At 61.1% G+C, this 55,480-nt stretch carries 54 protein-coding genes, 1 tRNA gene and 1 riboswitch (2 of these 56 only partly in view); of the genes, 31 read left to right on the forward strand and 24 right to left on the reverse strand.

What is annotated here, in order from left to right:
* From AC1Q6I_RS05830 to AC1Q6I_RS05915, 18 genes are all read left to right on the forward strand, one after another.
* On the forward strand, positions 1–548 hold the end of the coding sequence (locus AC1Q6I_RS05830; RefSeq protein WP_102623424.1) for a portal protein. Its footprint begins 1,048 nt before the window's first position; the window shows 548 of its 1,596 coding nt (coding positions 1,049–1,596); its start codon lies off the left edge, out of view; its stop codon occupies positions 546–548.
* The gene (locus tag AC1Q6I_RS05835) at positions 545–733 is read left to right on the forward strand and encodes a hypothetical protein (protein ID WP_102623423.1); all 189 of its coding nucleotides are present in this window, start codon (positions 545–547) and stop codon (positions 731–733) included. The genes AC1Q6I_RS05830 and AC1Q6I_RS05835 overlap by 4 nt, the downstream gene beginning before the upstream one ends.
* The gene (locus AC1Q6I_RS05840) at positions 730–969 is read left to right on the forward strand and encodes a hypothetical protein (protein WP_207238090.1); all 240 of its coding nucleotides are present in this window, start codon (positions 730–732) and stop codon (positions 967–969) included. The genes AC1Q6I_RS05835 and AC1Q6I_RS05840 overlap by 4 nt, the downstream gene beginning before the upstream one ends.
* 2 nt (positions 970–971) lie before the next feature.
* Complete coding sequence (locus AC1Q6I_RS05845) at positions 972–1,145, forward strand: hypothetical protein (protein WP_158244419.1); 174 nt, start codon at positions 972–974, stop codon at positions 1,143–1,145.
* Complete coding sequence (locus AC1Q6I_RS05850; protein ID WP_102623422.1) at positions 1,142–1,981, forward strand: hypothetical protein; 840 nt, start codon at positions 1,142–1,144, stop codon at positions 1,979–1,981. The genes AC1Q6I_RS05845 and AC1Q6I_RS05850 overlap by 4 nt, the downstream gene beginning before the upstream one ends.
* A 200-nt stretch (positions 1,982–2,181) precedes the next feature.
* Positions 2,182–3,045: a phage capsid protein gene (locus tag AC1Q6I_RS05855; protein ID WP_173903802.1), complete on the forward strand. Its 864-nt coding sequence runs from the start codon at positions 2,182–2,184 to the stop codon at positions 3,043–3,045.
* Between the two features lie 46 nt (positions 3,046–3,091).
* Positions 3,092–3,616, forward strand: a complete 525-nt coding sequence (locus AC1Q6I_RS05860) for a hypothetical protein (RefSeq protein WP_102623420.1) — start codon at positions 3,092–3,094, stop codon at positions 3,614–3,616.
* A 73-nt stretch (positions 3,617–3,689) separates the two neighbouring features.
* On the forward strand, positions 3,690–4,271 hold the full coding sequence (locus tag AC1Q6I_RS05865; RefSeq protein WP_207238091.1) for a phage connector family protein: 582 nt from the start codon (positions 3,690–3,692) through the stop codon (positions 4,269–4,271).
* Complete coding sequence (locus AC1Q6I_RS05870) at positions 4,271–6,421, forward strand: phage tail protein (RefSeq protein ID WP_102623419.1); 2,151 nt, start codon at positions 4,271–4,273, stop codon at positions 6,419–6,421. Before AC1Q6I_RS05865 ends, AC1Q6I_RS05870 begins: the two co-directional genes overlap by 1 nt.
* 8 nt (positions 6,422–6,429) lie before the next feature.
* Positions 6,430–6,879, forward strand: coding sequence for a GNAT family N-acetyltransferase (locus tag AC1Q6I_RS05875; protein ID WP_025859045.1), 450 nt, complete (start codon positions 6,430–6,432; stop codon positions 6,877–6,879).
* On the forward strand, positions 6,879–7,439 hold the full coding sequence (locus tag AC1Q6I_RS05880) for a hypothetical protein (protein ID WP_256581200.1): 561 nt from the start codon (positions 6,879–6,881) through the stop codon (positions 7,437–7,439). Before AC1Q6I_RS05875 ends, AC1Q6I_RS05880 begins: the two co-directional genes overlap by 1 nt.
* On the forward strand, positions 7,439–9,457 hold the full coding sequence (locus AC1Q6I_RS05885; protein ID WP_102623418.1) for a hypothetical protein: 2,019 nt from the start codon (positions 7,439–7,441) through the stop codon (positions 9,455–9,457). Before AC1Q6I_RS05880 ends, AC1Q6I_RS05885 begins: the two co-directional genes overlap by 1 nt.
* On the forward strand, positions 9,454–11,370 hold the full coding sequence (locus tag AC1Q6I_RS05890; RefSeq protein ID WP_146015738.1) for a coiled-coil domain-containing protein: 1,917 nt from the start codon (positions 9,454–9,456) through the stop codon (positions 11,368–11,370). Before AC1Q6I_RS05885 ends, AC1Q6I_RS05890 begins: the two co-directional genes overlap by 4 nt.
* A gap of 42 nt (positions 11,371–11,412) precedes the next feature.
* Positions 11,413–11,784 carry a hypothetical protein gene (locus AC1Q6I_RS05895; protein WP_102623416.1) on the forward strand — a complete coding sequence of 124 codons (372 nt, stop codon included), beginning with the start codon at positions 11,413–11,415 and terminating at the stop codon, positions 11,782–11,784.
* A 66-nt stretch (positions 11,785–11,850) separates the two neighbouring features.
* Positions 11,851–14,391, forward strand: a complete 2,541-nt coding sequence (locus AC1Q6I_RS05900) for a hypothetical protein (protein ID WP_102623415.1) — start codon at positions 11,851–11,853, stop codon at positions 14,389–14,391.
* Complete coding sequence (locus AC1Q6I_RS05905; RefSeq protein WP_102623414.1) at positions 14,391–14,723, forward strand: hypothetical protein; 333 nt, start codon at positions 14,391–14,393, stop codon at positions 14,721–14,723. The genes AC1Q6I_RS05900 and AC1Q6I_RS05905 overlap by 1 nt, the downstream gene beginning before the upstream one ends.
* A complete protein-coding gene (terL, locus tag AC1Q6I_RS05910; protein ID WP_102623413.1) occupies positions 14,713–16,323 on the forward strand; it encodes a phage terminase large subunit in 1,611 nt (536 codons plus the stop codon). Before AC1Q6I_RS05905 ends, terL begins: the two co-directional genes overlap by 11 nt.
* Positions 16,324–16,346: 23 nt before the next feature.
* Positions 16,347–17,798, forward strand: a complete 1,452-nt coding sequence (locus AC1Q6I_RS05915) for a hypothetical protein (protein WP_102623412.1) — start codon at positions 16,347–16,349, stop codon at positions 17,796–17,798.
* 9 nt (positions 17,799–17,807) lie between these two features.
* On the opposite strand, the gene AC1Q6I_RS05920 is transcribed toward AC1Q6I_RS05915, so the two are convergent.
* From AC1Q6I_RS05920 to AC1Q6I_RS05975, 12 genes are all read right to left on the reverse strand, one after another.
* Positions 17,808–19,067 (reverse strand): tyrosine-type recombinase/integrase, encoded by a 1,260-nt coding sequence (locus AC1Q6I_RS05920; RefSeq protein ID WP_102623503.1) that lies wholly within the window; start codon positions 19,065–19,067, stop codon positions 17,808–17,810.
* A 180-nt stretch (positions 19,068–19,247) separates the two neighbouring features.
* Positions 19,248–19,321, reverse strand: a tRNA-Gly gene (locus AC1Q6I_RS05925).
* Between the two features lie 209 nt (positions 19,322–19,530).
* Positions 19,531–20,415 (reverse strand): alpha/beta fold hydrolase, encoded by an 885-nt coding sequence (locus tag AC1Q6I_RS05930; RefSeq protein WP_102623410.1) that lies wholly within the window; start codon positions 20,413–20,415, stop codon positions 19,531–19,533.
* Between the two features lie 304 nt (positions 20,416–20,719).
* On the reverse strand, positions 20,720–21,412 hold the full coding sequence (locus AC1Q6I_RS05935) for a 16S rRNA pseudouridine(516) synthase (protein WP_102623409.1): 693 nt from the start codon (positions 21,410–21,412) through the stop codon (positions 20,720–20,722).
* Positions 21,402–21,608, reverse strand: coding sequence for a cysteine-rich CWC family protein (locus AC1Q6I_RS05940; protein ID WP_024073968.1), 207 nt, complete (start codon positions 21,606–21,608; stop codon positions 21,402–21,404). The genes AC1Q6I_RS05935 and AC1Q6I_RS05940 overlap by 11 nt, the downstream gene beginning before the upstream one ends.
* Before the next feature lie 48 nt (positions 21,609–21,656).
* A complete protein-coding gene (uca, locus tag AC1Q6I_RS05945; RefSeq protein ID WP_102623408.1) occupies positions 21,657–25,238 on the reverse strand; it encodes an urea carboxylase in 3,582 nt (1,193 codons plus the stop codon).
* Between the two features lie 340 nt (positions 25,239–25,578).
* The gene (locus AC1Q6I_RS05950; RefSeq protein WP_102623407.1) at positions 25,579–26,208 is read right to left on the reverse strand and encodes an urea amidolyase associated protein UAAP2; all 630 of its coding nucleotides are present in this window, start codon (positions 26,206–26,208) and stop codon (positions 25,579–25,581) included.
* A gap of 9 nt (positions 26,209–26,217) precedes the next feature.
* The gene (locus tag AC1Q6I_RS05955; RefSeq protein WP_024073972.1) at positions 26,218–26,943 is read right to left on the reverse strand and encodes an urea amidolyase associated protein UAAP1; all 726 of its coding nucleotides are present in this window, start codon (positions 26,941–26,943) and stop codon (positions 26,218–26,220) included.
* On the reverse strand, positions 26,940–27,704 hold the full coding sequence (locus AC1Q6I_RS05960) for an ABC transporter ATP-binding protein (protein WP_024073973.1): 765 nt from the start codon (positions 27,702–27,704) through the stop codon (positions 26,940–26,942). Before AC1Q6I_RS05960 ends, AC1Q6I_RS05955 begins: the two co-directional genes overlap by 4 nt.
* Entirely contained in the window at positions 27,701–28,516 is an 816-nt protein-coding gene (locus tag AC1Q6I_RS05965; RefSeq protein ID WP_069075471.1) for an ABC transporter permease, read from the reverse strand. The genes AC1Q6I_RS05960 and AC1Q6I_RS05965 overlap by 4 nt, the downstream gene beginning before the upstream one ends.
* Positions 28,517–28,528: 12 nt before the next feature.
* Positions 28,529–29,596: a putative urea ABC transporter substrate-binding protein gene (locus AC1Q6I_RS05970; RefSeq protein WP_069075470.1), complete on the reverse strand. Its 1,068-nt coding sequence runs from the start codon at positions 29,594–29,596 to the stop codon at positions 28,529–28,531.
* 61 nt (positions 29,597–29,657) lie between these two features.
* A riboswitch (guanidine-I (ykkC/yxkD leader) is annotated at positions 29,658–29,759 on the reverse strand.
* 167 nt (positions 29,760–29,926) lie between these two features.
* Positions 29,927–31,549, reverse strand: a complete 1,623-nt coding sequence (locus AC1Q6I_RS05975) for a methyl-accepting chemotaxis protein (RefSeq protein ID WP_102623406.1) — start codon at positions 31,547–31,549, stop codon at positions 29,927–29,929.
* A gap of 315 nt (positions 31,550–31,864) precedes the next feature.
* On the opposite strand from AC1Q6I_RS05975, the gene AC1Q6I_RS05980 reads away from it, so the two are divergent.
* Positions 31,865–32,230 (forward strand): hypothetical protein, encoded by a 366-nt coding sequence (locus AC1Q6I_RS05980; protein ID WP_024073977.1) that lies wholly within the window; start codon positions 31,865–31,867, stop codon positions 32,228–32,230.
* A 274-nt stretch (positions 32,231–32,504) separates the two neighbouring features.
* On the opposite strand, the gene dspII is transcribed toward AC1Q6I_RS05980, so the two are convergent.
* Positions 32,505–33,617, reverse strand: a complete 1,113-nt coding sequence (gene dspII / locus AC1Q6I_RS05985; protein WP_102624470.1) for an enoyl-CoA hydratase/isomerase DspII — start codon at positions 33,615–33,617, stop codon at positions 32,505–32,507.
* Between the two features lie 136 nt (positions 33,618–33,753).
* Here dspII and ung point away from each other — a divergent pair, with 136 nt between their 5' ends.
* On the forward strand, positions 33,754–34,446 hold the full coding sequence (ung, locus tag AC1Q6I_RS05990) for a uracil-DNA glycosylase (RefSeq protein WP_024073979.1): 693 nt from the start codon (positions 33,754–33,756) through the stop codon (positions 34,444–34,446).
* A 54-nt stretch (positions 34,447–34,500) separates the two neighbouring features.
* On the opposite strand, the gene AC1Q6I_RS05995 is transcribed toward ung, so the two are convergent.
* The 5 genes from AC1Q6I_RS05995 to AC1Q6I_RS06015 form a co-directional block, all read right to left on the reverse strand.
* Positions 34,501–35,538: an AbrB family transcriptional regulator gene (locus AC1Q6I_RS05995; protein WP_024073980.1), complete on the reverse strand. Its 1,038-nt coding sequence runs from the start codon at positions 35,536–35,538 to the stop codon at positions 34,501–34,503.
* A complete protein-coding gene (locus AC1Q6I_RS06000; protein ID WP_024073981.1) occupies positions 35,531–37,045 on the reverse strand; it encodes a tripartite tricarboxylate transporter permease in 1,515 nt (504 codons plus the stop codon). The genes AC1Q6I_RS05995 and AC1Q6I_RS06000 overlap by 8 nt, the downstream gene beginning before the upstream one ends.
* Before the next feature lies 1 nt (position 37,046).
* The gene (locus AC1Q6I_RS06005; RefSeq protein ID WP_024073982.1) at positions 37,047–37,505 is read right to left on the reverse strand and encodes a tripartite tricarboxylate transporter TctB family protein; all 459 of its coding nucleotides are present in this window, start codon (positions 37,503–37,505) and stop codon (positions 37,047–37,049) included.
* 130 nt (positions 37,506–37,635) lie between these two features.
* On the reverse strand, positions 37,636–38,619 hold the full coding sequence (locus tag AC1Q6I_RS06010; protein ID WP_024073983.1) for a Bug family tripartite tricarboxylate transporter substrate binding protein: 984 nt from the start codon (positions 38,617–38,619) through the stop codon (positions 37,636–37,638).
* A 45-nt stretch (positions 38,620–38,664) separates the two neighbouring features.
* Complete coding sequence (locus AC1Q6I_RS06015; protein WP_069075464.1) at positions 38,665–39,957, reverse strand: OprD family porin; 1,293 nt, start codon at positions 39,955–39,957, stop codon at positions 38,665–38,667.
* Positions 39,958–40,192: 235 nt separating this feature from the next.
* Here AC1Q6I_RS06015 and AC1Q6I_RS06020 point away from each other — a divergent pair, with 235 nt between their 5' ends.
* Positions 40,193–40,864, forward strand: a complete 672-nt coding sequence (locus tag AC1Q6I_RS06020) for a response regulator (protein WP_024073986.1) — start codon at positions 40,193–40,195, stop codon at positions 40,862–40,864.
* On the forward strand, positions 40,857–42,242 hold the full coding sequence (locus AC1Q6I_RS06025; RefSeq protein ID WP_024073987.1) for a sensor histidine kinase: 1,386 nt from the start codon (positions 40,857–40,859) through the stop codon (positions 42,240–42,242). Before AC1Q6I_RS06020 ends, AC1Q6I_RS06025 begins: the two co-directional genes overlap by 8 nt.
* On the opposite strand, the gene AC1Q6I_RS06030 is transcribed toward AC1Q6I_RS06025, so the two are convergent.
* Entirely contained in the window at positions 42,243–43,064 is an 822-nt protein-coding gene (locus AC1Q6I_RS06030) for an HDOD domain-containing protein (protein ID WP_102624469.1), read from the reverse strand. It lies immediately after the preceding gene.
* 36 nt (positions 43,065–43,100) lie between these two features.
* Entirely contained in the window at positions 43,101–44,042 is a 942-nt protein-coding gene (ygfZ, locus tag AC1Q6I_RS06035; protein WP_069075463.1) for a CAF17-like 4Fe-4S cluster assembly/insertion protein YgfZ, read from the reverse strand.
* A 139-nt stretch (positions 44,043–44,181) separates the two neighbouring features.
* Between ygfZ and AC1Q6I_RS06040 the strand changes: the two genes are divergently transcribed.
* Positions 44,182–44,436 carry an FAD assembly factor SdhE gene (locus AC1Q6I_RS06040; RefSeq protein ID WP_069075462.1) on the forward strand — a complete coding sequence of 85 codons (255 nt, stop codon included), beginning with the start codon at positions 44,182–44,184 and terminating at the stop codon, positions 44,434–44,436.
* The gene (locus AC1Q6I_RS06045) at positions 44,420–44,866 is read left to right on the forward strand and encodes a protein YgfX (RefSeq protein WP_102624468.1); all 447 of its coding nucleotides are present in this window, start codon (positions 44,420–44,422) and stop codon (positions 44,864–44,866) included. Before AC1Q6I_RS06040 ends, AC1Q6I_RS06045 begins: the two co-directional genes overlap by 17 nt.
* Here the strand turns inward: AC1Q6I_RS06045 and nadB are convergent.
* The gene (gene nadB / locus AC1Q6I_RS06050; protein WP_024073992.1) at positions 44,835–46,451 is read right to left on the reverse strand and encodes an L-aspartate oxidase; all 1,617 of its coding nucleotides are present in this window, start codon (positions 46,449–46,451) and stop codon (positions 44,835–44,837) included. The two genes, AC1Q6I_RS06045 and nadB, sit on opposite strands and share 32 nt — an antisense overlap.
* 463 nt (positions 46,452–46,914) lie before the next feature.
* On the opposite strand from nadB, the gene rpoE reads away from it, so the two are divergent.
* The 4 genes from rpoE to AC1Q6I_RS06070 all read left to right on the forward strand — a co-directional run bounded on the left by rpoE (position 46,915) and on the right by AC1Q6I_RS06070 (position 50,767).
* Positions 46,915–47,496: an RNA polymerase sigma factor RpoE/AlgU gene (gene rpoE, locus AC1Q6I_RS06055; RefSeq protein WP_003172477.1), complete on the forward strand. Its 582-nt coding sequence runs from the start codon at positions 46,915–46,917 to the stop codon at positions 47,494–47,496.
* 32 nt (positions 47,497–47,528) lie between these two features.
* The gene (locus AC1Q6I_RS06060; protein ID WP_024073993.1) at positions 47,529–48,116 is read left to right on the forward strand and encodes a sigma-E factor negative regulatory protein; all 588 of its coding nucleotides are present in this window, start codon (positions 47,529–47,531) and stop codon (positions 48,114–48,116) included.
* 16 nt (positions 48,117–48,132) lie between these two features.
* The gene (locus AC1Q6I_RS06065) at positions 48,133–49,095 is read left to right on the forward strand and encodes a MucB/RseB C-terminal domain-containing protein (RefSeq protein ID WP_024073994.1); all 963 of its coding nucleotides are present in this window, start codon (positions 48,133–48,135) and stop codon (positions 49,093–49,095) included.
* A gap of 235 nt (positions 49,096–49,330) precedes the next feature.
* Entirely contained in the window at positions 49,331–50,767 is a 1,437-nt protein-coding gene (locus AC1Q6I_RS06070; RefSeq protein ID WP_024073995.1) for a DegQ family serine endoprotease, read from the forward strand.
* Positions 50,768–50,832: 65 nt separating this feature from the next.
* Here the strand turns inward: AC1Q6I_RS06070 and AC1Q6I_RS06075 are convergent, their stop codons facing one another.
* Positions 50,833–52,266, reverse strand: a complete 1,434-nt coding sequence (locus AC1Q6I_RS06075; RefSeq protein ID WP_024073996.1) for a M48 family metalloprotease — start codon at positions 52,264–52,266, stop codon at positions 50,833–50,835.
* 94 nt (positions 52,267–52,360) lie between these two features.
* Between AC1Q6I_RS06075 and AC1Q6I_RS06080 the strand changes: the two genes are divergently transcribed.
* Together AC1Q6I_RS06080 and AC1Q6I_RS06085 are read left to right on the forward strand one after the other, a co-directional pair.
* Positions 52,361–52,600, forward strand: coding sequence for a sulfurtransferase TusA family protein (locus AC1Q6I_RS06080; protein WP_024073997.1), 240 nt, complete (start codon positions 52,361–52,363; stop codon positions 52,598–52,600).
* Between the two features lie 33 nt (positions 52,601–52,633).
* Positions 52,634–53,704, forward strand: a complete 1,071-nt coding sequence (locus tag AC1Q6I_RS06085) for an AI-2E family transporter (RefSeq protein ID WP_024073998.1) — start codon at positions 52,634–52,636, stop codon at positions 53,702–53,704.
* A gap of 103 nt (positions 53,705–53,807) precedes the next feature.
* Here AC1Q6I_RS06085 and AC1Q6I_RS06090 read toward each other — a convergent pair whose 3' ends face one another.
* The gene (locus AC1Q6I_RS06090; protein ID WP_024073999.1) at positions 53,808–54,281 is read right to left on the reverse strand and encodes a peroxiredoxin; all 474 of its coding nucleotides are present in this window, start codon (positions 54,279–54,281) and stop codon (positions 53,808–53,810) included.
* A 10-nt stretch (positions 54,282–54,291) separates the two neighbouring features.
* Positions 54,292–54,852 carry a glycine cleavage system transcriptional repressor gene (locus AC1Q6I_RS06095; RefSeq protein ID WP_003172487.1) on the reverse strand — a complete coding sequence of 187 codons (561 nt, stop codon included), beginning with the start codon at positions 54,850–54,852 and terminating at the stop codon, positions 54,292–54,294.
* Between the two features lie 273 nt (positions 54,853–55,125).
* Here AC1Q6I_RS06095 and dapA point away from each other — a divergent pair, with 273 nt between their 5' ends.
* Positions 55,126–55,480: the start of a 4-hydroxy-tetrahydrodipicolinate synthase gene (gene dapA, locus AC1Q6I_RS06100; protein ID WP_024074000.1), read on the forward strand. The gene runs 524 nt beyond the window's last position; only the first 355 of its 879 coding nucleotides appear in the window; the start codon lies at positions 55,126–55,128; its stop codon lies off the right edge, out of view.

Genomic DNA, 55,480 nt, shown 5'->3' on the forward strand with positions numbered 1-55,480 from the left:
CCATCCGCAAGATCCTGATGGCCGATCAGCTCCAGGCCCAGGACGGCCCGGCGATGACCGCCACCGAGGTGCACGTGCGGGTGAACCTGATTCGCCAGTTGCTCGGCCCGGTGTATGGCCGACTGCAAACCGAGTACCTGCAACCCATGATCGAACGGTGCTTCGGCATCGCCTACCGCGCCGGCATCCTGGGTGAAGCCCCGGAATCTCTGGCTGGTCGTAACTTCACCGTGCGTTACCTGTCGCCGCTGGCCCGCTCCCAGAAACTGGAAGAGGTCACCGCCATCGATCAATTCGTTGCTGGTGCTGCCGCCCTGGTCCAAGTCGACCCGACCGTTATGGACAACATCGATCTGGATGAGGCCCAGCGCTTCAAGGGCGAGGCGTTGGGTGTTCCGTCGTCCGTCATCCGAAGCAAAGCCGACCGCGACAAGCTGCGCCAGGACCGCGCCGACGCCCAGCAGCAAGCCCAGGAGCAGGCGCAACAGCAACTCATGCAGCAGCAGGCCGGCGAAGCCGCAATGAAACAGCAGGGGGCCGCAGCGTGATCGATGATCCGAGAGACGCCAAAGATCTGGACGAGGCATCACGCAACCCGGACGGCACCTATAACGGTCTTAGGGCCTTGTCGTGGCTTAGTCGGGCATTGACCGGGGGAAAGGGTATTCCCCTTGAGGAAGTAGAGCAGATCGCCGCCGAAGCCAAGGCCAAAGCACAGGAGAAAGCCAAGTGACGCCGGAACAGATCGACGCGATGTTCAAGCGCGTATTCGAGGATCACCACGAAGGTGCCATGTGCTTTGAGCTGCTGTTGCAGCGCTTCGCCAAGAACGCCTGCACCGTCGGCGGTATCGACGCCATCCTCACCACCTACAAGCAAGCCGGGGCCCGTGAAGTCCTGGACCACGTTGTAAACCGCATCAACCGCGCCAACGGCGTTCAAGCCGATCCCAACGAGCAAGAGGAATAACCGTGGAAGCCATCGACACACAATACGCGAAAGCCCTGGCTGATTTGCTTCGCCCTATCAACGAAGCGACCGCCGATGCCACCAGCATCGAAGCGACTGAAGCACTGAAAGAGGCGAGCAAGTCAATTGCGCTGCGCCTTAAGGACCTGACAGCAATCCAAGGTGGTGACAAATGAACATGTTTATCCATGGCCGCCTGGGCCATTTTTTCATGGCTGAAAGCACCGAGGGCGAACCGGGCTCGATCGCCACACCCCCAGCAACACCGCCTGCTGATTCGTTACTGGCCACCGGTGCCGCGCCCGACTTCATCCCCGAGAAGTATCGGACCAACAAAGAGGACGGCACCCTTGATCTGGAAGCGTCGAGCCGCAAGGTTGCCGAAGCGTACAAGCACCTTGAAACCCGCCTGGGCTCTGGTGACGCGCCGCCCAAGACCGCCGAGGAATACACCGTCAAGCTGGAAGGCGTCGAGGGTTTCGACTGGGACGAGTTCAAGGCCGACCCTGACACGCAGTCGTTTTTGAAGGGGGCCCACTCCAAGGGCCTGACCAACGACCAGGTGCAATACGTGATCGGCGAGTACATGAAGGCCGCGCCAAACCTGATCGGTGGTGCTGCCCAGCTCACGCAGCAGGATTGCACCGCGGCGCTCAAGGCTGCATGGGGCGATGACCAGGCGATACGCGCCAACGTCACCGCGTCCTATCGTGCCGCCGAGGCTTTCGCCAGCCAGGGCGATGCACCGGGCAACTTCAATGCCCTGATGACCAAGTACGGCAACGACCCGGACTTCATCGCCTTTACCGCCAACATCGGCAAGGAACTCAAGGAAGACAGCGCCATTAACGGTGGTGCCCAGGTGAGTGAGGCAGATTTCGCGGTCAAGACGTCCGAGCTTCGCCAGCAGTTGCAAGACCTGCCCGCGCACGACCCGAAGCGCCCAGGCATTCAGGCGCAACTGGATGAGATGTACAACCGCAAATACAACAAGCCTCAATCCCGCCTGTAACTCCCTCGCTTCAAATAGTCGGGAAACCGACACCCCCCATGCACAAACATCGCAGGCATCCCAGCAATGGGCCGGCCTGCGATGGCACGCAGACACCCGGAAAGCCCCGAGGCGCAGCAAAGCCGATGCACGCCAGGTAATACCGGCCCGCGATGCGGACACCCGGCAGGCAATCCCTTATCTGCATTGGAGTGCATCGAATGTCCTTTCAAATCACAGAAGCCTTTGTCCAGCAGTACGCCGATAACTTCCGGCACCTGGCGCAGCAAATGACCTCCCGCCTTGAAGGCCACGTCACCATCGAGCCGAACATCGTTGGTATGTCCAAGTCCGTCAACCGTTTGGGCCAGCGTACCGCCAAGCGCCGCACCACCCGCCACGGTGATACCCCGATCAACGACCAACCACACAGCACGCGCTTTGTGGATCTGTTCGATTGGGAAGACGGCGACATGATCGACGACCAGGACAAGGTTCGTATGTTGGTTGACCCAACCTCGGACTACGTCAAGGCAATGGTTTCCTCGCTGAACCGTGCCAAGGATGACGTGATCATCAGCAGCTTTGGCGGTTTCTCGCGTTCCACCACCGGCAACATTCTCCTGCCTACCAAGCAGAAAATCGCCGTGGGCGGCACTGGCTTGACCAAGGCCAAGATCATCCAGGCCCGCAAGCTGTTCCGTCAGAACGAAGCCGACAACCACAACGGTGAAGAGCTGTGCATCACCTACAGCGCCCAGGCTGCCGCCGACATTCTCGCCGACCCAACCTTGACCAGCGCTGACTACATGGCCGGCAAGTTCCTCGAAAGCGGCGACGTTGAAGGCAAATGGATGGGCTTCACCTGGATTCCATCTGAGCGCACTCCGCTGTCCGCTGGTGTCCGCCTGCTCTACGCGTGGGCCAAGTCCGGTGTAACTCTGGGCAAGGGCGCCGAGATTCAAACCGAGGTAGGCAAGGATCCGGGCAAAGGCTTCAACGTGCGTATCTACGGAAAAATGTCCATCGGCGCCGTGCGGGTGGAAGAGGAAAAGGTTGTGGAAATCGCTGCGGCTGAGTCCTAAGGCTCTGACGCCTGCCTTCCCCCCATCTGATCAGGAGCAATGAATCATGGCAGTAGTAATCCTCAAGTCCGCGGCCGTCACCAACTCTGACGCGCTTCCACAAACCCTGTCGCCGCAACGTATCGACGGCGGCCGCCTGCGCGAGCGCGTCGGCCTCGTCGAAGCCAGCGCGACCGATTCCATCGGATCCGTGTATCGCCTGATGCGCATCAACTCGGTGGACCGTGTGTCCCGCCTGTTGCTGTCGTGCGATGCGATCACCACCGCCGTGGGGGATATCGGTCTGTACGACGTTACCGCCGTCAACGCTGGCGCTGTAGTGGACGCTGACTTCTTCGCCTCGGCCCAGGCGCTGACCGCTGCATTGGTTAACCAGGACGTTACCCACGAAGCGGATGCCGCTGACGCCGGTACAGGCTTCGGTCTGGCCGACATCGAGAAGCCGTTGTGGCAGGCCCTTGGCCTCGCTGCTGACCCGGGCAAGCAATACGACGTAGCTATCACCCTGACAGCCGCTGCAACCGGCGCCGGTACGGTCAGCCTGAAGCTGCAATACATCGACGGCAACTGATTCACGGGCCGCCAAGGAAGGCAAAAACTTTACCGGGGCCCTGTGCCCCGGTCTTTTTATCTGGAGGTTTTACATGAGCATGGCGACCGGCGTTTCGATCTGCTCCAACGCCCTGTTGATGCTGGGAGCCCAGACCATCAACGACTTCAATGAGCCGGTAGACCGGGCGAAGCTGGCGGCCAACCTGTATCCGACGATCCGCGACGACCTGCTGCGCGCCCATCCGTGGAACTGCACCATCAAACGTGCGCTGCTGGCGCCAGACGCAACGCCGCCAGCATTCGGTTATGACAACCAGTTCGAACTACCAGCGGACTTCCTGCGCGTGCTGGAGGTTGGTCAGAACGGTTGCCAGATCGATTACTTGGTAGAGGGCCGGAGCATCCTCGCCGACGCCACGTCGCTTGAGTTGCGCTATGTGTACCTGAACGAAATAGAAAACACATGGGACGCCAGCCTAGTGGGCCTGCTCACCCTGGCCATGGCTTCCGCGATGGCCTACCCGATCACCCAGTCATCTGCCCTGCAGGCTGCTTTCGAACAAAAACTGGCCATGGCCAAGAAGGTCGCACGCGCCGTTGATGGCCAGGAAGATCCCCCGCAAACCCTCGGCGATGAACGCCTGTACGCCTCCCGCTTTGGAGCGCACGGATAATGGCCCGCCTGACGATCAATCAAACCAACTTCACCGCCGGCGAACTCTCCCCACGCATGCTTGGGCGTGTCGATATCGCCCGGTACCAGAACGGCGCCGAGATTATCCAAAATGCTTGGCCGCTGGTGCACGGTGGCTGCACTCGCCGCGATGGCACCCTGTACGCTGCCACCACCAAGTTCCCCGCCAAACGATCCCGCCTGATCCCTTATGTGTTCAACAAGTCCCAGGCATATATGTGCGAGTTTGGCGATCTGTACGTGCGTATCTTCTACCCGGACGGCACTTACACCGGTGTCGAGCTGGTCAGCCCTTACACAGAGGCAATGCTCAGCACCATCGATTACGTGCAGGGCGCCGACACCATGTTCATTTTCAACACCCAGGTGCCGATCAACCGCTTGCGCCGTATCGCGGATCTACAGTGGAGCCTGGCTCCGGCGCCGTTTGTGACCAAGCCTTTCGACGAAAAGGGCATCAGCTTCACCACCTCGGCAACAATCAGTGATGTAACCGTGGGGACCGGGCGCACGTTCACGTCATCGGTGTCCGCTTTCCTGGCTGCCGACGTCGGGCGCGAAATCTGGTCTGGCGGCGGTATAGCCAAGATCACCGCGGTTGTCAGTGCGACCGTGGCCACCGTGCAGGTGATCACGGTATTCCCAGTCACGCCCATGACGGCCTGGTCGATCAAGGGCTCTCCGCAGACAACCTTGACCCCAAGCGCCGTGGGCACCGTGGGTGGAATCATCAGCCTGACCCTCGGCGCGGCTGGGTGGCGCAGTGATGACGTGGGCAAGTTTGTGAAGGTCAACAGCGGCCTGGTGGAGATTCAGTCCGTATCAAGCACCACGGTTGTTTCCGGTATCGTGCGCGGCGCCATCACGTCAGCGGTGGCATCCCCTGCGAACGCCTGGTCTGTTGAGGGCTCGGTATGGAACGACATTGATGGTTACCCATCCACCGGAACCCTGCACGAACAGCGGTTGGCCGCTGCTGGCTCGCCGAATTACCCCCAAACCATCTGGGAATCGCGTACCGGGGAATACCTGAACTTCGAACTTGGTACCAAGGACGATGACGCCATGTCGTTCACCGTTTCGAGCGACCAGATCAACCCAATCACTCACATGGCCCAGATCAAGGCCCTGATTGCATTGACCTACGGCGGTGAGTTCAGCCTCACTGGCGGCGTTGAGAAGCCAATCACGCCCACCAATATCCAGGTCAAGAACCAATCCGTGTACGGCTGCAACAACGTTAAGCCCGTCCGGATCGGTAATGAGCTGTACTTCGTGCAGCGGGCTGGCCGCAAGCTGCGCGCCATGGCCTACAAGTACGACTCCGACGCCTACGGCGCACCAGATATGTCCGTGCTGTCTGAGCACGCCACAGAGACCGGTATCGTCGATATGGCCTACCAGCAAGAGCCGGAATCAGTTCTGTTCCTGGTGCGCGCTGATGGCGTGATCGCGACCCTCACCGTCGACCGTGACCAGGATGTGGTGGGATGGGCCCGCCAGATCACCGATGGCCAGTTTGAATCGGTCGCCTCGATCCCCACGGCTACCGGCGAACAGATGTGGGCCATCGTCCGCCGTACTGTCAACGGCGTGCAGACCCGCTACGTTGAGCGCTTCACCTCGGGCATTCGGGTTGATTGCGGGATATCCGCCGTCAGCGGCCCAGGCTCAGCAGTGTGGAGCGGCCTGGCCCACCTGGAAGGGAAGACTGTCGACATCGTCGCCGATGGCGTGGTGATGCAGCAGCAGATTGTCACCGGCGGGCAAGTCACCATTCCGCGCAATGCCTTCGCCGTGCAGATCGGCCTGCCATTCAAGACCCAGATCAAGACTCTGACCCCAGAAGTCCAGGGCAACACCGGCAGCGCCCAGGGCAACAGCATGCGCATTGCTGAAATCACCCTGCGCTTCCTCCAGACAACTGGCTGCGAGATCAACGGACAGCCTGTGGCATTCCGCAACCTGGGCTCGCAGGCCCTGGACAAGCCGCCTGTGCTGTTCACCGGCGATCACCGCATGGAGAACCTTGGATGGGATCGCGGCCAGGCTTCCCTGGTCATCGAGCAAAACCAGCCACTGCCGTTCCACCTGCTGTGCGTCATCAAGAAAATGTCCTTTAACGACTGAGGCCCGACATGATCAGAGCCGCGAAGCACTCCGACGTACCCCGGCTGATCGAGCTGGGCACCATGCTGCACGACATCAGCAGCTATTCCGAACTCGCGTTCTCCCCCGAGAAGTCGGCGGCGTTTCTGCATGAACTGATCAACGGGCACAACGGTGTGGTGTTCGTGGCCGAGATCAATGGAGACATTGTCGGCGGTATGGCCGGCGGCATCGTTGATCAATGGTTCAGCGAAGAAACCATCGCCTACGACTACTCGGTATTTATCGAGCCATCACGCCGTAGCGGGTTTACGGCACGCCGGCTGATCTTGGCCTTTGTCGAGTGGGCTCGCATCCGTGGCGCCCGCCATGTGCAGTTGGGTATCGGCACCAAGCTCAACGTCGAAGGCACATCGAATCTGTATCGATCATTGGGGTTCGAAGTGTTCGCGCCCCTCTTTCAAATGGAGATCAAATAATGGCCGCCGGCGCTGCGTTTATGGCTGCATATGGTGGATACATCGCTGCCGCGGCTGCTGTCGCGGGCACGGCGTATTCCGTTTATTCCTCCCAGCAAGCGGGCAAGCAGGCTCAGGAGACCGCCGACGCCCAGGCCAAACAGTCCCAGCTTGACGCTGATGCGGCTGCAAGCGCTGCTACGGTGCAGGCTGACCGAATCCGGCGCCTTGCCCGTAACCAGGCGAGCGAGGCCAATGCCGCGCTGGCAGGCTCCGGCGTGGAGACCGGCGAAGGCTCCGCGATCAACATCAACGAGGAAATCATCGGCAATGCCGAGGAAGACGCGGTGTTGACCATCTTCAACGGGCAAAACCAAAAAGCCCGTGGCTATGCGGACTCCAGCAACATGCGGCTCAGCGGCGCGCAGGCCAGGTCCACCGCAAATGCTCAGTCGGTAAGTTCTGTGATGCAGGGCGGCGCCCAGATCTATTCGGGGTGGAAGGCATCGGCAGCTGGGCGAAATATGCAGGGCCAAGATCAGGGGCTTAATACCAACGCGGCATGGGTGAGGAACTCCTAATGGCACAGATCCCTCTTGGTAGATTCGGCCAGGCAAACGTCCAAACTGAAGTTGCCCAAAACCGCGTCATCGCCGCTGACCCGAACACCCAGAATCGCGCCAATCAGCAGGTCGCCGGAACGCTGCAAAACGTCGGCCTGAACATCATGGATCAGCGCAACAAGGAAGAGCAGGCCTTGGCCAGGGTCAAGGCCAGTAATGCGCTGATCGATCGTGAATCGCAGATCAAGACCATTGCCACGGACCTAGACGAACAGATCCGCGTGGGCAAGCTGTCCTATGACAAGGCGCCAGAAGCCTACAACGCGGCTGTGTCGAAGCTCGAGCCCATAGACACGCCCGGTCTCGACGCTGCCCAGCAAGGCGAAATCGGTAACTCGCTCAAGCGTATCCAGTTGGGCGGCCTGGCCAACATCGAGGCGTCAGTAGCAAAGGGCAGGATCCTTTCAGCCCAGAGCGACCTCTCATCCCGCATGGATATGCTGGGTAAAGACGCTGCAATGCCTGGTGCTGATGTCGAGCTGATCAACAAGCGCATGGACGCCGAGGACGTGGACACCGCCGGCCACCTGGCATTTGGTGAAGCCTGGGCCAGCAAAAAGCAGCAGTTCAAGGACAACAACTGGACCACGCACGCCACACAGCGCGTTATCGAATCGCGGGAAAGCTTGGGCAGCCTGCAAAAGGTCGAACACGACCTGACCGCCGAGGACGGTTTCTACGCACACAAGCTGGACCCGGAGAAGCGCAACCAATTGCTCAACACTGTGAGCGGTCGAATCTTCCAAGTGAAGGAACACCAGCAGCGCCAGGCTGAAATGCGGGAAGTAAAAGCTGAACGCATCCTCACACAAATGGACAGGCAGGCCGCAACCGGCGTGCCCCCAACGCCAGCAGATCAGCAAAGGTGGAAATCCGCGCTGGCCGGCACGTCCGCCGCCGGCGAGTTCAATACCCGCATGCAGGAGATGACGGAGGTGCAGGGCCTGTTGCGTCAACCGCCTGCAGTTGCCCAGCAGTACATCGATCAGCAACGCCAGAAGATGCAGGCGAATGGCGGCAGCGTTGCCCAACAAGCCAACCTGACGCGCTTGCAGACTGCCCTGGACAACAACGCCAAGTTGATGCGCGACAACCCGCTGACCTTCAACGCAATGCGAACCGGCGCCGATGTGGCGCCTTTAGATATTTCGGGCGTAACTACGCCAGAGGGTCAGCAGAAGCTGGGCGAGCAGATCGCCGAGCGATTCGACGTGGTCGACTCCGTGCGTAAGGCCTATGGTCCCGATGTGAGCCGTAACCCATGGAAGCCAGAAGAGCAGGTGATGCTGTCGGCCATGGTCAAACAGGCAGACGACAGCACCAAGCTGCAGGTATTCGGTGCCATTGCCGGATCATCGCCATCGGGCGCCGCCTTTGCTGCTGCTCTCAAGCCGATAGTCGGTGATGACCCAATTGCCACGCTTGCGGGCATGGCGCAGTTCCGTGGACTCAAGGGCGCCGACGGCACCGACGTACCGCGCACGCTGTTGTCCGGCGCCAAGGTGCTGGCCGACAAATCGGTGCCAATGCCCAAAGACAAGTTTTTCCGGGATGCCTTCGACGAGCACGCCGGCGCATCACTCACACCAGGTACACCGCAGCGCGAGCAGGCCTATCTGGCATTTAAATCCCTGTACGCGGGCACTGCAGCGGCGAAGGGCTTGAAGTACGACGAGGGTGACGACCTGGACAAAAAGACCGCCACGGCTGCGTTCGACATGGCAACCGGTGGTGTTGCTGAACGGGCCGGCGCCAAGGTGATCAAGCCTTACGGGATGGGCGACGATGACTTCAACAAGTCCGTAGACACGCAGATCGAGGGCATGGCCAAAGCTAGCAAGATCCCAGTCAGCCAACTGGAGGACATGCCGTTGATGCCAGTGCCAGGCAAGGAAGGTTCCTATTACCTGCTGAACGCCGGCCGGGTGCAGATCGATCCGGACACCCAGAAACCTATCATGGTGATCGTCAAATGAGCTGGCTAGATGGAATGATCGAAGACAGCGAGGCGCGTAGTCAGGATGACCGTCTGGGTCGTACGGCCGATAAGCTGGCGCCTGGTGCATTCACCGGCGCGCTCAGCACCATAGGGCCTAACCTGCTGCGTGGCGCCATTGAGGGCGGGCGTACAATCCAGTCCACCGCCCTGCAGCTGGGTAGCCTGGCCGTTGAGTCGGACCTGGCCATTGGCTCGTCTTATGCGCCCGATGACGGGCAGCTGGCCGATCAGCAACAGTTTCGGGAAACCCAGGCCCGCGACATCGGCGAGGCAACAGCCAAGTCAGTCATGGATCTGCGCCCCGACCCAACAGAGGTTGGTCTCGTCGGCCAGATCCTGGGCGAAGCCGCTGCCGTACTGCCGCGCACCGTTGCCGGTGCCGTTGCTGCTGGTCCGGTCGGCGCCGCTGTCGCCGCTGGTGCGCCCGCTGGATTCTCCAGCAAGCAGGTGGGGGTAGCAGAGGGCCTAGACGAATCCACCGCCACGCAAAAGGGACTGATCGATGCCGCCACGATGGGCGTAGGCGCCGTTCTGCCGGCGGCCAAATTCGTCAAGCCACTGCTCGGTGATGTCTCTATCGCCCTTGGCGCAAACGTAAGTCTGGGCATGGCTGGGCGTGGAGCCACTGCCAAGCTCCTGGAGAGCAACGGATATCACGGTCAGGCTGCCCAATACAAAGTCATGGACGGCACCGCGCTGGCTACTGACGCCATCATGGGGCTGGCGTTCTTCGGTATCGGGCGCACGAACTTTCGCCGCCCGACCACCCGCCAGGTCGATGCTGCTCTGACCGAGCGCACCAATCAGCACGCCGACGTCGATACCGCACCGGGCGCGCCTATTGATCCGCCGTCGGCCATGGCACATCAAGATGCAATCCGCACGGTGATCAACCAGTTGCAGCGCGGAGAGCCGGTTGTGCTGCCCGACAGCATCCACAGCGCCCAGTTCATGCGTGCGGCCGATGACGGTCCGGTCATGGCGCCCAGCAAGGATGCAGCGTTGGCCAGCGCGCGGCAGGATCTGGAGCCGAATTTGCGCATTGAGCTGGAGCAGGAAGCCGCCGGCATCTTGCCGAACGTGAAGGACGTTAAAACCGAGCTGTCTTCTGTAGCCCGCAGCCTTGAAGGTCTGGACGACACGTTCCGCGCTCGAGCGAAAGAGTTTCAGCAGCAAGGGCAGACCCGCAAGCAGGCCGAGCAGTCAGCGCGCAAAGCCATCGACGCCGAGCGCCTGGACCTGACCGACCGGCAGACGTCGCTAAATGAAGCGCTGGGCGGCAACCGCAGTGCCGAGCAAGCCCGTGCGGACCTGAACGCCATGGACCGTGGTGAAGTTCCGCAGCGCTTCAGCGACCGGGTAACCCAGCGCGCTGACGCCATTGTGAAGGGCTTCGACAAGAATCCGCTGTCCGCTGGCGTGGCCGAGGCCAACACAAAGTTGACCATGGCGCAGATCGCCCGCCAGGAAATCACCCGCATCCTTGACGATATAGAGCGAGCCGACCCGACGTTACAGGCTAAGCCGCTGGATATTGGCGCCTCAAAAAATGTCGGAAAACCGGAAACGACGCCGGCAGCGACTGGTAAGCCCGGCGGTGAATCAGGGGGGGCGAAAGTTACCACCCCAGATAAACCGGGGGCTGGCGTGGTAAATGACGCCGGAAAGGGTGGCGGTGAAGCATCTGATCCGGTGTTGCAGGTTGCCGACGAGATCCTGGCCCGCACCGAAGATGTGCGCATTGCCACTGGCGCCCTGGACGAAGACGGCAACCCCATCACCGTTTCCGCCCGTGAGCTGCTGGCCAGTGCTGACGCCGATATCGCCAAGGCCACCCAGGACGCCAAGGGTTTTGCCGCTGCCGCCACTTGCTTCCTGCAACGGGGGTGATGTGGGAATATGCGCAAACATTGGTGCATCGGGAATACACGGATGAAACAGATACTGCTGCTGGCCGCCCTGGCATTGCTGGGCGGTTGCGCCTCTGAGGCGAAGTACAAGGCCAATATGGATACGTGGGTCGGCCAGGATGAAGCCAAGATGATTCGCAAGTGGGGTCCGCCCGAGAGCGTTTACGAATCCGGCGGCAGCAAGTTCCTGCAATACTCGTTCAGCAATGCCCTGGTGCTGCCAGGCACGCCAACCACGGCAAACACCACGTACACCGGCAACGCAGCATTTACCACTGTGAATCACGGAGTACCAGCGCAGGGCATAGAATATGCCTGCGCCACCGTTGTAGAGGTGAAGGATGCCAAGATTGTCGGATGGTCATCGCGCGGTAACGGCTGCGTAGCCGAGTAACAAATAGTCGGGAAACCGTCTATCCCCACCCCATAGGCTTGCTCCCATTCAAACAGGAGCAAGCCCATGCGCCCCGAATGCATTCAAGCCGTCACCCAGGCCATAGGCCGCTCTCTCAACCAGCAGGAAATCCAGGGCATCGAGAACCGCGTGCGCCGCAACATGAAGCAATTGGCGCAGACCGACCCCACCTGGCAATCCAAAACCGCTGCCGATCGGCTCAACGAAGCCGCTGCCAAGTCCGCCAAGGACCTGGTGGAAGAGGCGAACCTCAAGAAAAAGCGCGTGGCCCTGACCATCCTGGCTCACGACCGCATCGCCAGTTACATGCAGCGCTTCCCGGAACGCCCACTTGAAGGGCTCGACCGGATGTTGGCGTTTTCCGCCGACGGCAAGAGCGGGATTCTGTCCATTGAGTCATCCACTCGGGCGATCCGTGACGACTCGTTGAGCCGCATGCTCGACGTGATCGACCAGACCAAGGGCAAGTTCCTGGGTCTATTCCAAGATGAGGCCGGCAACCTGGCCCTGGTGCGTGAGCTGCACGGCGAGGACTCCGGCAGCACCGTGGCCAAGACGGCCGCCAAGCAGTTCAAGGACACCGCCGAGCAGCTGCGCCAGCGCTTCAACCGCGCTGGCGGTGACGTTGGCTTCCTGGATGACTGGTCCATGCCGCGCGACCACTCCCAGGTAAAGGTGGCCAAGGACCAGGCCAAGTGGGTCGCCGATCATGTGCAGTGGGCGAACCGTGGCAAGTACCTCAAGGAAGACGGCTCGCCGATGAACGATGCCGAGCTGACCGACTTCCTACAGCACGCTTGGGTGACGCTGGCCACCGGTGGCGCCAACAAGATTGAACCCGGCCAGGCTGCCGGTAACGGCATGCGTGCCAACCGTGGGAGCGAGTCGCGGCAGATCCACTACAAGGATGCCGAAAGCTTCATCGCAGCCCAGAAGGCCTATGGGGACCGCAACCTGTTGGAATTGCTGATTGGGCACATTGACCGGGCTTCTCGGGATATCGCATTGGTTGAAGCGCTGGGGCCGAACCCCAGCAATCAAATGCGCTACTTCCTCGACGCCGGACAGAAAGCCATGGATACCGCCAAACCCGGCGACCTGGCCAAGACCGCCAAGCAGCGCAAGAAGATCGAGCACCTATTTGAGGAAGTGGCCGGCACCCGTGAACCGCCGGTATCTGCCGCGCTGGCCAATGGTTTCGACACCTACCGCGCACTCAACGTCGCCAGCCGCCTGGGTTCCGCCGTCCTGACTTCGGTCACCGACCAGGGAACGCTGGGCCTTACCGCATCCATGAACGGCATGCCGGTGATGAAGGTGTTTGCCAATGAGTTGCGCATGCTCAACCCGGCCAGTTCTGGTGATCGACGCATGGCGCAACGCGCGGGCCTGGGCCTGAATCAACTGATCGGCAGCCTGAACCGCTTCGGAGCTGATGGCCTGGGTACCAATGAACAGGTGGCCGGCCGCATCGCCAAGTTCTCCCAGACCGCTGCCAGCAAGGTCATGCAGGCATCCGGGCTCAATGCCTTGACCGCCGGCAGTCAGCGGGCGTTCGGCGCCACCATGCTGGACACCATCGGTGATATGTCGCGCCGCCATGATTCCTTGGCGGCAATGGATCCAGCCGACGCCAAGCGCTTGATGGGGCAGGGCGTCACCGAAACTGATTGGTCCGTGTGGCGCATGGCGCAGCCCGAGGACTGGCGCGGCGTGGGAGACACCGTGCTGACTGCGAACAGCATCTACCGCATTCCCAACGCCGATCTGGTGCCGATGGCGCAGCAACTCAAGACAACCCCGCAGCGCCTCAAGGATCAGGCCGCCACCAAGCTGCTGGGGGCCGTGCTGGATGAAACCAACATGGCAATCATTGAGCCAGGCGCCAGGGAGAAGGCGATGATGCACGGCGGCGTCGAGCGCGGCACAGCCAAGGGCGAGCTGTTGCGTTCATTCTGGCAGTTCAAGAGTTTCTCCATCGGCATGATCATGCGCCACGGCGCACGCGGCATGGCCCAGGAAGGATGGGGTAAGGCTGGATATCTCGCTGCCTTGGTCGCGTCCACCACCGTACTGGGTGGCATGGCCATTCAGCTTGGGGAGATTGCCGCCGGCCGCGATCCGAAGGACATCACCGACGATAAGAAGTGGGGCGTTCCCGGCTTGCGCTTTGGGCTGGCGTCATTCCTCAAGGGTGGCGCCATGGGCCTGTACGGTGACTTCCTGTTCTCCGACACGTCGCAGGGCGGGAGCTCGCCGCTTGCAGCCTTGGGCGGACCCATCGCCGGCGATCTGGAAGCCATCTTCGAGTTGAAGGACAACGCCGCAGACGGTGAGGTCAACCAAACCGGGGGCAAGCTGGTGCGTCTGGCCAAGAGCCATTTGCCCGGTGCCAACCTCTGGTACACCAAGGCCGCCACTGACCACCTGATCTTCAACCAGCTGCAGGATTACTTCTCGCCTGGCTACCTGCGCCGGATGAAACAGCGGGCCCGCAAGGAATTCAATCAGTCGTATTGGTGGGAGCCGGGCGATTCAACACCAGATCGCGCGCCGAACCTTGGCGCAGCTGTGGGAGCGAAATAATGCGACCTGATCAGATTGAGCGACTCAAAGCACTTTCCGAAGGCCTGGCGGATGTTGTTCTCGATGAGGCGAATCCCGGTAACTGGCCCGGCACCGGCAAGACCCTGGCCGACCTCACCCGCGAAGAGCGAGGCGACCGGCACTGGTGCAAGAAAAACGCCGCTGCCACCATGACACTGCTGGTCAAGGTTATGAGCATCACCGGCCACGTACAGGGCGGCACGCTGCCAGGCGGCACCACTGAAGACGACCTCGACGCCATGCAGGCCAAGGCCGAACGCGAAGCCACAGCACTACTGGAGCGCGCACAGGCGGGCGTGCATGTCCACTAAGTACATCTCGTTTCTGGCGTTCTTCCTGATTTGGGCAAAGCGCATGAAGTGGGATGTGCCGGACATCCATATCCGGGCTTGCCACTGGCTTGAGCATCGTGGAGACCACGCGGTGCTTCGCTGTTTCCGAGGGTTCGGTAAGTCCACCATCCTGGCGCTATACAACGCCTGGCGGTTCTACCTGGACCCAACCTATCGAATTTTGCATCAAGGCGACACGGACCCCACGGCCTACAAGACCAGCCGCGACAGCAAGGCAATCCTGATGCGTCACCCACTGACCTTGGATGCGCACAGGAAAATGAAGGGCGACACTGCGTTCTGGTGGGTGCCAGGCGCCGTGGACGAACGAAACCCATCCATGCAGGCATCCGGCATCATGTCGAACATCACCAGTTCGCGTGCCGACGAATGCCAGAACGATGATGTTGAAGTTCCCAAGAACATTGCCACGCCTGAGGCGCGGGAGAAGCTGCGGTACCGACTGGGCGAGCAGATCCACATCATGGTGCCCGGTGCGCGCCTGTTGTTCGTTGGCACGCCGCACACCCATGACAGCCTGTACGACGAACAGGAAGCGCTGGGCGCGGACTGCCTGACCATCCGCATGTTTGCTCGTGAGCATCGGATTGAAGACGCCAAGTTGACGGCCTACGATCTGCCGTTCGTGCCGGAATTCGTGTTTTCAGGGATCGGCAAGCACGCCCGCGCCCTGGCCTTGGGCAAGGATTACCAGCTGACCAAAACCGGTATCGCGTTCTTTTCCCCGCCGGGAACGCTGATCGACTGTTACGCTGGTATTGCCTGGGTTGATCGCTTCGACCTGCTGGAACTGGAGAAGCGTCGCAAGAAAACCCGCACCATCAACGAATGGGATTCGCAGTATCAGTTGCACTCGAAGCCCGTTACGGAGGTTCGCTTGGACCCTGAGCGCATCATCCCGTACGCGGTTCAGCCAACCATGCGCTACGCCAACAACGCGGCAGCCATGTACCTCGGCTCTACGCAGATCGTCGGCGCGGTTGCGTATTGGGACTGCTCCCTGGGCAAGATCAAGTCCGACGCCTCTGCCTTCTCTCTGATTCTGACCGATGCGCGGGGTCAGCTCTATTGGCACCTGGCCGTGGGGCTCACCGGGGAGATTGCGGAATTCAACGGCGATAAAATCATTGGGGGCCAGGTGCATCAGATACGTGAACTGGTGGTTAAACACCAGATCCCGCGTGTGGTCATCGAAACCAACGGCCCCGGCGGGTTCGCCCCCGTTCTACTCAAGCAAGCATTGAAGGGCACTGGGTGCGGAGTAGGGGAGGAACACTCCAGCACCAACAAGCAAAAGCGAATCCTTGACGCCTTTGAATCGCCGCTGTCTGCCAAATTCCTGTGGGCGCACGTCGATGTACTGAACACGATCTGGGACCAGATGCGCGACTTCAACCCAGCGGTGAACAATCAGGATGACGACTATATAGACTCGGGCGCTGGCGCTATCGCCCAGACCCCAGTTCGCATTGGCCGGATAGTCGGGAAACCGACAGAGGCCCGTCGTGACAATTGGCGTCCAGATGCGGGCACGCACGAAGTGCAGGTCGACTACTAGCCCGCCACCACCAGGGGCCAATCATGTCAGTTCAACCCGGACCAACGTTCAAACGCTACGCAGCCAATGGCGTGGCCACCGTGTACCCCATCCCCTTCCTGTTGCTGGATGCGGCTGATCTGCAGATCACTCTTAACGGTGTGCCGGTGACAACTGGTTTCACCCTGACCGGGATCGGCAATCCGACCAGCTCTTGCACATTCACCCCAGCGCCCACTGGGGACCTTCTATTTCAGATGGTTGTTCCGTTCCAGCGGTTGGCTGACTACCAGATCAATGGCGACTTTCTCGCCCAGACCGTAAACCGTGACTATGACCGACTGTGGCTGGCCATCAAACAGTTGAGCCGTGATAACACCCGAGGCCTCACGGTGAGTCTCCTGGAGCCAGAAGGCATACCGCCGCTACCAGCAAAGGCTGCCCGCTCCTTGAAGATGCTGGCCTTTGATGCAAATGGCGACCCAATCACATCAACCCTTACCCTTGCTCAGATCGAGCAACAGCCGGCGCTGGCGCTTTCATCAGCACAAGCCGCAGCAGCATCGGCCTTATCTGCAAGCAACTCAAAGGATGCTGCAGCGTTATCGGCTGTCTCGGCCGGAGACTCGGCCATCCTTGCGCAAAAGTGGGCGGAAAACCCAGAGGATGCCCCTGTAATCGCAGGGTTATTTTCTGCTCACCATTGGGCAATAAAGTCCGCATTGGCTGTTCAGTCGATGCAGAAACAAATAATGCCTTTCGCGGCATCGGTCGCAACCAACGTTTTGTTCTTTAGCCTCCTGAAAACTCCCATTTCATTCCGGTCCCCAACGCTTGGGGTGGGAACGGTAAACACCAGGGATATCCCGAACAACCTGTTCCTAAGCGTTCCAGTTGGCGCCACGCTGGGTACTGCCAATGGCGTCCTGGGGCGGCTCATAGGGCTGGCGATTGATGTGGCGGGTACAGTAGAACTGGCCATTGTGAATCAGGCCGGTGGATTAAACCTTGATGAGACGGGGTTGATATCCACTACGGCGCTAAGCGCGGCATCCACCTCGGCAAATGTTATTTACTCGGCAACTGCTCGCAGCAACGTGCCTTATCGAGTCATAGGATTTGCAGAGCTGACACAAGCTGCGGCGGGTACATGGGCGACCGACCCAAGCCGAGTTCAGGGCGCTGGCGGTCTCGCAATGTCGAGTTTAATTGCGTCATGGAACTGGCAGGCGCCGCAAAACGTTATCGGTTCCAGGGTTGCTGGCACGCCATACAGAAACAATTCCGCACGGCCACTCGCAATAACGGTAACCGCCACCTCTGGCAGCGCGTCAACGACAATTGACGCAAACATAAACGGTTCCGGGCTCATGCGCATTGCTACAACAGCTGCTGGTACCGGACCTACTGCCTGCACAGGAACGGTGACAGTTCCGCCCTTTGGCTCGGTCGTCATCACAACGAGCGGTGCGCTTTCGCAGTGGTGGGAGCAGTAAGGCGCAGACCTACCCTTTGTTTGCCATGGCCTTGAATGCCGCGCGCTGCTCGCTGGTCATCCCGTCCCGCAGCGCATCGAGGTAGTCGGCGTACCACTGCACCATCGTCTTGCGCTGGGGTAGGTATGTTGCTTTGTCGTACACGCCCTTGAGTCCCGCCTTTTTATGAGCCAGGTGCATGTCGCGCCAGTTCTCATCCCACCCGAATTCGGATAGCAGCGTCTCGCAGGTGTGCCTGCTGCCGTGGCCTGTCATCCTGCCCTTGTAGCCGATCAGCGCGAAACACTTGTTGATCGATGCGTCTGATATCACCGGCACCTTTTCCCCGCTCGAGGGGAACAGGTAGCGTGACCGTCCGGTGAGCCGCTGTAGATCCCTGATCATTTCCACTGCTTGAGTGGGAAGCGGCACCACGTGATCCCGTCGCATCTTCATCTTCACCGCTGGGACTGTCCAAAGCCCCGCTTCTAGATCGACCTCAGACCATTCAGCCCACCGCGTCATGCCTGGGCGCGAAGCCGTCAGCAGCGTTAGCCATGAGGCCGTGCGCACGATGGTGCCGCTGCTCGACTGTCCAAGTGCGCGCAGGAACTCCGGCAACTCTGCCTCGACCAGGTGGGGATACTGCGTTTCCGGTGGCGCCTTTTCTGCAATGTCTATGAGGTTGCTGGCCGGGTTGTTCTCGGTCATGCCCCTGGCGATGGCCAGGCCGAATATCTGGTTGACCCATACGCGGACCTTCTCGGCAGTGTTGTGGGCGCCACGGCCTTCGATACTGGCCTGCAGGTTGGCGCAGTCTGCCCGCGTGATCTTGCTCAAGGGCTTTTTGCCGAGGGCCGGCAGTATGTCGTTGGTCAGCGCGCCATTGATTCCGGCCAGGGTCTTTTCGGCCCGACCATCCTTGATCTTCTTTTCCAGCCACAGATCGACGGCTGCCTTGAACGTGTTGGTCTCGGCCGCATCCCTGGATGCCTTGATGTTCGCTTTGTGTGCGATCGGGTCAACGCCCTCGGCGTTCAGGCGCTGGGCTTTCTGGGCTTTGTCCCTGGCCTTTTTGGCGGTGACATCGGGGTAAGAGCCCAGGCCGTGCCAGCCCCACTTGCCATCGGGCTTTTTGAATCTCAGCTCCCAGCGCTTACGGCCGGTGCTGCTGACCACGAAATAGAGCCGGTCAATTCCATAGTTCTCGCGGTATTCCTTATCCTCTGGCTCCAGGGAAGCCAGCACCGTATCGGCCAATGGCCGGCGCTTTATATCGGATCGCTTCATTGTGGATTCTTGTATGGTTTGGTTCGAGGTATGAATCACCATACATCTCGCCATACACGGAATCAAGGGTAAGCGGGTTATATAGGGGTTGCTTGGGATTAGGTGGGGTACGTTGATGTCTAGTGTTTTCGGGGGATTGAGGCTTGCGGGGTATTTCGGGGTGCTGCGGGAATTAAGAGGTGGAGCGGGTGAAGGGAATCGAACCCTCGTTATCAGCTTGGGAAGCTGGAGTAATGCCATTATACGACACCCGCTCAGAGCGGCTGACTTTGTACCAGATGTGCGCCTGGATTTGAAGTTTTTCTTCGAAAAATGTGCAAGTTGCAGGCACTTGCCCTGGCGACGAACGGAGCCGATGTAGGAGCGAGCTTGCTCGCGAAGAACTCAAGAGCGCCGCGTTCAACCAGGGAGCGCACGTCATCGTTGGCGATCTTCGCGAGCAAGCTCGCTCCGGCACGGTATTTCAGAGAGCAAAGGCATGCTGCGTCTGGCCTTGGTGATAACGCAATCGGCCGACCTTGCGCTCAGGTTTCAGGAAGCCCACCACCGCCTCCCGAGTGTCCCGGCACGCCGCCTTGTGCTCCATGTCCAGGAAGTGCCCGGTGGCCTGGATGGTGCTGAAGCTGCTCTTGGCCACGTATTGGCCGAACTGTGTGGCATCCTCGGCGCTGGTGTATTCGTCCCATTCGCCGTTCAGGAACAACACCGGTACGTCGATTTGCCGCGCGGCCTTGAGGTAGCACAGGCGATCGCTGTGCAGCACCTGGCTGATGTGAAAGTGCATCTGCCCATATTCGTGCTCGGCCAGGCTGCTGACATGCTTGTAGTTGAAACGCTTGAACAGAGACGGCAGGTGTTTACCGATGGTGCTGTTGACCAGGTGACCCACGCGGTCGCGGTCGAGGTTGCCGAGGTAGTCGACGCCACGCTCGAGGTAGTCGCGCATCGGTGCGTTGATCACTGGCGAGAACGAGCTGATCACGGCCTTTTCCACGTGGCGCGGGCGGGCGGCGAGGGCGACCAGGGTGGCGGCTCCGCCCCAGGAAAACGACAGCACGTGTTCGGCGGCGAAGTGGTCGATGAGTTCCAGGAGGATCTGGCCTTCAACTTCCTTCGTCAGCATCTGCTCATGACGGTTATGGATTTTGGAACGGCCGGCGTAGGGCTGGTCGTACAAAACCACATTGAACTGTGGGTACAGGCTTTTCACGGTTTGGGCGAAGGATGCCGTGGTGGCCATCGAGCCGTTGACCAGGATGATGGTCTTTTCAGCAGCATCCGCGCGATAGAACTCCGTGTAAACCCGATACTGACCCTGTATATCCAACACAGCGATTTCTGGCCTCATGTCGTAAGACTCCTGGCAAGCGGGTAGGGCGCACAGATCACTCTGCACGAGCTTTGTGACAGGTAGGCATACGCCTGGAAGATGAGGGCCCATGTCGATCCGATGACGGCTGGCCGACGGGTGTTGTTATGGCGGGCTGTTTGCCTGGGAGGCCCGTAGGTCAAGCGCGGGCGGGGCAAGGTGTTTCTTGGAGGTTATAGGCGACTCGTCAGTCATAATTTGGCTGACGATTTGATTCAAGCAGTAGACCGGGGATGCCGCAAGTCACACAAATGGGTTTTTGCCATCACCGGCCGAACGGTCGTCAGACCTGTCGGATTTCTTCCTCGGACAGCGTCCGATACTCGCCCGGCGCCAGGGCTGCATCCAGTATCAATGGGCCCATTCGCTCACGGTGCAGGCCGACCACTTTGTTGTTGAAGTGCCCGAACATGCGCTTCACCTGGTGATAGCGGCCTTCGATGATGCTCAATCGTGCCAGGCGTGGCCCCAGCAGCTCCAGCTTGGCCGGTTGAGTCGTCAGGTCTTCAAACGCGAAATACACGCCTGCCGCAAAGGTTGCCGCGTATTCGGGGCCGATGGCCTGCTCCGTCTCTACCCGATAGACCTTGGGCAGTTTGGTCTGCGGTTGCGTCAGGCGCCGCGACCACTGGCCGTCGTTGGTGATCAGCATCAGGCCGGTGGTGTTGAAATCCAGACGACCGGCGACATGAAGCTCGCTTTTGTCCGGTTCATCCAGCAAGTCGAGGACCGTCGGGTGTTGCGGGTCCGAGGTGGCACTGACGCAGCCCTGGGGTTTGTGCAGCATGAAATAGCGCGCCGGTTTGCCTGCCTGCAGCACCTCATCGTCAACACACACGCGGCTGAATTCGCGTACTTCATGGTGAGGGTCACTGACTGCCACGCCATCTACCGTCACCCGCCGCTCGACCAGTAACACGCGCACTTGCTGGCGATTGAAACGCGGCAGGTTGCTGAGGAAACGGTCAACGCGCATGGCGAAGCTGCTCATCCACCTGAGCGCAGCGCGGGCACAGGCAGGCCTGGTTGCGCACGTCATCGGGCAGCGCTTCAAGCACCGCCGGGTCGATGGTGACGCTGTAGCACCAGCAAGGCTGGTCGGCGGTGCGTGGGTCGGCCAGGGTGCAATCGTTGCGGGCACCACAGGCGGGGCAAAGGGTTGGCGTGGTCATGGTCGGTGGGGGCAGGGCCTCGGAAGTCCCTGCACGATACAGCGCCGGTCAGTCCCGTTCCAGCACCACGACCCGTTGCCCGGCGCCAATGCCGCTGCCCGGTTGCACCGGGATTTCCCGTACCGCTCCGGCAAAGGGCGCCAGCACCGGGATCTCCATTTTCATCGACTCCAGAATCACCAACACATCACCGGCCGCCACCCGCGCGCCCACGCTCACCTGCACCTGCCAGAGATTGCCGGCGATAGGGCTGTCGATGCTGTGTTCATTGGTCTTGAGCGGCGTGTCTTGTGCCGCTGGCGCCGCGAGCTCCTCGCTGTCGAAATGCGCCTGGCCGCTGGCAATCCAGCGTTCGCGTTCGGCATTGAAGGCGCGCTGCTGGTGCTCACGAAACGCGCCGATGCTGGCGGCTTCCCGTGCGAGAAACGCTTGGTAATCCGCCAGGTTCAGCGTGCTTTGTTCGATACTCAGCTCGAAGCGTCCCAGGGGGAAATCCCGGCGAATCCGCACCAGCTCATCCGCGCTCACGGGATAGAACCGAATTTGATCGAAGAAGCGCAGCAGCCAGGGTTTGCCGTCAAACGCCGCCACTTCGCGATAACGGTTCCACATCTGCAACGTGCGCCCGACAAACTGATAACCGCCGGGGCCTTCCATGCCGTACACGCACAAATACGCGCCGCCGATGCCCACCGAATTTTCGGCGGTCCAGGTGCGGGCCGGGTTGTACTTGGTGGTCACCAGCCGGTGGCGCGGGTCCAGCGGCGTGGCCACCGGCGCGCCGAGGTAGACGTCGCCCAGGCCCATCACCAGGTAGCTGGCATCGAACACGGTGTGGCGCACCTCGTCGAGGTTGGCCAGGTCGTTGATGCGGCGGATGAACTCCAGGTTGCTCGGGCACCAGGGCGCGTCCTTGCGCACAGTGGTCATGTATTTGTCGATGGCCAGCTGGCACGCCGGGTCGTCCCAGGACAGCGGCAGGTGGACGATGCGCGACGGCACTTGCAGGTTTTGCCGGGTGCACACCGCGGTCCATTCGTGGCCGATCAGTGTCAGCAGGTCGGCCAGGGGCAGTTGTTCCGGCTGGTAGTGGATCTGCAACGAGCGGATGCCCGGGGTCAGGTCGATCACACCCGCCAGTGCGCGGGCTTCCAAGGCTTGCATCAGCGCATGACCGCGAAAGCGCAGCACCAGGTCCAGCTCGGGCGCGCCGATTTCCAGGAGCAGGTGGGTGTCGCCGGCGAGGCAGGCGACCAGGCGGGTGTCGGCTTGGCCGATGTCCAATACCACCGGTGATTCAATCGCACAGTGAGACTGAGTCGCCTGCGTCGCGGGCAAGCCCGGCTCCCACGTTTGATCCCATTTCAGGGCAAGGTCGCGGGCGGTCTTGAGGTCCACCGGTTCAAAACGAATCTTGTCCCCAGCCTTGAGCTGGCCGAGCTGCCAGAGGTCCGCCTCGATCACCGTTACCGGGCACACAAAACCGCCCAGGCTCGGCCCATCCGGCCCCAGGATCACCGGCATGTCTCCGGTGAAGTCTACCGCGCCGATGGCATAGGGGTTGTCATGGATGTTTGAGGGATGCAGCCCCGCTTCGCCGCCATCCGTACGTGCCCAAAGAGGCTTTGGCCCGATCAGCCGAACACCGGTGCGGCTGGAGTTGAAATGCACTTCCCACTGCGTGGCGAAGAAGGTGTCGATGTACGCTGGCAGGAAGTATTCCGGCGCGCCGTGGGGGCCATAGATCACCCGCAGCGTGCGGACCTCGGGCAGCGCTTGCGCGACCTGTTGTTGCCCGGCGTTCAGGTCTTCCAACGGCAACAGATGCAACACATCGCCCGCCCGTAAAGCGCGCCCACCATGCCCGCCGAACTGGCCGAGGGTAAAGGTGCTTTTGCTGCCCAGGTAGTCTGGCACTTGCAGCCCACCACGCAGGCACAGGTAACTGCGCGCACCGGCGCCGGCGAGGGTGCCCAGGCTCAGGACCGATCCGGCCTCAATCAACAGCGCGGTGTTCATTGGCACTGCTCGATCATTCAACAACAGCGGGATTTGCGCTCCCGTCACCGCAACAACCGCCACGCAATTGAAGCGCAATATCGGCCCGCTCATGGTGATTTCCAGCGCCGCGGCCCCCTCGGCGTTGCCCAGCAGGCGATTGCCCAGGCGCAGCGCGCGGCTGTCCATCGGCCCCGACGGCGGCACGCCCACGGCCCAGTAGCCGAGGCGGCCGGGATAGTCCTGCACACTGGTTTGCGTGCCTGCACTGATGACTTCAACCGTGTTGGCCACGTAGACCAGATCCTCCAGGCAACGGGTCCACGGCTGGCCATTGGCGAAGGGCGCGGCGAGCAGGATCTGGCGCAGGTAATCGCGGTTGGTTTCCACGCCGTAGAGCTGGCTATCGCTCAGTGCCTGATGCAGATCCAGGCGCGCCTGTTCGCGGGTGGGCGCCCAGGTGATGAGCTTGGCGATCATCGGGTCGAAGTAAGGCGGGATCTCACAACCGGCCTCCACCCAGGTGTCGATCCGCAAGCCCTCGGCCACCGGGAAATCCACACAGGTCAGCAAGCCGGGGCTCGGCTGGAAATCCCGCCCTGGGTCTTCGGCATACAGGCGCGCCTGGATCGCATGGCCTTGGGGTTGCAAGACCAGCGTCTGCAACGGCGGCATTTCACCCGCCGCCAGTTGCACCATCCAGCGCACCAGGTCCACGCCCCACACCTGTTCGGTGACGCCGTGTTCCACCTGCAAGCGCGTGTTCACTTCGAGGAAGTAGAAGCGCCCGTCAGCACTGTCATAGATAAATTCCACGGTGCCGGCGCTGCGGTAATTCACGGCTTTGGCCAGGGTGATGGCGGCTGTGCACAGGGCCTCTGCCATGCCGTCGGGCAGGTTTGGCGCCGGGGTTTCTTCGAGGACCTTCTGGTTGCGCCGTTGCACCGAGCAGTCGCGCACGCCGAGGGCGATCACTTCACCCGCGCCGTCGCCGAACACCTGCACTTCCAGGTGGCGCGCGTGCTCGATGTACTTCTCGATAAACACGCCCGCGTCGCTGAAATTGTTCTGCCCCAAGCGCTTGACCGCCTCGAACGACTCGCCCAACTCCAGCGCACTGCGGCATACGCGCATGCCGATGCCGCCACCGCCGGCCGTGCTTTTGAGCATCACCGGGTAGCCCACGGTGTCAGCGGCCAGCAAGGCGGCTTCAAGGCTGTCGAGCAACTCGGTGCCTTCCAGCAAAGGGATCTGATGTTGCCTGGCCAGGGCACGAGCGGTGTGTTTGAGACCGAACACCCGCAGCTGTTCAGGCGTGGGCCCGACAAAGGCGATGCCTGCCTGTTCACAGGCCTCGGCGAAGGCTGCGTTTTCGGAAAGAAAGCCGTAGCCGGGATGAATCGCCGTGGCGCCGCAGGCCTTCGCTGTGGCGAGGATTTTTTCCACCGCCAGGTAAGTTGCGGCTGCTGCGCCTTCACCGAGGCTGTAGGCCTCGTCGGCTTGCTGGATATGCAGGCTCGCCGCATCGGCTTCGGCGTACACGGCGATGCCTTTGACTTGCAACTCGCGCAAGGTGCGCAGGATGCGGCAGGCGATGGCGCCACGGTTGGCGATCAACAGTTTTTCGAACATGGCAAAACCCTGCGGGCCGTCCCGCAAAGTGAGGGAGCACTGCGGTCGTCCGCAGTGTGTGGTTAGTGTGGGAGGGGGCCACCGCTATCGGGGGCAAGCCCAATGCCTGTAGGAGCGAGGGGGACGCCTAGTTCTTGCTCGCGAAAAACGTCAACGGTAACGCGTGCATTCTGGATAAATGCAGTGCCTGTGAGTTCTTCGCGAGCAAGAACTAGGCGTCCCCCTCGCTCCTACAGTGCATTAGGGTTCCCTCCCACATTGGATCTCTAGCGTTTTTGCAGGCATTGCCCGGCTCGGGATTGGCACAGGGCAAACAACCATTTACGCAGGCGCTTGAGTTTCAGTTCCATACCAGCAGCTCCGCCGGGGTCGGGTTGTAGGCGTTGCACGGGTTGTTCAACTGCGGGCAGTTGGAAATCAGCACGATCACATCCATTTCCGCACGCAGGTCGACGTACTTGCCGGGCGCGGAAATCCCGTCTTCAAAGGTCAGCCCGCCGTCGGCCGTCACCGGCACATTCATGAAGAAATTGATGTTCGGCCCGATGTCGCGTTTGCCCAAGCGACCATCGTGGGCGCAGGCGCGCAGGTAGTTGTCGCGGCAACTGTGCATGTAGCGTTTTTCCAGGGCGTAGCGCACGGTGTTGCTCTCTTGGGCGCAGGCGCCGCCGAGGGTGTCGTGGCGCCCGCAGGTGTCCTCGACGATGGTCAGCATCGGTTGGCCGAGGTTGGAATACAGCACGCTGCCGGTGCCCAGGTACACGCTGTTCTGCCGACGCAAGGTGCGCTGTACGTCGTAGCGTTCACGCGGGTTTTTCACGCTGTAGAACAAGGTGTCGACCGCCTGGTTGCCCTCAAGATCGAGGATGCGCAGGGTCTGCCCGGCCTTGACCTCCATCAGCCACGGCTCGCCGGCGGGAATGGTTGCGCGGTACACCGCCGCATCAGGTTGTTTCATTGCGATAGACATGACAGTTCCTCAGGCGAACAGGCGGTCGGTGTTGATAAAGCCACGCTCGTTTTCCGGGCGCGAAGTGCGGCAGTGTTCGGCGACACTTTTGTCGGCGTTCATCCAGCTGAGTTTCAGCGGTTGCGGGGCGTATTGCGGGTTGGGGTCCATCGGGTGTTGCAGCGCGGTGAGCACCACCAGGGTGTCCATCGGCGCGTAGAGTTCGATGTAGTCGCCGGCCTTGGAATTGCCCGGCACAAAGTGCAGGCCACCGTCGCTGTCCACGGTGACTTTGCTGAACAGGTTGAGGGTCATCAGCAGGTCGGACAGGCCCAGCCCCCATTTACCCAATTCCACCAACAGGTTGTCGGTGCCGTTGCGGAAGAAGCCGTTGCGCAGTTCCTGATAACGGCCCTGGCCGTACTTCTCGGCGACTTCGGCGGCGCACAGCACGCCGCCGATGCTGTCGCTCCAGCCGCAGGTGTCGGCGGTGATCGCGGCCAGCACACGGCCCATGTCCGAGTACAGGCAGTGGCCGGTGGTGAGCTTGGCGGTGTGTTGGCATTTGAGGCTGTCGGGCAGGTTCAGGCGCTCGGTTTTTTCGTTGGCGTTGAGCAGGGTCAGGCTGACGTTGGCGCCGCCGCGAAGATCGGTAAGGCGCAGCAGTTGGCCGCGCTTGAGCACGAACGAACGGTGGCCGCCGCCAGGCAGCATTTCTTCGGCGAAGGGTGGGAACAGTAGGGTGGAATCGGTCATTTGGAAGTGGCTCCAAGTTCGGCGGCGAGCGCCTTGCGGCGTTCGCTGTTCAAAGGGATGTCGTAGGTGATGCGCGCGCCATAGGCGCCGGGGGCGTGGGGGTCGACGCGCACCTTGTCGAACACCAGCAGGCGCGTGCCGAGGCTGAAGCCTTCGCTCAGGTCATGGGTGACCATGAACACCGTCAGCCGGGTTTCGCGCCACAGTTCCAGCAGCAGCTGGTGCATGTCTTTGCGAATGCCCGGGTCGAGGGCGCCGAAGGGTTCGTCCAGCAGCAATACGCGGGGCTTCATGATCAGGGCTTGGGCGATGGCCAGGCGTTGTTGCATGCCGCCGGAGAGCTGCGCCGGGTATTTGTCCAGGGCGTGGCCGAGGCCGACCTTCTGCAACAGCGCGGCAGCCTGTTCGCGGGCGTCCTTCTTGGCTTTACCGAATAGCCGGCCCAGCAAGGGAGAACGCGGCAGCTCCAGGCCGAGGGCGACGTTATCCAGCACGGTCAAGTGCGGGAACACCGAGTAGCGCTGGAACACCACGCCACGGCTGGCATCCGGCTCGGCGGCGAGCGGTTGGCCATCCAGCAGGATCTGGCCCTTGCTCGCGGTTTCCTGGCCCAGCAGCAGGCGCAGGAACGTCGACTTGCCGCAGCCCGAAGTGCCGACCAGCGTGCAGAACTCGCCCTCGGCGACCTGCAGGTTCAAGCCTTCCAGCACCACTTGATCACCGTAGCGCTGCCACACATTGTTGACGCTGATAAAGCTCATGCGCGCGCTCCTTCGTACCAAGGGAACGCATGCCGGGTCAGGGCCTTGAGGCCCCAATCCATCAGCCAGGCGAGCAGGGTGATCCACACCACGTAAGGCAGGATCACGTCCATCGCCAGGTAGCGGCGTACCAGGAAGATCCGGTAGCCCAAGCCGTCCGTGGAGGCGATGGCTTCAGCGGCGATCAAAAACAGCCACGCCGAGCCGAGCATCAGTCGCAGTGAGATCAGCAGGCGTGGCAGCAATTGCGGCAACACCACGCGCAGCATCAGGGTCCAGGTGGAGGCGCCGAGGGTTTGTGCCTTGACCAGCAGTTCCACCGGTATTTCCCGCGCGCGCTGTTCCAGGTCACGGGCCAGGCAGGGGGTGACGCCGATGACGATCAGCATCACTTTGGACAATTCCCCCAGCCCGAACACGATGAACAGAATCGGCAGGATCGCCAGCGGCGGCACCATCGACAGCACGGTCAGCAACGGTGACAACGGCGCGCCAAACAGCGGCAACGTGCCGGCGGCAATCCCCAGGCACAGGCCGGCGAGGGCGCTGATGCCCAGGCCGATCGCCAGGCGGCGCAGGCTCGATGCGCTGTCCTGCCACAGCACGTACTCACCGGTACGGGCGTCGGCGTTGAACGCCAGGCGCTTGACTGCGTCAATCATTTGCCCGGCACCGGGCAGCAGCTTGTCGTTGGGGTTTTCCGCCAGGCGCTCGGCCGAGCCCACGAAGTAGGCGAACAGCAGCAGGGCGAACGGCAGCACGACCAACAGCAGGCGGCTGGAGCGCTCCGGAACACGGTTGATCAGGCGCATGGCCAGGTCCTCTTACAGCTTGCCGTCGGCGGCCATCTGCACGTAGCTGGGGTCGAATTGCAGCTTGAGGTTGGCTTTGTCACCGCTGGTCACGCCGTTGGCGAAGCGCATGCCCACGGCGCTGGCGTCCTTGGCGCCTTCACCCAGCAAGCCGTGTTTGAACGAGAACTCGGCGACTTTGCCCATGGTGGCGGGCAACTGTGGGCTGGTAGCGAAGGCCAGGGCTTCCTTGGGCGTGGCGAACAACTTGGTGGTGTCCAGTTGCGACTGGAAGCCCGCAAGGTCGGTGCCGGAAGCCTTGGCCATATGTTCCAGGGCTTCGGTGCTGGCGGCGCCCTTGGCATTCATCAGGGCGACCACTTCAAACCAGGCGCCGGTCAGTGCTTTGCCCAGCTTGGGGTTGTCCTTGAGGACCTGGGTGTTGACCACCATCATGTCCATGATTTCGCCGGGCACTTTGCTGGAGTCGAACACTTGGCTCACGCCAGGCTTGGCCTTGATCTGCGAGAGCATCGGGTTCCAGGTGGTGACGGCCTGGACCTGGTCGGTGTTGAAGGCGGCGGCAATATCGGCGTCGGAAGTGTTGACCACTTTCAGGTCTTTTTCGCTGAGGTCCGCCGACTCCAGTGCGCGGGCCAGCAGGTAGTGAGATACCGAAAGTTCCACCAGGTTGACGTTCATGCCCTTGAGGTCGGCCACGGTCTTGCCGGTGCCCTTGATCACCACGCCGTCGTTACCATTGGAAAAGTCGCTGATCACCAGCGCGGTGCTGTCTACGCCACCGGCGGCGGGGATGGTCAGGGCGTCCATGTTGGTCATGGTGCAGCCGTCGAACTGGCCGGCGGTGTACTGGTTGATCGATTCGACATAGTCATTGAGTTGCACCATGTCGATGGTGATGCCGTACTTCTTGGCCCACTTGTCGAGGATGCCTTGGCTGCCGGCATACTCCCATGGCATCCAGCCGGCATAGATCGTCCAGCACACGCTGAAGTGGTCTTTGGCAGCGGCTTGGGTCTGGAAGCTCAGCACGGCGGCGAAGGCGGCGGCGAGCAGGGCGGGTAAACGGATCGAGGGCATTGGGGCTTCTCCAGTGGATCAAGGGCGAGCAGGAGCAACGCGGCACCGTGAACGGTGGCTTGTCTCCCGGGCTTTTATCCCGCCGTGTAACCTCAACTGGAGGTCGCCAACTCTCGGACCAGCCACTCGCTTTTCGCGAGCCGGAACCCTAGTCGGCCATTGCAAATTGTGGTGCCGCGAACCTGTATCAATCCTGCACGCAAGAGATAAAGCGAGAGTCGTGCCAAGTGGCTTCGATGCCCGGCTGTTCAGCCGGGCGGGCGGGAGAGGAGGGCGTAGAAGCGGGGGGTGTGCGCCACGCGGGTGCGCCGGCGCACTGCTATGAGGCGCTTACAGCTGGAATTTGCTGACCAGCCTATTGAACGAGGTGGCCAGCCGCGACAGGTCCTGGCTGGAGGCGTTGGTCTGGTTGGCACCGGCGGCGGTCTGGGTCGACAGGTCCTGAATGTTGAGCAGGTTGCGATCCACTTCACGGGCCACCTGGGCCTGTTCCTCGGACGCTGAGGCGATCACCAGGTTGCGCTCGTTGATACTGGCCACGCTGGCAGTGATGCGCTCCAGCGCCTGGCCGGCATTTTGCGCCAGGGTCTGGGTGTTGTTGGCCCAGCTCAGGCTCTTGTTCATGGCGGCCACGGCGCCATCGGCGCCTGCCTGGACTTCACCGATCATTTTCTCGATGTCCACCGTGGAGGTCTGGGTGCGATGGGCCAGCGCCCGCACTTCATCGGCCACCACCGCAAAACCGCGACCTTGCTCACCGGCACGGGCGGCTTCGATGGCGGCATTGAGGGCCAGCAGGTTGGTCTGGTCGGCAATACTGCGGATCACATCAATCACCTTGCCGATTTCGCGCACCTGGCCGGCGAGGTCGGCGACCGATTGGGTCGAATCGTTGATCTCCACCACCATCGCGCTCATGCCGGACACGGCCTGCTCGACTTGCTGGCGGCCGTCCTCGGCTTCGGTGGTGGCCTGGCGCGACGCTTCCGAGGTCGATACGGCGTTGCTCGCCACTTCGTCGACCGCTGCGGTCATCTGGTTGACAGCGGTGGCAGCTTGTTGGATTTCGTCATTCTGGCGGGTCAGGCCACGGGTGCTTTCATCGGTGACCGCGCTCAGCTCTTCGGCTGCCGAAGCGAGCTGGTCGGAGGCGTTGGCGATTTCCGTCAGCGTACTTTTCAGGCCGCCTTGCATATCGGATAAAGCCATCAGCAATTGCCCCGCTTCGTCGGTGCGGTCGGTCGTGATGGCTTGGGTCAGGTCACCCTTGGCGATGCGCTGTGCGTTCTCAACCGCTTGTGCGATAGGACGGGTGATCAGGCGCGTGATCAGCACACCGGTGATGATCGCAATGATGAAGGCCAGGACAATGCCGCTGATCATCCAGGTCAACGCGCTGTCGCGCAGCTCGTCGGCGGCGGCAGCGCCTTCCTTGATCTGGCGGTTATTGGAATCGACCATCACGCGGATCAAATCGCGCGCCTGGCGGAACAATTCATTGTTGGTGCTGTTGAGCTGTGCGCGGGCCTGCTCGATCTGGCCACTGTCGAGCATCGACATAATGTGTTCGGAGCTGCTGGTGTAGGTTGGCCAGATCTGGTCGAGCTTGTCGCCGGCCGCCCGTTCGTCGTCTTCCAGGGGCGTGGCGCGGTAGGTGGCGTAGGCGCTCTGGCTGCGTTTGAGTTCGTTGGTGATGTCCTGGCGCACACGGTCGCGGTCTTGTTGGGAGACGTCGCCTTGGCTCGCATCCATCAAACGGTACAAACCGCGGTTGTGGGCCACCAGGCCATTGAGGGTAGCGGAGGTGCTGCTGACGGACACCAGGTTATTGGAGAACGTCAGTTCCAATGCATTGGCGAGGCGGACCACGCTTTTGATACCCAGCAGCCCGACCCCGAGGGTGACCAGTGCACAGAGTAGAAATGACAGCAGCAGTTTGGTTGAAATTTTCATGGCTCGGATCCGGCGAAAGTGGCGAAGGATGCACGTTAGAGCCTCCCTGGCCTGTGCAATGTCATAGTGACATCATCGCAATCGGGAAAGTTTCGGGCCAGAAAAAATTACTGAATCGATAAATCTGGTGGGTGGGTAAGCGCTATGCCGCAGCGTGTCTGAAGGGGTGTGGCCGCATTTGGCATTGATGTATCAACTTGTAACCAAAACGCACCAGATTCGGTTTTTGATGTCAGATGTTTCGTCATTCAGTGAAAGCTGAATGCCGCCCCCCAGCGTCGCTGGAGGTGCTCTTTCGCGGTCCAGGAGGCCGCCATGTATCGACGACTGCTGATCAGCGCTTTACTCGGTCTGACCCTTTCCGCTTGTGTGCCTTACTACGATGGAGGCCAAAGCTACTACCGTTCCGAGGTCTACACCTCGCCGGCGCCGGTTTATTACTACGGCGGTGGCCCTGTGTACCGGCGCGACTATTATCCGTCGCCTCGCTACTACGCGCCGGCACCGCGTTATTACTCAGCGCCACGTTATTACCAGCCAGCGCCTCGCTATTACCCGTCAGGACCAAGGGCGGGTTACCGGCCTTACCCGAACCAGGGCTGGGGTGATCGTTGGAACAATGGCGGGCATGGACGCGGTGGCGATCATGACCGTGGAGGTGGCCGCGGCGGTCACCGTTGACAGGCCCATATCATAACTGTGGCGAGCGGGCTTGCCCCGCGTTGGGCTGCGAAGCGGCCCCAATAAGGCCACCGCGTTTATCCAGGCCTATTAAATCGCCAGGTTTTGGGGCTGCTGCGCAGCCCAACGCGGGGCAAGCCCGCTCGCCACAACAAGCCCGCTCGCCACAACAAGCCCATTCACCACAACAAGCCTGCTCGCCACAGGCTTATTGTTTGCTCGTTCTATCTTGGCATTCGCGCATGAGGCGCCGTTTTTTTATGGGCGCAAAGCGTCAGTAATCGGATAAGTCCGCCAGTGGATGCCGGCCTTCCCACGCCTTGGTGAAATGCGCCTGCACCACGGCGTCCGGGATGGTATTGATATCCGGCCAATGCCAATGGGGTGTCTGGTCCTTGTCGATCAATCGCGCACGTACCCCTTCGCTGAATTCCGGGTGGCGGCAGCAGTTCAGGCTCAAGGTGTATTCCATCTGGAACACCTCGGCCAAGGACAGATGACGGGCACGCTGGATCTGTTCCCACACCAGGTGTGCAGTCAGCGGGCAGCCTTCGCTCAATGTCTTGCCGGCGCGGTTGAACAGCGGGTCGGCGTGGTCGCGCAGCGGGCTCAAGGCGCGCCAGGCACTGCGTACATCGCCGACGTCCAGCCACGCGTCGATCTGCGCCCGACGCGGCAGCCATTGGGCTTCTGGTTGCTGGCCGACAGCTTCCTGGGCCAGGGCCTTGAGCAGGCTGTTGAGTTGCATCGCGGTCTGTTCCTGCCAATTCAGTTGCAGCAGGCCTTCGATCAATTCGTCCTGTTGGTCATCGCGCAGAAAGCGGTCGGCCAGGCCCAGGTCCAGCGCGTCACGGCCATTGATGTGCGCGCCGGTAAGGCCAAGGAACAACCCCAGCTTGCCCGGCAGGCGCGACAGGAACCAACTGGCGCCCACATCCGGGTACAGGCCGATGCTGATCTCGGGCATGGCCAGGCGGCTGCTCGGCGTGACAATCCGTATGGCCGCGCTTTGCAGCAGGCCCATGCCACCGCCCAGCACGTAACCGTGGCCCCAGCAGATCAGCGGTTTAGGGTAAGTGTGCAAGCGGTAGTCGAGGCGATATTCCGCGGCAAAAAACTGTGCGGCCAGGGCGGGCACTTCCCCCGGCTGCTCGCGGCAGGCCTGGGCCAGGCTGCGCACTTCGCCGCCGGCGCAAAACGCCTTGGGCCCGTTGCCACGCAGCAGCACGCAGACGAGGTTCGGGTCTTTGGCCCAAGCCTCGAGGCGATCAGTCAGGGCCAGGATCATCGGCAGGGAGAGCGCGTTGAGGGACTTTTCAGCGTCAAGGCTGGCGATGCCGACGCGGGCGCCGTTGCTGCCGGTCAGTTCTTCGAAGTGCAGGTTCATCGTGACCTCAATCGAGAAGGTGAAGGATCAGTATGATCGCTTCGTGGGAAAGTGCCGGTGGTGTGTCAGATCAATTGACAAGCAGGGCCGGCTTTCCTAGGGTTCGCCTCATTCTTTTTTACAAGACAATTCGAACATGACTGAAGGCGACCGTATCAAACTCGAACCCAGCTGGAAACACGCCCTGCGTGATGAGTTCGATAAGCCCTACATGGGCCAGTTGCGCGAGTTCCTGCGCCAGGAACATGCCGCCGGCAAAGAGATCTACCCGCCCGGCCCGCTGATCTTCAACGCGCTCAACTCCACACCGCTGGACAAGGTCAAAGTGGTGATCCTCGGCCAGGACCCGTACCACGGCCCCGGCCAGGCCCACGGCCTGTGCTTCTCGGTGCAACCGGGGGTGCCGGCGCCGCCGTCGCTGGTCAATATCTATAAAGAGCTCAAGCGCGACCTGAACATCGACATCCCCAACCACGGCTACCTGCAAAGTTGGGCCGACCAGGGCGTGCTGATGCTCAACACCACCATGACCGTGGAGCGGGCCAACGCCAACGCCCATGCGGGCAAGGGCTGGCAGTTCTTTACAGATCGGATTATCGAGGTGGTCAGCGAGCACCAGCCGCACCTGGTGTTCCTGCTATGGGGCGCCCATGCACAAAGCAAGCAGAAGCTGATCGATGCGACCAAACACCTGGTGCTGACCTCGGTGCACCCGTCGCCGTTGTCGGCGTATCGCGGGTTTCTGGGTTGCGGGCATTTCAGCAGGACCAACAAGTTCCTGGAGCAGAATGGCGAGGCCCCGATTGAGTGGCGTCTACCGCCGCTCTAGGGCCAAGCACATCCAGAATGTTGGAGGGGGCAAGCCCCCCCCACATTTGAAGGTTTAGGTCTTTTGCGGCTGACGGTTCCAATGCCTGAACAACGGCTCCGCCAAAAACAGCACAAACAACAACCGCATCACCTGCATGGCCGTCACCAACGGCACCGACAGTTGCAGGGTCTCGGCCGTAAGGCTCATCTCGGCAATCCCGCCGGGCATCATGCCCAGGGTCAGCGAGCGCAGGTCCAGCTGGGTGAGGGCGCTCAAACCCAGCGCCGCCAATGTCGCCAGCGCCATGGTCAGGGCCGTGCCGATCAAGGTGCGGCCCATGAATGAGGGGGCGCTGCGAAAGAACTGCCGGTTGAAGTGGCAGCCCAACCCGCTGCCAATCAGCCATTGGCCGATCTGGCTGCCGCCGTCGGGCAAGCCGATATGCAGGTCCCACACCACACTGGCCGTCGCACTCACCAGCAACGGGCCGAACAGCCATGGGTTGGGCTGGTGTAGACGTTGCCAGCCCCACGCCACCAGTGCGCCGATGGGGAACAACAACGCCAGCCATGCCCAGCTCACGGGCGCCGGATGAAACTGCGGTGCGCCGCCGTCGAGCAGATACTTGAAGATCGCCGGCACACACAGCACCACCACCAGCACGCGCAAACTCTGCCCCGCCGCGACCCGGCTGAGCACCGCGCCATTGCGCGCGCCGAGGTTGACCATTTCACCGGAACCGCCCGGCATGCTGGAGAAAAACGCGGTGGCGCGGTCTTCACCGCTGCGGCGCATCAACCACACGCTGACCACGCTCGACAGGCTGGTGACCAACGCGCCGAAGAAGATCAGGCCGAAGTGGCTCATCACCTGTTCGATCACCAGTGGGGTGAAGTGCAGGCCGATGCCGATACCCACCACCCATTGGCCGCATTTGCGCCCGCCGGGAATCTCCGCCAACTGCCACGGCGTCAGGCAACGCACCAGGATAATCGCCAGCAGCGAGCCGACCATATACGGCAAAGGCCAGCCCACCAGGCTGGCCAGGTAACCGCCGGCCAAGCCGACCAGCGGTGTTCCCCACCATTGCTTGAAGGTGACCTCAGACATCGGCCACGGTACGACGCTGTTGCGCCCGTTTGCGCCAGATACGCAGCAGCGGCATGAACAGCATGATGGCGGTCAGTATCCACACGCCAAAGGTGATCGGGCTCGACCAGAGGATCTCCAGCGCGCCGTTGGAGATCGACAGCGCACGGCGCAGGTTCTGCTCCATCAGGCCGCCAAGGATAAAACCGAGCAGTACCGGCGACAGCGGGAAGTCCAGCTTGCGCAGGATGTAGCCGAAGATGCCGATACCGACCATCAGGAACAGGTCGAAGGTGGTGGCGTGCACTGCGTACACCCCGATCGCGGTGATGATGGCAATCACTGGCACCAGCGCCCAGTTCGGCACGGCGAGGATGCGTGTGAAGATGCGGATCATCGGGATGTTGAGGATCACCAGCATGATGTTGGCGATGAACAGCGAAGCGATCAGGCCCCAGACGATGTCTGGTTGCTGTTGGAACAACAGTGGGCCTGGGGTGATGTTGTACAGCGACAGCGCGCCGATCATCACCGCCGTGGTGCCCGAGCCGGGAACGCCGAGGGTCAGCATCGGCACCAGGGCACCGCAGGCAGACGCACCGATGGCGGTTTCCGGCGCTGCCAGGCCGCGCATGTCACCCTGGCCGAACTTGCCACTGGCACCGGCCAGGCGTTTTTCGGTCATGTAGGCCACGGCCGAGGCCAAGGTGGCACCGGCGCCCGGCAGCACACCCATGATGAAGCCCAGCAGGCCGCAACGAATGTTCACTACGAACACCGAACCCGCTTCCTTCAGGTTGAACATCATCCGTCCGGTGGCTTTGACTGCTTCCTGGCCACGGTGGGTTTTTTCCAGCAGCAACAGGATCTCGCTGATGGAGAACAAGCCGAGTACCAACACCACGAACTGGATGCCGTCGGTGAGGTGGATGTTATCCCCGGTAAATCGGTACACGCCGCTGTTGGCGTCGATGCCCACCGCTGACAGGAACAGGCCGATCAGTGCCGCCACAAACGTCTTCAGCGGCTTGTCGCCGGCCATGCCACCGAGGCAGACAATCGCGAACACCATCAGCACGAAATATTCCGCCGGGCCGAAGGCAATCGCCCACTTGGCCAGCAGCGGCGCAAACAGCACCATGCCGCAGGTGGCGATGAACGCGCCGATGAACGAACTCCACGCCGACAACGACAGGGCGACGCCGGCCAGGCCTTTGCGGGCCATCGGGTAGCCGTCGAGGGTGGTCATCACGGTGGAGGCTTCGCCTGGGATGTTGAGCAGGATCGAGCTGATACGGCCGCCGTATTCACAGCCCAGGTACACGGCTGCCAGCAGGATCAACGCCGATTCCGGCGGCAGGCCCAGGGCAAATGCGATGGGGATCAACAGCGCCACGCCGTTGATTGGGCCCAGGCCCGGCAGCAGGCCGACCACGGTGCCGATCAAGGTGCCACACAACGCGGTCACCAGGTTGTAGGGGGACAGCGCAACGCCGAAGCCCTGGCCCAAATAGCCAAAAGTATCCATATCAGTTCTCCAGAACGTCGAGCAGGCCGAGGGGCAGCGGAACATCCATGGCTTTATCGAACAGCAGATAAAGACCGATGGCCATCAGGCTGACGATCACCATGCTGGGCACCCAGCGGCCGCCATACAGGCGCGCCATCGGAATGCCGATCAGCATGCTGCTGAGGATGAAACCCAGCGATTCGAAGGTGGTGGCAAACACGATCAACAGTGTCACGCACACGCCGATCTTGATCAGGGTTGCGCGGTCCAGTGCCGGTTCTTCCTCGGTGTGCTTGGTTGGCTGCGGGCGGAACAGCATGTAGATCAGCGCCAGGCTCATCAGCCCGAGCATCAGCAGCGGGTAGGCCCGAGGTCCCACGGGCTCGTAGGAAAAAGACGCCTGATACGGCCAGGCCATCAAGGCCAGCGCGGCGCATGCCACGAGCAGCATGGCGGCGAAAATGCGTTGTAAGAGCATTGGAAACTCCTTGGAGGCTCTTGTCGGCGCGAGCTTGCTCACGAAGAACGCAAGGACGCCGCGTGTATCCAGGTAGCACGCGTCATCGTTGAAGTTTTTCGCGAGCAAGCCCGCTCCCACAGAGGCGCGATTACTGGATCAGGCCGAACTCTTTGGCCAGCACTTTGTAGTCAGCCACCTGTTTCTTCACGTAGGTGTCCAGTTCCGGGCCGGTCATGGCGAACGGGAACAGTTCGCGCTGGTCACGCAGCTTGGCAAAGTCGTCGGAGGCCAGCAGTTTGTCGAACGCGTCTTTCCACCAGGCATAGTCCGCATCGCTGACCTTTGGCCCGAGGTAGAAGCCACGCACCACTGGCCAGACGATGTCGTAGCCTTGCTCTTTGGCGGTCGGAATATTCTTCATTTCCGGCTCGTCCAGGCGCTCTTCGGAGAATACCGCCAGCAGGCGCATGTCACCGCTGAGGATATGCGGCATGGAGTCGGAGATGTCGGTGCTGCCCACCTGGATATGCCCACCGAGCAGGGCCGTGGCGATTTCGCCGCCGCCTTCGAGCGCCACGTAGCGCAGCTCGCGCGGGTTGATCCCGGCCGCCTTGGCGATCAGCGCGGTTTGCATCCAGTCCTGGCTGCCGACGGTGCCGCCGGAGCCGATGACCACGCTGCCTGGATCTTTCTTCAGGGCCTTTACCAGATCATCGAGGGTCTTGTAGGGCGAATCGGCTTTTACCGCGATGGCGCCGTAGCTGGTGCCGACTGCCGCCAGCCAACGTACGGCGCTCTCGTCGAAACGCCCGAACTTGCCCTGCGCCAGGTTCAACAGCGAACCGCTGGACCAGGCCACCAAGGTGCCGCCATCCGCCGGGCGCTGGGCGACCACCGCGTTGTAGGCCACCGCGCCCACGCCGCCGGGCATGTAGGTCACGCGCATCGGCTTGCTCAGCAGCTTTTCGTTGACCAGCGCGCTTTGCGCCAGTTTGCAGGTCAGGTCAAAACCGCCGCCGGGGGAAGCCGGGGCGATGCATTCCGGGCGCTTGGGTTCGTCAGCGGCCAGCAGTTGGCCAGCGAACAGCATGCAGCCGGCGGCGAGGGCAAATTTACGCAGTGAAGGGGTCATGGTTATCTCCGTCGTTGTTGTTATGAGTGGCTTACCAGGCACTACTTACCAAAGCGCGACGCTGTAGCTGACCAGCAGGCGCATTTCATCCGCATCACGGGCTGAATAGTTGGAGCGATAAGTCGCGTTGCGCAGGCGCACGGCCACATCCTTGAACGTGCCGCTTTGCACCACGTACTTGATCTCGCTGTTGCGTTCCCACTCCTTGCCGGTCTCGCCGTTCTTGAGCTTGATGTTGTCACCCGAGAGGTAACGGCTCATGAAACTCAGGCCGGGAATGCCCAGCTTGGCGAAGTCATAGTCGTAGCGTGCCTGCCAGGAGCGCTCTTCAGCGCCGGCAAAGTCGTTGATCTGCACGAAGTTGACCAGGTACGGGTCGCTGCCATCCACATAGGGAAACGCGCTGTCGCCGGACATGTGTTGGTAGCCGGCGCTGAGCTTATGGCCATTGAGGGCATAGCTGAACAGGCCGTTGAGGGAGGTGTTGTCGATCTTGCCGCCACGCGCGCTGCCGGTGTCATCGCTGACGGCCAGGCGCAGGTCGGCGCCGAAGGTGCCGGGGCCCATCGGGCGCGCGGCAACCAGGCCGAGGAAGTGCTGGCGGTACACGTCGTCGAGCTGGGCAAAGTGGTAGCTGCCGGTGATCTTGTCAGCGAACTTGTAGTCCACGCCGCCGAAGTTGAAGTGCTTGCCGGTGGCGCCGCTGAGGAAGCGGCTGTTCTTGTTGTTGAGGGCGATGTCCTCGTAGTTGGTATCGTCGCGGTCCTTGGCTTTGTCCAGGCGGCCGCCGGTGAAGACCAGGTTCTTGAATTCCTTGGAAGTGACCAGGCCACCGTTGAAGGTCTGCGGCAGGATGCGGCCGTCGTTGGGCTTGAGGATCGGCAGCTCGGGCATCAGTGCACCGATTTTCAGCTCGGTGGCGGAGATCTTCATTTTCCCGGTCAGGCCCAGCTTGGCGTACTCGTTGGCGGCGCGGCCGTCGTCGTGGGTGGGCAACAGGCCGGTGCCGGTGCGGTCGGGGCTGGAGTCGAGCTTGACGCCGAGCATGCCCAGCGCATCTACGCCAAAGCCCACGGTGCCGTCGGTGTAGCCCGATTGCAGGTTGAGCATGAAGCCCTGGGCCCATTCGTCGCGCTTGGATTGCTGGGCGCTGGTGCCGTCGCGAAAGTCACGGTTGAAGTACATGTTGCGGGTTTCCAGGGTCGCGCTGCTGTCTTCGAAGAAGGCAGCCTGGCTAAGCGGCGAAAAGCCGGCAAAGGCAGCGGCACTGGCAAGGGCGGTGTGGGTCAGGCGGGAAAAACGCACAGGCGGGAAAGCCTGGGGCTGTGTCGACAGCATCGTTGTGCACTCCGTTATTGTTCTTATTTTGGCGAAAACGCTTCGAGGCGTTTTTCGGTCGCTACGGATCAGGTAGCGCGGCAGGCATGACCTACCGTGGCTGGATGCTAAAGGGCGAAGCTTTCACTAACCTTTCAGTTGGCTTTCAATGTTTTCGGGCTTCACAGGCCAGGCCGCGCCTGTAAACTGCCCCGCAAAGCGTGGCGCCGACCACCCCCGAACGAGGTAGAAATCCATGCGTGTCCTCCTGGTTGAAGACCATCTGCAACTGGCCGAAAGTGTCGCCCAAGCGCTCAAGAGCACGGGGTTGACTGTCGATGTGCTGCACGATGGGGTGGCCGCGGACCTGGCCTTGAGCAGTGAGGAATACGCAGTGGCCATCCTTGATGTAGGCCTTCCGCGCATGGACGGTTTTGAGGTGCTGGCGCGCTTGCGGGCGCGTGGGAAAAATCTGCCGGTGTTGATGCTGACTGCGCGCAGTGACGTGAAGGACCGCGTGCATGGCCTGAACCTGGGGGCCGATGATTATCTGGCCAAGCCATTTGAGCTGACGGAGCTGGAAGCGCGGGTCAAGGCGTTGTTGCGGCGCAGTGTCCTGGGCGGCGAGCGTCAGCAAACCTGCGGTGTGCTGGTCTATGACCTCGACACCCGCCGCTTCACGGTAGGCGGCGAGCTGATGACGTTGACCTCCCGCGAGCAAGCGGTGCTTGAAGCGCTGATCGCGCGTCCCGGCCGAGTCATGAGCAAGGAGCAACTGGCCTCCCAGGTTTTTGGCCTCGACGAAGAGGCAAGCCCCGATGCCATCGAAATCTATGTACACCGCCTGCGCAAGAAACTCGATGGCCAACCCATCGCCATCGTGACCTTCCGTGGCCTGGGCTACCTGCTGGAAGCCCGCGATGCATAAGCCCAGCAGCCTGCGCTGGCGGTTGCTGTGGAACCTGGCACTGCTCATGGTGCTGTTGATGCTCGCCAGCGGCATGAGTGCCTACTGGAACGGTCGCGAAGCCGCCGACACCGCCTATGACCGCACGCTGCTGGCCTCGGCACGCACCATTGCCGCCGGCTTGACCCAGGTGGATGGCACCCTCAGCGCCAATGTGCCGTATGTGGCCCTGGACACCTTTGCCTACGACAGCGCCGGTCGCATCTATTACCAGGTCAATGACATCGACCAGAAGCTGATCTCCGGTTATGAAAACCTCCCCGGCCCGCCACCCGGCACGCCACGTACCGACGATTACCCGGCGTTGGCGCGCTTCTATAACGCCACGTACCAGGGCCAGCCCGTGCGTGTGGTCAGCCTGCTCAAGGCTGTCTCCGAGCCGAACATGAACGGCATGGCGGAAATTCGCGTGGCCGAGACCGATGAAGCCCGGGTCAGCATGGCCCGCAGCCTGATGGCCGATACCTTGCTGCGCCTGGGCATGCTCGGCATTGGCGCGTTGCTGCTGGTGTGGTTTGCGGTGAGTGCGGCGCTGCGCCCGTTGGAGCGCCTGCGTACGGCCGTGGAAGAGCGCCAGCCCGATGATTTGCGGCCGTTACCGTTGGTGGAAGTGCAGCTTGAGTTTGGCCCGCTGGTGCGCTCGCTCAACCATTTCACCGAACGCTTGCGCGGGCAGTTCGAGCGCCAGGCGCAGTTTATCGCCGACGCCGCCCATGAACTGCGGACCCCTTTGGCGGCGCTCAAGGCCCGCCTTGAACTGGGCCTGCGCAGCGACGCCCCTGCGACCTGGCGTAGCACTCTGGAAAGCGCGGCCCAAGGCACCGATCGCCTGACCCATCTGGCCAATCAATTGCTGTCGTTGGCCCGTATTGAAAACGGCGCGCGGGCGATTGCCGAAGGCGGCGCGCAGTTGCTGGACCTCAGCCAATTGGCCCGTGAACTGGGTATGGCGATGGCGCCGTTGGCCCATGCGCGTGGAGTTGCATTGGCCTTGGAGGCGGATGAGCCGGTGTGGTTGCGCGGTGAACCGACGTTGCTCAATGAGCTGCTCAGCAACCTGGTGGATAACGCCCTGGCCCATACGCCTCCCGGCGGCAATGTGATCCTGCGGGTCACGGCGCCGGCGGTACTGGAAGTGGAAGACGATGGCCCTGGCATCCCGCTGGATGAACGGGATCGGGTGTTCGAACGCTTCTATCGACGTAGCCAACAGGGCATGGGGTCCGGCCTGGGGCTGGCGATTGTCGGCGAGATCTGTCGGGCGCACCTGGCGCAGATCAGCTTGCACGACGGGGAGCAGGCAGGGTTGAAGGTGCGGGTGAGTTTTATCGCCGGTTGATCAATCAAACATCGAGCGCGCTTCATCGAGCTCGGCGCGCAAGGCATCGCTGTAAGGATCGACTTGCAGCTTTTTCATCGCCGGTACGCTGGAGATGGGAACGTCGGCCAGGGGATGATCGGTACCGCGATAGCAGTACAGCACCGCGACTTGGACGATGTCGACGTAATCGAGGTGGACAGAGTCGCGCTCCAGGTCCAGGTATTGGCCGGGCAGTTTTGCCAGCATCTCCGGGAAGTCCCACCGACCGAGGAGTTTGTCCCCCAGTTGCGGGTGGATGCTGTCAATCACGTGGTTAAGGCTGACCGGGTCTGAGAGCAGCTCGTAGTGGTCTTCGGCGTAGGTCAGGATCGGCAGCACGCCGATCTGGTGGACCAGGCCACCCAAGGCCGCCTGGTCTGGCTTGAGCTGGCTGTGGTTGCGGCACAAGGCATAGCTGACACCGGCCACTTCCAGGCTGCGGCGCCATACGTCGCGCATTTTCTGTTCAACCACATCGGAGCGGGCGTGGAAGATCTGTTCCATCACCAGGCCGATAGCCAGGTTGCTGCTGTAGTTGGTGCCCAGTCGAGTGATGGCTGTGTGAAGGTCGGTCACTTCCTGGGTCGCGCGCAGCAGCGGGCTGTTGACCACTTTGATCAGGCGTGCCGACAGCGCGGTGTCGCGACCGATCACCTTGCTCAAATGGCTGATGCTGATTTCCGGGTCTTCAGCGGCCTGACGAATGTTCAGGGCCACTTCCGGTAATGTCGGCAGAACCAGGTCATCGTTGTCGATGGCCTTCACCAAAGCCTGTTGGACTTTTTCCTCCAGCTTGTTCATTCATGCTCTCTAGGGTGTTGCAAAAGGGTACGGCGATCAGCGCTGGATCTCTCGATCCCGGTCGAGTAGGTAAGGCAGATCAAGCAGTTGCAAACCGGGGCCTTCCAGTGTGCCTACATGAACATCGCCACTCTCGGCTGCTTCGGCTTGCAACACGGCCAGAAGTTCAATCCCCTGGTGTGCTTTTGCCGCGATTACCACTTCCCCGATCGCACTGGTGTGGCTGGGGGCAAACAGTGGAGTGCCTGGCTCGGGCAGTTCAGCGGCATCCAGGCTCAGGCGGTACAGGCGGCGCTTGAGCTTGCCCAGGTACTGCATGCGCGCGACGATTTCCTGGCCGGTGTAGCAGCCTTTCTTGAAGCTGACGCCGCCAACGGCTTGCAGATTGAGCATCTGCGGAATGAACAGTTCGCGGGTTTGCGCCATCACCTGGCCGATACCGGCGCGGACCTGGCCCAGCAGCCATTCATTCAAGGCTGATTCTTTCAATTGAGCGCTCAATTGGCTGCGCACGGCTTCTGCCTGCTCGGCAGGTACCCAGAGCTCAGCGCGGCCGGGTGAGACGCGAATGGCGATCAGTGCTTCGGTACGCGCCACGCTATCGGTCTCGGTGGGCAGCACCAGGCCCAGGCTGGCGAGGGCCGCGTCTGCATCCGACAGGCCGAAGCGTACCCAGGCGGCACTTTCGTCGGTGAGCTTGGATTTTGAGAACACCGCGTACTTTTTCAAGTCCGCCAGTTGCGGCTCCAGCAGCTCGGTCGCCATGGCCAGCAACACCCCGTCACCTTGCAACAGGATGCGGAAGCTCGACTGCATGCGCCCTTTTTGGGTGCAGCGCGCGCCGAGGCTGGCCTGGGTGTCGCTCAGGTAATTGAGGTTGCAGGTCAGTTGTCCCTGCAGGAACTTGGCAGCGTCGGAGCCGCGGACGGCGAGAACGCCTTCGTGGGACAGGGGGCAGAAAAAAGCAGAGTCAGCCATGGGTCATCGCAGGTCAAAAAGTCATGGGTGCATCATAGAGGGGCGCCCGGCAAATGGATAGTTTCTGTAAGGGCGACCAAAGCCGACTGTTCCGGTGCCGTCGGGCCTGTATACTTGCGCTCTATTTGAGGAGCGCTCCATGGTCGAAGATGTAGAACTCAATCGCCTCTACTGGCACAGCCGCCGCGGCATGCTTGAACTGGACGTGTTGCTGGTGCCATTCGTCAAAGAGGTTTACGCCACTCTCAACGAGGTGGATCGCGCCTGTTACGTGCGGCTGCTGGAATGCGAAGACCAGGACATGTTCGGCTGGTTCATGGAGCGCGCAGAGTCCGAAGACCCGGAACTGCAACGCATGGTTCGGATGATCCTGGACCGTGTCCAGCCCAAGTAATCGCTTTGAATGCCGCTGGCAGGCCTCACGGCTGATGCTGGCGGTGTATCTCCTGGCCCAGCTGTTCGCGTTGGGTGCCTTGCTCGTTATCGACCTACCGTTCTCCAGCCTGGCTGGCTTGCTGTGCCTGGCGCATGGGGCTTGGGTTGTGCCGCGCCATATCCTGCTGACACACCGTTCGTCGATTCGTGGCCTGCGCCGCGACGAAGACGGCTGGCAGTTGTGGAGCGCGGCGCGAGGCTGGCACAGCGTGCAGTTGCGCCCGGACAGCCTGGCCTTACCGCTGATCGTGGTGTTGCGCTATCGCGTGCAGGGGGAGTGGCGAGTCCGTTCGACCTGCGTGCCGAGGGATTCGCTGGGCGCCGATGTGCACCGGCGCCTGCGCGTTCGCTTGAAATTCAGCCGCCGTAGGTGGTTGGCACCAGGATAGTGTCGCGGGCCTCGGGCAGCATCTGTGGGTAGTCGAGGGTGTAGTGCAGGCCCCGGCTTTCCTTGCGTTCCATGGCCGAGCGGATCATCAGTTCCGCAACCTGGGCCAGGTTGCGCAATTCGATCAGGTCACGGCTGACCTTATAGTTGCTGTAGAACTCATCGATCTCATCCAGCAGCAGGCGCACCCGGTGTTGAGCCCTTTGCAGGCGCTTGTTGGTGCGCACGATCCCCACGTAGTCCCACATGAAGCGCCGCAGCTCGTCCCAGTTGTGGGCGATGATCACGTCTTCATCCGAATCGGTAACCTGGCTGGCGTCCCAGCGGGGCAGGGCGGCAGGCACAGGAATGCGCGGCAGTTGGTCCAGGATGTCCGCCGCGGCCGAGCGTGCGTAGACGAAGCATTCGAGCAGCGAGTTGCTGGCCATGCGGTTGGCGCCGTGCAGGCCGGTGAAGCTGGTTTCGCCGATCGCGTACAAGCCAGGCACGTCGGTGCGGCCATGTTGGTCGACCACCACGCCGCCGCAGGTGTAGTGCGCGGCCGGCACTACCGGGATCGGGCCCTTGGTGATGTCGATGTTGAAGGCCAGGCAGCGCTCGTAGACCGTTGGGAAGTGGGTCTTGATGAAGGCTTCGGGCTTGTGGCTGATATCGAGATAGACGCAGTCGATGCCCAGGCGCTTCATTTCATGGTCGATGGCGCGGGCGACGATATCCCGCGGCGCCAGCTCGGCGCGCGGGTCAAAGCGTTGCATGAAGCGCTCGCCATTCGGCAGTTTCAGGTGGGCGCCTTCGCCGCGCAGAGCCTCGGTGATCAGGAAACTCTTGGCCTGCGGGTGATACAGGCAGGTGGGGTGGAACTGGTTGAATTCCAGGTTGGCCACCCGGCAGCCTGAGCGCCAGGCCATGGCAATGCCATCGCCGCAGGCCCCGTCGGGGTTGCTGGTATAGAGGTATACCTTGGCCGCGCCGCCCGAGGCGAGGATGGTGAAACGCGCGCCGTAGGTATCGACTTCGCCGCTGGTGCGGTTGAGTACGTAGGCGCCGAGGCAGCGTTCGCCTTCCAGGCCCAGGCGTTTTTCGGTGATCAGGTCGACGGCGACGCGTTGCTCGAGCAATTCGATGTTGGGGCGTTGACGGGCCTGGTCGAGCAGGGTCTTGAAGATTGCAGCGCCGGTGGCATCGGCCGCATGAATGATGCGTCGATGGCTGTGGCCGCCTTCGCGGGTCAGGTGGAATTCGAAACCACCGTCGTCGCTCCCCGCGTGTTCATCGCGAGTGAACGGCACGCCCTGGTCGATCAGCCATTGGATCGCTTCGCGGCTGTGCTCGACGGTGAACCGCACCGCGTCTTCGTTGCACAAGCCGGCGCCCGCGTTGAGGGTGTCTTCGACGTGGGATTGCACTGTGTCGGTGTCGTCCAATACCGCGGCGACACCGCCCTGGGCCCAGAATGTCGAGCCGTTGGCCAGGTCGCCTTTGCTCAGTACGGCAATGCGCAGGTGGCTGGGGAGGGTCAGAGCAAGGCTCAGGCCGGCCGCGCCGCTACCGATCACCAGGACATCGTGTTGAAACTGTTGGCTCATTGGAAGGATTCCGCAAAAAGCGATCCGAAGGATTGGCGCAAACAGGACGCCTGGATCGGCGAATCAAAGGGGCACACGGGCCACTAGTATATAGAGGGGGGGAGCGGCACAATAGTCGGGCATTCGTGGCAATGTGAGATTACGGTGCACGGCCAGGGTAAAATCGGCCAGTTATTGAAACGGGAACTTTTTGCATAAGCCCCGACTCAATAGCAGGTTGCCCGGAAGCTGGGAAAACGTTGAGTTTATTGGCCCGTCGGGAGCATTGGACGCGTCAGAAAACCGACGACAAGATTATTCGCGCAGTCGGCGTTGCCCGTACTGCGTTTTTCGTGTGTGCCAAATCAGTGCATGCCGGAAACTTGCTTGGAGGGGGAGAACTTTTGCGAAAAGTCCTAGTCTATGTTTGCAAGCCTGATCGTTTAGTTATGCAAGCCTCCTTCAAGTACAACGAGGAGTGTTCATGCTAACCCAGGAAGAGGATCAGCAGCTGGTCGAGCGCGTTCAACGCGGCGACAAGCGAGCTTTTGATCTGCTAGTGCTGAAATACCAGCACAAAATTCTCGGGTTGATCGTGCGGTTTGTGCACGACACCCATGAAGCGCAGGACGTTGCACAGGAAGCCTTTATCAAGGCATACCGTGCACTGGGCAATTTTCGCGGTGATAGTGCGTTTTACACGTGGCTATATCGCATCGCCATCAACACGGCGAAGAACTATCTGGTGTCTCGCGGACGCCGCCCACCGGATAGTGATGTAAGTTCAGAAGATGCAGAATTTTACGATGGTGATCACGGCCTCAAAGATCTCGAGTCGCCGGAGCGTGCATTGCTGCGCGACGAGATCGAAGGAACCGTTCATCGCACAATTCAGCAACTGCCAGAAGATTTGCGTACGGCGTTAACTTTACGTGAATTCGATGGTCTGAGTTACGAAGACATTGCGAGCGTCATGCAGTGTCCGGTGGGGACTGTAAGGTCACGGATTTTCCGGGCCCGGGAAGCCATCGATAAAGCCTTGCAACCGTTGTTGCAGGAAAACTAAAGACAGCGGCGACAGCCAAGAGAGGAACCGCCATGAGTCGTGATGCCCTGCAGGAATCGCTGTCCGCAGTGATGGATAACGAAGCGGATGAACTGGAACTTCGTCGAGTGCTCAACGCATTTGATGATGCCGAAACCCGTGACACCTGGTCTCGTTACCAAGTTGCTCGGGCGGTGATGCACAAGGATCTCCTAATCCCTCGTCTGGATATTGCTGCGGCCGTTTCTGCTGCACTGGCTGATGAAGCCGTTCCGGCAAAAGCTGCACGTGGACCGTGGCGTAGCCTGGGTCGTCTGGCAGTGGCTGCTTCGGTGACTGTTGCCGTATTGGCCGGTGTTCGCCTGTACAACCAGGACGAGATCGCCGGTGCCGAACTGGCCCAGCAGACCCAGCAGCCGGTCATGGCCGGTCCCCAGGTCAAGGGCCCAGCTGTACTGGCCGGCTACAAGGAAAGCTCCGAAACCACTGGCCCAATGGCCAATGGCGTTCTTCAAGGGCAATCCGGCTGGCAGGACCAGCGTCTTCCAGGCTACCTGCGCCAACACGCCCAGGAATCGGCCTTGAAAGGCACTGAAAGCGCTTTGCCATACGCTCGCGCAGCAAGCCTGGAAAACCGCTGAACCGTTAAGGAGCCCTATGCGCGCCATACCGCTCCTTACGCTTTTGCTTAGTGGCTGGTTTGCACTCCCCGCCCACGCCGATGAAGCCCAAGACTGGCTGACTCGACTTGGGCGTGCAGAGCAGCAGCAAAGCTTTCAAGGGACGTTCGTCTACGAGCGTAACGGCAGTTTCTCTACCCATGACATCTGGCATCGTGTCCAGGATGGCCAAGTCCGTGAGCGGCTTTTGCAGCTTGACGGTTCGGCTCAGGAAGTCGTGCGCGTAGATGGCCGGACACAGTGCGTCAGTGGCACATTGGTCGCAGGTCTTGGTAATTCGCGTGACGCGCCTTCGCGTACGCTTGATCCGCAAAAACTCACTCAATTCTACGAACTGGCCGTTATCGGCAAATCTCGCGTGGCCGGTCGTAATGCAGTGATTGTGTCGATCACCCCGCGCGACCAATACCGTTATGGGTTCGAGTTGCATCTGGACCGTGAGACTGCCTTGCCGCTCAAGTCCCTGCTGCTCAATGACCAGGGTCAATTACTCGAGCGCTTCCAGTTCACGCGACTGAACACTGCGGTCCTGCCAGATGACCGTGACTTGCAGCCCAGCAGCGAATGCACGCCTATTGCAGTCGTCAACAGCAAGGCGCCTGAAGTCGAGGCTACGGAGGCCTGGCACCTTGAATGGCTGCCTCCCGGATTTCAGTTGACCAGTCGCAGTACCCGTAAAGACACCCAGACCAAAGCAACCGTCGATAGCCTGATGTACGAAGATGGGCTGGCGCGTTTTTCGGTGTTTCTTGAGCCGATCAGCGACGTAAGCGTGTCGGAAACTCGTACACAGCTAGGCCCTACGGTTGCTGTGTCTCGCCGCCTGAACACGGTGGAGGGAGAAATGATGGTGACGGTCGTTGGCGAAATCCCGATTGGCACTGCCGAGCGCATCGCGCTGTCGGTACGCGGTGATAAAAAGCCAGTGACCAAGCCGTGAGTCGTTAATCTTATGTTCATCCTGACCTTTCACTCTAAGTCCCTGCCAGGTTGGTTGCCGAGAGACATGAAATGTCCGGATCAGCATTTTCACTTGCAAAAATCCCTCATGTTTTTTATAGGTCAGGGCATGTCGGCTCTGGCCTTGTTTTGTTCGCGGAACAAAGATGTCGGTCGCAGTTTCCGGCGTTTTTTGAACCCTGTCGCTCAACCCTGCTCGTCGTAACGGGAGCTGTATGTCGATACCACGTTTGAAGTCTTACCTATCCATAGTCGCCACGGTATTGGTGCTGGGTCAGGCCGTGTCCGCGCAAGCGGTCGAGCTGCCTGACTTCACTCAATTGGTTGAGCAAGCCTCGCCTGCCGTGGTGAATATCAGTACCACGCAGAAATTGCCGGATCGCAAAGTCTCGAACCAGCAGATGCCCGACCTGGAGGGCTTGCCGCCGATGCTGCGCGAGTTCTTCGAGCGTGGCATGCCGCCGCAACAGCGATCCCCCCGTGGTGGCGGTCAGCGTGAAGCGCAATCCCTGGGCTCTGGCTTCATCATTTCGCCGGATGGCTACATCCTCACCAACAACCATGTGATTGCCGACGCTGACGAGATTCTGGTGCGCCTGGCCGACCGCAGTGAGTTGAAAGCCAAGCTGGTCGGCACCGATCCTCGTTCCGACGTGGCCTTGCTGAAAATCGATGGCAAGGACCTGCCGGTGCTGAAACTGGGCAAGTCCCAGGACCTGAAGGCAGGGCAATGGGTAGTGGCAATCGGTTCGCCGTTTGGCTTTGACCATACGGTGACCCAAGGTATTGTCAGCGCCATCGGTCGCAGCCTGCCGAACGAAAACTATGTACCGTTCATCCAGACCGACGTGCCGATCAACCCGGGCAACTCCGGTGGTCCACTGTTCAACCTGAACGGCGAAGTGGTGGGGATCAACTCGCAGATCTACACCCGTTCCGGTGGGTTCATGGGCGTGTCGTTCGCCATCCCGATCGACGTGGCCATGGATGTTTCCAACCAGCTGAAAAGCGGTGGCAAGGTCAGCCGTGGCTGGTTGGGCGTAGTGATTCAGGAAGTGAACAAAGACCTGGCTGAATCCTTCGGCCTCGACAAGCCGGCGGGTGCCCTGGTCGCGCAGATCCAGGATGACGGCCCTGCTGCCAAAGGCGGCCTGCAAGTGGGCGACGTGATCCTGAGCATGAATGGCCAGCCGATCATCATGTCGGCAGACCTGCCGCACCTGGTGGGCGCACTCAAGGCAGGTAGCAAGGCCAAGCTGGAAGTGATCCGTGAAGGCAAGCGCCAGAACGTTGAACTGACCGTTGGCGCGATCCCTGAAGAAGGCGCGACCCTCGACGCCCTGGGTAACACCAAGCCGGGCGCCGAACGCAGCAGCAATCGCCTGGGTATTGCCGTGGCCGAGCTGACCGATGAGCAGAAAAAGACCTTCGACCTGAAAAGCGGCGTGGTGATCAAGGAAGTCCAGGACGGCCCTGCGGCGTTGATTGGCCTGCAGCCAGGTGACGTGATTACTCACCTGAACAATCAGGCGATCGACAACACCAAGCAGTTCACCGACATCGCCAAGGCGCTGCCGAAGAACCGTACGGTATCGATGCGGGTATTGCGTCAGGGCCGTGCCAGCTTCATTACCTTCAAGCTGGCTGAGTAACACAGCCCAATAAAAAAGCCCCGCCTTCGTTCAGCGAAGGCGGGGCTTTTTTGTGGGCGATGGGTTTAACTCATCATCCCTTTGACCAGGCGTTCCTGCTCGATCAGCTCGCGCTGGCGTGCATCGATGCGGGATGACAGGGGGAAGTTGTTGCCGGCGCGGCGCTTGGCAAAGTCCAGCTGCTGGATCGCCTGCTGGAAATCGCCCACCAGTGCAAAGTACTCGGCGCGAGCCTGATGCAGGCCGATGATGTTGCCGGACAAGCCGCGCGTCTCCGCGACCTGATACCACACGTCCGGATCGTCCGGGCGGGACTTGAGCAAGCCGTCCAGGGCTTTTTCTGCATCGGCGGTGCGGTTCTGCTTGAGCAGCAAGTCAACCCGCACCTGGTTCAGCGGATAGTTGCCGGGGTACTGGGTAAGCATCCGGTCGGTCCGTTGCTGGGCATCCGGCAAGTGATTGCTGGTGATGTCCAGCTCGATTTGCGCGAGGTTGTAGGTGATGTCGTTGGGGGCCTTGGCCAGCAACGGGGCCAGGTTTTCCCTGGCTTGCTTGAGCTGGGTGCCCTTGATCTGGGCAATGGCCAGGCCATAGCGCGCCACATCGTTCTTCGGGTTCTCGTCCAACTGTGCCTGAAAGCGCTTGGCGGCCAGCCCAGGCGTGTCTTCGTATTGCAACTGCACCCGTGCGCGAATCAACTGATAGCGCAGACTGTCTTCCTTGCCACCGGGCTTGGCTTGCTCCGCGCGGTTGCGGGTGTCGGCGATCCGCGATTCGGTTACCGGGTGAGTCAGCAGGAATTCAGGGGGCTTGGCGTCGAAGCGGTATTGGCGCATCAGGCGCTCGAACATGGTCGGCATGGAGCGCGGGTCATAACCGGCTTTTTCCAGGTTGAGGATGCCGATACGGTCGGCCTCTTGCTCATTCTGGCGAGAGAACCTTCGTTGTTCCTGGATCGCGGCGGCCTGGGTGCCGGCGATCGCGGCAATACCGGCATCGCCGGCACCTGCGGCGGCAGCAATGATGCCGCCAAGCAGGGCGGCCATCATCGGGATCTGCATGCGTTGCTGTGCTTCCACGCCTCGGGCGAAATGGCGTTGCGACAAGTGAGCCAATTCGTGAGCCAGCACTGAAGCGTACTCACCTTCGGTCTGCGCATTCAGGAACAGGCCGCCGTTGACCCCCACAATGCCGCCAGGTGCGGCAAAGGCGTTGAGCTGCGGGCTGTCGATCAGGATGAACTCCAGGCGCCGGTCATTGACCTGGCTGGTCTCCACCAGCTTGTACACGCTGGTTTCGACGTAATCCTTGAGCTGCGGATCGTTAAGCTGTGAGACCTGGCCGCGCAGGTAAGCCAGCCAGGCACGACCCAGTTGGTATTCCTGTTGTGGCGAGACAATGGCAGAGCTGGCGTCGCCAAGTGACGGCAGGTCGTCAGCGAAGCCTGGAGAGGCCAGCAGGCAAGCCAGCGTCAGCAGGGTGGGGCGCAAGAAAGTCATGCACAGAGCCTTTGGACAAAGAGCTTACTGTAGCCGGACACTGAGCTTCGGACCAGATATTCTAAGCACCCCGAACGCTGCCCGGAGTAAAACCATGACCGACGCTGTAGCCTTTGATGCCGAACTCGATGCCAGCGGCCTCAATTGCCCGTTGCCCTTGCTCAAGGCCAAGTTGGAACTCAATCGTTTGGCCAGTGGCGCAATACTCAAGGTGATCGCCACGGACGCAGGCTCCCAGCGTGACTTTCGCACCTTTGCCAAACTGGCAGGCCACACGTTGTTGCATGAAGAAGATGCAGCCGGCGTCTACTGTTACTGGTTGCGCAAGGCCTGAGCCGTTTGCCCCCCCATTGTCTGAGGTTGATTGATGTTCAAGGTGTTACGAGACTGGATTCAGCGTTACTTTTCCGATGAAGAAGCCGTGGTGCTGGCGGTCCTGCTCTTCCTCGCGTTCACCGCCGTACTCACCTTGGGCGGCATGCTCGCGCCGGTGCTGGCGGGGATGGTGCTGGCCTACCTGATGCAAGGCCTGGTTACCACCCTGGAGCGTCTGCGCTTGCCGGGCGCGGCGGCGGTGGGCTTGGTGTTTGCCTTGTTCATGGGGTTGCTGCTGGTCTTTATCGTGATCGTGGTACCGCTGTTGTGGCACCAATTGATCACCCTGTTCAACGAGCTGCCGGGCATGCTCGCCAAATGGCAGTCACTGTTGCTGCTGTTGCCGGAGCGCTATCCGCACCTGGTATCGGACGAGCAGGTGCTACAGGCCATCGAAGTGGCCCGTGGCGAGATCGGAAAATTCGGCCAATGGGCGCTTACTTTTTCCCTGTCCAGCCTGCCGCTGCTGGTCAATATCATGATCTACCTGGTGCTGGTGCCGATCCTGGTGTTCTTCTTCCTTAAAGACCGCGCAATGATCGGCCGCTGGGTCAGTGGCTACCTGCCACGCGAGCGGGCGCTGATTACCCGGGTGGCTGAGGAGATGAACCGGCAGATTGCCAACTACATTCGGGGCAAGGTCATTGAGATCATTATCTGTGGGGGCGTGACCTACATCGCCTTTATCGCCCTGGACTTGAACTACGCAGCGCTGTTGGCCTTGCTGGTCGGCATTTCCGTGGTGGTACCGTATGTCGGCGCCGTGGTGGTGACGGTACCGGTCACATTGATCGCCCTGTTCCAGTGGGGGTGGAGCGACCAGTTCATCTACCTGATGGCGGTGTACGGGATTATCCAGACCCTGGACGGCAACGTGCTGGTGCCGCTGCTGTTCTCCGAAGCCGTCAACCTGCACCCGGTGGCAATCATCTGCGCGGTATTGTTGTTCGGCGGGTTGTGGGGATTCTGGGGGGTGTTCTTTGCGATTCCCCTGGCAACGCTGTTCAAGGCGGTGCTGGACGCGTGGCCGCGGCAGGAGCCGGTGGTGGCGCCTTTGTTATAGCGGCAGGGCGAATTGTGACGAGGGCGCTTGCTGCCTTTTTATCGGAGCTGCTTCGCAGCCCAGCGGGAGCAAGCGCCCTCGTTACAGTGGCTCGCGCTGCTGATCAGGCCTTGTTCAAAGCCTGCGCCGCCGCCAACACGGCGTCCACATGCCCCGGCACTTTCACGCCGCGCCATTCCTGACGCAGCACTCCTTCACTATCGATCAGGAACGTGCTGCGATCCACACCCAGGTATTCCTTGCCGTATAGCTTCTTCAGCTTGATGACATCGAACAGTTGGCAAACCGCCTCGTCCTTGTCGCTGATCAGCTCAAAGGGGAATGCCTGCTTGCCCTTGAAGTTCTCGTGGGACTTCACGCTGTCGCGCGACACGCCAAACACCTCGGTGTTGGCGGCCTTGAACGCTGCGTACTGGTCACGGAAACCCTGGCCTTCAGTGGTGCAGCCCGGGGTGCTGTCCTTCGGGTAGAAGTAGATCACCACTTGCTTGCCCTTGAGGGCTTTGATGCTGAAGGTCTGGCCGCTGGTGGCCGGGGCTTCGAAATCGGCTACGGGTTTGTCGATGACTACCGCCATGGAGGGTTCCTTACATTGGGTTCTGTGGGCGCCAAGGCTCGATCAGCGCGTCAAGGTTCAAGGCATCGGCGAAGTCCAGGAACTGGTCGCGCAACCAGCTGATCTGCACGCCGGCCGGCAAGGTCACGGTGAAGGTGGCATTGAGCATGGTGCCGCCGGTTTGCGGGGCCTGGTACGTGTCGCAGGTCAGGTTCTCCAGTTCGACGTTATGGTCGATAAAGAACTGGCACAGCTCATTGACGATGTCCGAGCGATAGGCCGAGCTGACATACGCGACATAAGGCAGGGCCTGGGGACGGTTCTCCAGGGCGGCGCTGCGCACCACGTTGACGGTGAAGTCGTGCTTCTTGGCCAGGCCCGGCAGGCCAGTCTCAAGGCGCGCCAGGGCGTCCCAGGTGCCGGAGATCTGCAACACCAGCGCACTGCACTCGCCATGGCGGGTCAGGCGCGAGGTCACGACGGCGCAGCGGTTTTCATGGCTGGCGCGGCACAGGACGTTGGTCAGCTCCATGGGGTTGGCGCCGAGGGCACTGATAACAAGGAATTGTTCGCGAACTGTGGGGGTGGACATGCAGCCTTCCTAAAACGATGAGCGGTCGATACGGTGAGGGCTGTATCGATCAAAGCATGAAGGGTAGCGAAAAGCGTCGCCAAGGGATAGGAGGTGGCGTTTTCATTGCGTGATCGGCGGGTTTTTACCCCACCGCGACCTCCACTTTCGCGCAATGATGGCATTGCCCGTCGTTTAGTTGATCCAGAACGCATCCTCAGGCGGTACTTCGCTTGTACAAGCATCTTGGCGCCAGTACCATTACGGCTCTCTTTTTCCGGCAGGAGCGGTTGCATGATTGCGGGCAGTATGGTCGCACTGGTCACACCCATGGATGCACAAGGTCATCTCGACTGGGACAGCCTTGGCAAACTGGTGGACTTCCACCTGCAAGAAGGCACCAACGCCATCGTGGCGGTCGGCACCACGGGTGAATCGGCCACCCTCGATGTGGAAGAACACATCCAGGTGATCGAATTCGTGGTCAAGCGTGTCGCGGGCCGTATCGCCGTGATCGCCGGTACGGGCGCCAACTCGACGCGTGAAGCCATCGAGCTGACCAGGAACGCCAAGAAAGCCGGCGCAGATGCCTGCCTGCTGGTGACCCCGTACTACAACAGGCCGACCCAGGAAGGCCTGTACCAGCACT

This window comes from Pseudomonas sp. MPR-R2A5 (assembly GCF_058793055.1).

What these genes read in the sequence shown, in the direction of transcription:
- AC1Q6I_RS05850 (WP_102623422.1), top strand. Translation starts at nt 1,142, where the DNA reads ATGAACATGTTTATCCATGGCCGCCTGGGCCATTTTTTCATGGCTGAA.
- AC1Q6I_RS05855 (WP_173903802.1), top strand. Translation starts at nt 2,182, where the DNA reads ATGTCCTTTCAAATCACAGAAGCCTTTGTCCAGCAGTACGCCGATAAC.
- AC1Q6I_RS05860 (WP_102623420.1), top strand. Translation starts at nt 3,092, where the DNA reads ATGGCAGTAGTAATCCTCAAGTCCGCGGCCGTCACCAACTCTGACGCG.
- AC1Q6I_RS05865 (WP_207238091.1), top strand. Translation starts at nt 3,690, where the DNA reads ATGAGCATGGCGACCGGCGTTTCGATCTGCTCCAACGCCCTGTTGATG.
- AC1Q6I_RS05870 (WP_102623419.1), top strand. Translation starts at nt 4,271, where the DNA reads ATGGCCCGCCTGACGATCAATCAAACCAACTTCACCGCCGGCGAACTC.
- AC1Q6I_RS05875 (WP_025859045.1), top strand. Translation starts at nt 6,430, where the DNA reads ATGATCAGAGCCGCGAAGCACTCCGACGTACCCCGGCTGATCGAGCTG.
- AC1Q6I_RS05880 (WP_256581200.1), top strand. Translation starts at nt 6,879, where the DNA reads ATGGCCGCCGGCGCTGCGTTTATGGCTGCATATGGTGGATACATCGCT.
- AC1Q6I_RS05885 (WP_102623418.1), top strand. Translation starts at nt 7,439, where the DNA reads ATGGCACAGATCCCTCTTGGTAGATTCGGCCAGGCAAACGTCCAAACT.
- AC1Q6I_RS05890 (WP_146015738.1), top strand. Translation starts at nt 9,454, where the DNA reads ATGAGCTGGCTAGATGGAATGATCGAAGACAGCGAGGCGCGTAGTCAG.
- AC1Q6I_RS05895 (WP_102623416.1), top strand. Translation starts at nt 11,413, where the DNA reads ATGAAACAGATACTGCTGCTGGCCGCCCTGGCATTGCTGGGCGGTTGC.
- AC1Q6I_RS05900 (WP_102623415.1), top strand. Translation starts at nt 11,851, where the DNA reads ATGCGCCCCGAATGCATTCAAGCCGTCACCCAGGCCATAGGCCGCTCT.
- AC1Q6I_RS05905 (WP_102623414.1), top strand. Translation starts at nt 14,391, where the DNA reads ATGCGACCTGATCAGATTGAGCGACTCAAAGCACTTTCCGAAGGCCTG.
- terL (WP_102623413.1), top strand. Translation starts at nt 14,713, where the DNA reads ATGTCCACTAAGTACATCTCGTTTCTGGCGTTCTTCCTGATTTGGGCA.
- AC1Q6I_RS05915 (WP_102623412.1), top strand. Translation starts at nt 16,347, where the DNA reads ATGTCAGTTCAACCCGGACCAACGTTCAAACGCTACGCAGCCAATGGC.
- AC1Q6I_RS05920 (WP_102623503.1), bottom strand. Translation starts at nt 19,067, where the DNA reads ATGAAGCGATCCGATATAAAGCGCCGGCCATTGGCCGATACGGTGCTG.
- AC1Q6I_RS05930 (WP_102623410.1), bottom strand. Translation starts at nt 20,415, where the DNA reads ATGAGGCCAGAAATCGCTGTGTTGGATATACAGGGTCAGTATCGGGTT.
- AC1Q6I_RS05935 (WP_102623409.1), bottom strand. Translation starts at nt 21,412, where the DNA reads ATGCGCGTTGACCGTTTCCTCAGCAACCTGCCGCGTTTCAATCGCCAG.
- AC1Q6I_RS05940 (WP_024073968.1), bottom strand. Translation starts at nt 21,608, where the DNA reads ATGACCACGCCAACCCTTTGCCCCGCCTGTGGTGCCCGCAACGATTGC.
- uca (WP_102623408.1), bottom strand. Translation starts at nt 25,238, where the DNA reads ATGTTCGAAAAACTGTTGATCGCCAACCGTGGCGCCATCGCCTGCCGC.
- AC1Q6I_RS05950 (WP_102623407.1), bottom strand. Translation starts at nt 26,208, where the DNA reads ATGTCTATCGCAATGAAACAACCTGATGCGGCGGTGTACCGCGCAACC.
- AC1Q6I_RS05955 (WP_024073972.1), bottom strand. Translation starts at nt 26,943, where the DNA reads ATGACCGATTCCACCCTACTGTTCCCACCCTTCGCCGAAGAAATGCTG.
- AC1Q6I_RS05960 (WP_024073973.1), bottom strand. Translation starts at nt 27,704, where the DNA reads ATGAGCTTTATCAGCGTCAACAATGTGTGGCAGCGCTACGGTGATCAA.
- AC1Q6I_RS05965 (WP_069075471.1), bottom strand. Translation starts at nt 28,516, where the DNA reads ATGCGCCTGATCAACCGTGTTCCGGAGCGCTCCAGCCGCCTGCTGTTG.
- AC1Q6I_RS05970 (WP_069075470.1), bottom strand. Translation starts at nt 29,596, where the DNA reads ATGCCCTCGATCCGTTTACCCGCCCTGCTCGCCGCCGCCTTCGCCGCC.
- AC1Q6I_RS05975 (WP_102623406.1), bottom strand. Translation starts at nt 31,549, where the DNA reads ATGAAAATTTCAACCAAACTGCTGCTGTCATTTCTACTCTGTGCACTG.
- AC1Q6I_RS05980 (WP_024073977.1), top strand. Translation starts at nt 31,865, where the DNA reads ATGTATCGACGACTGCTGATCAGCGCTTTACTCGGTCTGACCCTTTCC.
- dspII (WP_102624470.1), bottom strand. Translation starts at nt 33,617, where the DNA reads ATGAACCTGCACTTCGAAGAACTGACCGGCAGCAACGGCGCCCGCGTC.
- ung (WP_024073979.1), top strand. Translation starts at nt 33,754, where the DNA reads ATGACTGAAGGCGACCGTATCAAACTCGAACCCAGCTGGAAACACGCC.
- AC1Q6I_RS05995 (WP_024073980.1), bottom strand. Translation starts at nt 35,538, where the DNA reads ATGTCTGAGGTCACCTTCAAGCAATGGTGGGGAACACCGCTGGTCGGC.
- AC1Q6I_RS06000 (WP_024073981.1), bottom strand. Translation starts at nt 37,045, where the DNA reads ATGGATACTTTTGGCTATTTGGGCCAGGGCTTCGGCGTTGCGCTGTCC.
- AC1Q6I_RS06005 (WP_024073982.1), bottom strand. Translation starts at nt 37,505, where the DNA reads ATGCTCTTACAACGCATTTTCGCCGCCATGCTGCTCGTGGCATGCGCC.
- AC1Q6I_RS06010 (WP_024073983.1), bottom strand. Translation starts at nt 38,619, where the DNA reads ATGACCCCTTCACTGCGTAAATTTGCCCTCGCCGCCGGCTGCATGCTG.
- AC1Q6I_RS06015 (WP_069075464.1), bottom strand. Translation starts at nt 39,957, where the DNA reads ATGCTGTCGACACAGCCCCAGGCTTTCCCGCCTGTGCGTTTTTCCCGC.
- AC1Q6I_RS06020 (WP_024073986.1), top strand. Translation starts at nt 40,193, where the DNA reads ATGCGTGTCCTCCTGGTTGAAGACCATCTGCAACTGGCCGAAAGTGTC.
- AC1Q6I_RS06025 (WP_024073987.1), top strand. Translation starts at nt 40,857, where the DNA reads ATGCATAAGCCCAGCAGCCTGCGCTGGCGGTTGCTGTGGAACCTGGCA.
- AC1Q6I_RS06030 (WP_102624469.1), bottom strand. Translation starts at nt 43,064, where the DNA reads ATGAACAAGCTGGAGGAAAAAGTCCAACAGGCTTTGGTGAAGGCCATC.
- ygfZ (WP_069075463.1), bottom strand. Translation starts at nt 44,042, where the DNA reads ATGGCTGACTCTGCTTTTTTCTGCCCCCTGTCCCACGAAGGCGTTCTC.
- AC1Q6I_RS06040 (WP_069075462.1), top strand. Translation starts at nt 44,182, where the DNA reads ATGGTCGAAGATGTAGAACTCAATCGCCTCTACTGGCACAGCCGCCGC.
- nadB (WP_024073992.1), bottom strand. Translation starts at nt 46,451, where the DNA reads ATGAGCCAACAGTTTCAACACGATGTCCTGGTGATCGGTAGCGGCGCG.
- rpoE (WP_003172477.1), top strand. Translation starts at nt 46,915, where the DNA reads ATGCTAACCCAGGAAGAGGATCAGCAGCTGGTCGAGCGCGTTCAACGC.
- AC1Q6I_RS06060 (WP_024073993.1), top strand. Translation starts at nt 47,529, where the DNA reads ATGAGTCGTGATGCCCTGCAGGAATCGCTGTCCGCAGTGATGGATAAC.
- AC1Q6I_RS06065 (WP_024073994.1), top strand. Translation starts at nt 48,133, where the DNA reads ATGCGCGCCATACCGCTCCTTACGCTTTTGCTTAGTGGCTGGTTTGCA.
- AC1Q6I_RS06070 (WP_024073995.1), top strand. Translation starts at nt 49,331, where the DNA reads ATGTCGATACCACGTTTGAAGTCTTACCTATCCATAGTCGCCACGGTA.
- AC1Q6I_RS06075 (WP_024073996.1), bottom strand. Translation starts at nt 52,266, where the DNA reads ATGACTTTCTTGCGCCCCACCCTGCTGACGCTGGCTTGCCTGCTGGCC.
- AC1Q6I_RS06080 (WP_024073997.1), top strand. Translation starts at nt 52,361, where the DNA reads ATGACCGACGCTGTAGCCTTTGATGCCGAACTCGATGCCAGCGGCCTC.
- AC1Q6I_RS06085 (WP_024073998.1), top strand. Translation starts at nt 52,634, where the DNA reads ATGTTCAAGGTGTTACGAGACTGGATTCAGCGTTACTTTTCCGATGAA.
- AC1Q6I_RS06090 (WP_024073999.1), bottom strand. Translation starts at nt 54,281, where the DNA reads ATGGCGGTAGTCATCGACAAACCCGTAGCCGATTTCGAAGCCCCGGCC.
- AC1Q6I_RS06095 (WP_003172487.1), bottom strand. Translation starts at nt 54,852, where the DNA reads ATGTCCACCCCCACAGTTCGCGAACAATTCCTTGTTATCAGTGCCCTC.